Below are 46,360 nucleotides of genomic sequence, written 5' to 3'. Positions count from 1 at the left end.
GTGGTGAATGCTGTATCGGGGGCCTTGCCCCCAAACCCCCGCGTTTCGCCAACGGGCAGGGTTGCAGGAGAAGGAACACTGCGCTTCGCTTCGTGTTCTTTCCTGCCACCCATGCGGGACGCTATGGCAACCGCAACCGCGTCAAGAGGCTTCCGCCGCGCTAAAGCGCGGTCTCCCGAGAAGCCTCTTGACCCGGCTCCGGTCACCTGATGGAGCGAATAAGCAACGGTAGTGCGCATCATTTGGCACCTCCTGATTGCTCTTTTCGACGCTTCAATACGCTGATGACACGTGCAACGGAGACGGGATGCAGTTCCATTTTCTTGGCGATTGCTGCATTGGATTTCCCAGCTTTATAGAGCTTGAAAATCTTCTCATCGCGCTCACGACGATCATGTTTTCGGGCAAACTGGCGACAACGACGCAACTCATCCTGAGTGACGAACATTTCATGAGCGACAAGGGCAACGGCCTCTATGTCCGTCAAACCATCTTCGACATACGCTCTGGTCGCGTTTTCGAACTGACGACCAAGGGAAATGGTTCGTGCGATCTGTTCATCAAAGGCTTGCTCCCGAGCTTTCTTTGCTCGTTCCTGTGCCTTTTCCTTGGCCCGCTGAGCTTCCAGCGTGAGACTTTTGACGTCAATCACCGGGCCGAATAGTTCGGCCAGTTGCGTATGGCTCAAATGGATTGTCAGGGCATATTCATCAGAAACGCCAGACGTGCGTTCCAGAGATAGAAAACCGCCTTTGAGGGAAATACTGTTAGAGGGCATGAACGAACCCTCCAGACAAAACAACACCGTTCCCGTTTCGTGAACATGCACACGAAACAATTTCGGACGGTCCATAAGTTATTGATTTTATTGGAACCGGCTTTCCGCCAGTTTTTGCCTCAAGCCCGCTGATTTGCTGGGCTTTCTGTTTTATGGCATTGTAGAGGTCGTCAGTTCGATCCTGATCGGCTCCACCATTCAAAACCCGTTGCCTTTGGCGACGGGTTTTGTCGTTTCAGGGCTTATTTGACTGGCATCTGTTTCCCCCACCCCATGGAAGAAATGCCGATGATGCACTAGCATGCATAACCAGCACATCAGTGGGGCAGTTCACCCCATCACGATAATCAAACAGGGAGAACACGATGAGCATGGTTTGGACCGTCTATTTGTCAGGCGAAATCCACAGCGACTGGCGCGAACGTATCGAGACGGGTGTTAAGGCATTGGACCTTCCGGTGGAGCTGGTTGCCCCGATCACGGTGCATGAAGATTCAGATGATTGCGGGGTCGCCATTTTTGGCCCTGAGGACAACAAGTTCTGGCATGACCGTAAAGGCGCGCAGCTCAACGCCATGCGCACCAAGAGCTTACTGGCCGGTGCTGACATCGCGATCATCCGCTTTGGCGAGAAATACAAGCAATGGAATGCCGCCTTTGATGCCGGCCAGGCGGCGGCCCTGGGCATCCCGTATATTACGCTGCATCCGACCGAGCATGATCACGCCCTTAAAGAAGTTGACGCTGCCGCCAACGGTGTTGCGCGCGAGCCTGGGCAAGTGGTTGATGCACTGGCCTATATCATCCGGGGTGACATGCCAAAGTCATAGATCAGACCCCGAGTAATTCTTTCTATGACTTTGCTTCGGCGAACGCCCGAATGCGCCGCGTGGCTTCGCGAAGGTCCTCATCAGGTACGGTAAGGGCCACGCGGATCAGGTTTTTGGCGTTTTCACCAAAGGATGCGCCGGGCATGACGGCGACTTTCTGCTCATCCAGCAGGCCCCATGCGAATGCTTCACCGTCAAGCCCGGTCGCACCGACATCAATCATGGCAAACATGCCCCCCGATACCTTACCGGGCTTGAGGTGCGGGCAACCGGAAAGCTCGGTTTCGATCAGATCGACGCGGGCAGCATAACTTTTGCGCATCCGTGCGGCAGTATCGAAATTGCCACGTAACGCCACCTCGGTCATGTCGGCGATAAACGGCTGATTGCCAAACAGGATGGTTTCAGAAATCGGTAAAACCTTGGTGCAAAGTTCCGCCGGGCCAACCGCCCAGCCACTTCTGAACCCTGTGGCGGCAAAGGTTTTCGAGATTGAGGACACGACAATTGTGCGACCCCGCAATGCGTCGATTTCAAGCGGGGAGGCAAAGGTGCCGTCAAAAATCAGGTCCTCATAAACCTCATCACAGACAATCCAGAGATCATGCTCACAGGCAATTTTACCAAGGTCAGCGAGTGTCGTGCGATCCAGCAAGGCACCAGATGGATTGTGCGGGGTGTTGAGCAACAAAACGCGGCTGTCTTTGGTGACCGCCGCACGCAGGTCACCCGGCTGCATGATGAAGCCATTTTCAATGCCCAGCGGAACGGGTTGAAGCACCCCACCCGATGCCCGGATAATCCCGGCATAGGTCGCATAGTACGGATCGCCGACAAGAACACCCTGCCCCGCATCGACCAATGCGGTGATCACGGTATAAAGGGCGGTCTGGGTGCCGGGAAAGCACAGGACATTGTCCGGTGTGATATCGGGCCAGCAGGGTTTGTATTTATCGACAATGGCACCGATCAACCCATCTTCGCCACGGCCATTGGAATAATGGGTGCGACCGCGCCGCATGGAGGCTTCGCACGCGTCGATCAAGGCCGGATCAATCGGAATGTCGGGCTCGCCAATCGTAAGCTCGATGATTTTTTCGCCCGCTGCCCCGCGGTCACGCGCGGCATTGTGGACAGCCCATTTCGCACCCCCAAGTTCGGCGAGACGGTCGGTAATTGCGGCATATCTCATGAGACTTCACTTTGTGGTTGCTGGGACGGTTGAGCATTGGCAAGCACGCCGGACGGAATTCCCAAAAGGCGTTCACTGGCCTCGATCACCAAGTCGGGCAGAATATCCTGACCATACAGGCCGGAATTCAAGGCTCCTTCCATCCACAAACCATCAATCAAACCATTCAGTGCAATCGCATGGCGCTTGCAGGCGGCAATACTGTGGGGGCGTTGATGGTTGATCAGAACAGGCTCGATCAAGGTTTCAAGGACATTGAGGAACTCGCGATATCCGTCACGATGGATTTCCGCGAAGTCTGCATCATGACGGACGCGCCCGATAAATGTCGCCCAAAGCGATACTTTTTCTTCGGACATATTGGGTGCTGTCATGTTTGCGCGCAGGAACCGGGCCAACTGTGTTTCAGGGGACGCCACCGTGTGTTTTGCACTTTCGCTGGCCTGTGCGGTGAGTTGGCCGACGAGATAGGCATAAGCATTTCGGATCATATCGTCCTTATTGCCGAAATAATGGCGCACCAAGCCCACCGTCACCCCGGCTTCTTCGGTAATCCGACGCACGGTCGCACCATGCAGCCCATGGCGGGCAACACATGTCAGTGTCGCCTCCATCAAAGAACGGCGGCGGTCATCAAGGGAAAGACGCTGGAAAGTTTTTCTACTCATCACCTGTTTCCGAGTGGCGTGCGGGTCGCGTGTCGATCTGCTATTTGTTATACAATTGATTAATTAAAACGAATGATCAAGGCTGGCGCAATTCTAATAGCCCTGCGCCGGATTGACCGACAGACTAAGCGGCGCGCCCGCCAGTAATTCCCGGGCAGAGAGCAAGACCTGCTCAGAGACAATATGGGGCATCGTGTCGCTTGCGATATGCGGGGTGATGCGCAACCGCTGATCTTGCCAGAATGGATGGTCGGCTGGCAGGGGTTCGGTGCGAAATACGTCCAAAGTTGCGCCGCTCAGCTGTCCGCTCTCAAGGGCGGCGATAAAATCTGCCTCCGCAAGATGTTCGCCCCGACCGATCTGCACAAGCCAGGCTCCCTTGGCCAGCCTGTTAAATAAGTTGGCGTTCAGAACGTTTTCAGTATGGGTTGTCAGGGGCAAGGTATTGATCACCACATTCATGCCCACGACCGATTCGGCAACGGAATTATCCCCAGTGAAATAGGTAACGCCCGCAACCGGGTCCTCTGGCGGGCGGCGACAGGCGACGGATACCGCAAATCCCACCGCCACAAGTGCGCGCACAATGGCGCCCCCCATCGACCCATTTCCCAACACCACAACTTTAAGGTCGGCAGGGGCGCGGATTGGCAAAGGATCCCAGTTTTCCGCCACCTGATTGCGTGCCATTTGGGGAAACTCACGTTCAAAATGAACAACTTCATGCACCGCATAACCTGCCATCAAGTGGGCCTGATGCGGATCGCGGACCCTGCAAACTGCGACGTCTTTGTTAAGTCCAGGATGATTGAGCAACGCATCAACACCCGCGCCAACCGACATCGCCATTTCCAGATTGGGATATGGCGCAAAGGCATCTGGTCCGGGCAGCCAGCATGCTGCAAAACGAATGTCTTCGGGGTTGGTGACCTCGTCAGGGTTCAGCAGACAAACGTCGGCGGCCGCCCCCCCGAAATCGAGCGAATAATACGTTTTTAGATCCATCGTTTCGCTTAAAAGAACACCATAAATCCGCTCAGCGGTCGTCATAAAGAAAAGTCCCCAAAGAAAGTTTGCGCAAATGCTCCAACCTCAGTTAAACAAGTGTATATCAAAGAGTAAAGCCGTTTGATCAAATCAGGTGAGGACAAAATGCAAAGTGCTAATCAGAAAGAAGCCGGAGCAAAAGCCCCGATGAGCGACGCTGAAAAGCAGACCCGCATTGAACTTGCCGCCTGTTACCGGCTTGCCGCCCATTACAAGATGACCGATACCATCTACACCCATATCTCGGCACGCGTACCGGATGAGCCGGGGCATTTTCTGATCAATCCTTATGGTTTTATGTGGGAGGAAATTACCGCCTCATCGCTGGTTAAAATCGATGTCGATGGCAATAAAATCGACGCCTCGCCACACCGGGTAAACCCGGCAGGATTCACGATCCATAGCGCGGTTCATATGGGTCGCCACAGTGCGGCATGGGTGATGCATACACATACGCGTTCAGGATTCGCAGTGTCATGCCTTGAAGAGGGGCTGCTGCCGCTGAGCCAAATCGCGCTGCAGTATTACAGCCAGGTCGGCTATCACGACTATGAAGGCATCGCACTTGACCTTGACGAGCGCGGCCGGATCGTTGACGCACTTGGCGACAACGTCGCCCTGATCCTTAGAAACCATGGCCTTCTGACAGTTGGCGAGACCGCCGGACAGATGTTTTCCAACATGTTTTATCTCAACCGGGCGTGCGAAATTCAGGAATCAGCCCTGTCCATGGGCCGCCCCCTTAAAAAAATCGATGACGCAATCATAAAGCGGGTATCCGAACAGTTTGGCCAGATGGCCTATGACGATGGCGACCTGCTTCTTGAATGGGACGCACAGATGCGCCTTGCTGATCGACTTGATCGGGGCTTTCGGGACTAGGCCCTGAAACCCGCTGGTAATTTTTCTGCACCCAACTCCGCAGGAAAGATAGGTGCGCCGCAACATAGCGCGCCCGTTATTTTGTACGCCGCAGAGCATGACGTGACCATGGGTCATGAATGATTAAAATTTAATCGTATTACTGTGATGCATAAATTGTAATCAAATACGTCCTTGACACCCACCCAGCACCTCCATACCATTGATCTCAACAACGGTCAGGCCGATCACATATCGGCATGTTTTGGGGCCGGTTTGGAGCATCTGAAAAACGCAGATTCCAAATCTATCGCATTTGAATACAGCACCTTGTACCGACGCACGGCAGGTGTAATGCGCAAGAGCTTAAAACCAAAACGGGTTAATTGACAAAATTGGCCTTTATGACCGCCCGGTGGGCAAAGCAGTGACATGACAGGGTTTCCTGTCACACGAGATATCCACTGCCAACGTTGCCATTTGACCGGGGTTTGCACATTGGTCGAACGTGTTCCTGTTTGCGTGGCTCCGTCGGAGCGAAGGAACATTAACCGCACCGACATGACACCACCGTCTTTGGGCGGTTCGCCGACGTTCCTACTCGCCAGACAAGGAGAACATGGCATGCAAGACTCAAACACAATCGATTGCAACGGTTTGTCCCCAGCCCCGACTGTCCTGCGAATCATGCAGGCGCTCATTGGACGGAAAGACAGCAATGTGCCACTGAATGTTCTGGTTGGCTCGGACTGCGATTGTGCACGCCTGTCTGTTTCGCTTGGCGAACTGGCTGACGACGTCCAACTGGCAAGCAATCTTCGCCAGTTTGCGACCATCAATTAAAGACAATTTCAAGCCCCGCCTGTGCCGGGCATAGACCCCGGCCAAACTTTCATTTTAGACGCGCCAAAGGCGTCACGTCGTGGCTATTTGGCCGCGACGAAAACAAGGTTCTTGCGTATCGGCCGTTTCGGCACAGGACTGTCGGCCATCGCTGACAGCCGCAAGGGTCCGCTACGCCTTTATGCCTGTGCGATGTGGTGGTTTCGCCCATGACGATCACTTTCCCGCCTCAACCCACGACCGGTTGATGCGCACACAACAGGAAGCATTATGTTTGAAGACCCTGCCAACGACACCGCCGAACGTCATCGAAAGCAAGGCACAGAACCCGAGGCACCAGATTTCGCCTTCGATCCAGATGATCCGTGGACACAGACTTTTCAGGCAGGGCTTGAACGGGCCGACCTTAAGGGAAAAATCGTCTATGAGGTCGGTGTTGGCACGGGTGTGAACCTCGCATTTATTTTGCGCACCTGTGGCGCGGCGCGTGCGTACGGCAGCGATCTTGACCCGCGTCTTGTCATGCTGGCCGAGCGCAATCTTCGCAGCTTATCGCCGCAACACGCCGAACATTTTGAGCCCGTCCACGGCAGCGTCAGCCTTATCGATACGGACGACGCACGTAGCAAAATCACCAAGACCGATGTTGTGATTGCCTGCATCCCGCAAGTCGGTGAACCAAATGACCTGCGCCTGACAGCTTTCCGAAAGGCACAATCTGTCGAACTTCCGGACGGCGCGGAGACACAAGCCGAAGATCATATCGCGCATTATTACCCGTGGACCGCTTTTGACGAATATCCCTACAACTCTGTTGGGCTGGGGTTGAACGAAGCACTGTTGCGCCGCATTCGTCAGCATGCACCCAAGGCACAGGTCGTGATGAATTTCGGGTGCCGCATCGGATCAGACATCATTTTCGAATGCTTTGAGGCCAATGGATATCGTCCTGAAAAGCTGGCGTCGAAAATCGTGCACCAACATGTCGGCACAGATATTTCGTTCTTTGTAGCCCTCGAAAAGGCCCTATGCGGAACCGACCTTGAAAAACAGCTTGTCTGCAAATTCTATGCTGACCCGGATGGCACACACCCGCTTTCAGCCACGGACGCGCAGCGCTTGATCGAAAAAGACCCGCACGTCGATCTCTATCACGAAGTCAGCGTCATTCGCGGAATCCCCATCGAGAACTAGGGTCTAAACCCATACTCAAAACCCGCTGCCAAAGGCTGCGGGTTAAGATGTCTCGGCGCACTTTTCGAAGGGCCGGATCAATGAACCGTTTGCGCGACCAGCAGGTCTTGTTCGCGCAATTGCGCAACATCACTTGCCAAAAGATCCATCCCGTCGGTTGCCCTGACCACCATGATGCGACCTTCAACCGGGCTTCCCTTTTCCTGACGCAATGTACCGTATGTATCAGACAGAACAGCAAAGCCGCATTCACGCAGCCATTCATCCATGGCGCGTTCATGATGCCGAAACCGCTGACCGGGGCCAAGGTCATAGGGAAAAACATCCCCATGTTCGAGACTAAAGACCATAAGGCCACCCGGCTTCATACGGGCATGTGCCGCGCGTAACGCTGGCGCAAGATCACCAAGGTAGTTCAGCACATCGGCTGCCACCACCAAACCATAACCCACCCCAAGTTCATCGGGCATTGCGGTGATATCCCCGGCAATCAAGGTCCGATACAGGCCCTTGGCCTGTGCGCGGTTGATCATGCGGGGTGACAGGTCAATGCCATCAATCATGTCGACCGCCCCGCCAAAGACTTCTGCGACAAGCCCGGTACCACAGCCAAGATCAAGAACCTCAATCGGGCCTGCCATCGCATCGAGTTGCTCGCGAACGGCTTCAAACAACAGTTCCGGACCACGATAGGACAAGCGATCGCGCAGGCTGATTTCAAAGCGCGGCGCATAGTCATCAAACAATGCGCGCACGTAGTCAGGCGGCAAACGGTCCCGCATGGCAGCCGCCCCCAAAAGGGTCAGGCGCACTTCACCGCCCATACGGTCAATCGGATCAAGAATAAGATACTGACGGTACGCCTCAATCGCGTTTTCGGCCTCACCCGCGCGCTCATAGATGTCGCCAAGGGTAAAGTGGGCTTCGTCCCACCTTGCATCAGCCGAAATTGCCGCTTGTGCCACTTCGGCAGCAGCAGCGTAATCGCCCTGCGCAACCAAGGCCAGGGCAACATCAAGTCGCCGACTGGCCAACAGACGATCTGTGCTCATCTCTATTTTGAAATCCGAAAAGACCGCAGCACAATGCACGCGGCGCCTCAACCGTATGTCGCTATATCTGCCAATTTCCGAGCTTTGGCAAGATGGTAATAAATCATCGGCAAAGGCGGATAACACACACAGTATTTTAGCGCCCTTTGGTGCCTCGGAATTCTTACTTTTTAGTCTCAATACTTCCTCTTAAAATTGACAAATTAATTATTGCGCATATTTTAATATAAATAAATTTCACAACGGATATCGAGATGGAAAATTTCACACCCGTTTCTGCTTTGATTGGCGGTGGACTGATTGGTTTGGCGTCAGGCATGTATCTTTTGCTCAATGGCCGCATCGCCGGGATCAGCGGCATCGTTGGTGGCTTGCTTGGACGTGGCGGCAATGACGCCGGTTCGGCAACCTTTGAACGGCTTGCCTTTGTGATCGGATTGATTGCCGGTCCATTTCTTTTGCTGATCGCATCCCCGATCACGGCCACCAGCCTGGTCACAAGCCCGATGCCAATCATTGTGATTGGCGGTCTTTTGGTTGGCTTTGGCACCACACTTGGCAGTGGCTGCACCAGCGGCCATGGCATTTGCGGTCTGTCGCGGTTTTCAACGCGTTCGCTTGTTGCCACCTTATCTTTTATGGGGGCCGGTTTTGTAACCGTGCTTGTCACCCGCCATCTGATCGGGGGCCTGTGATGCGTATTTTTGTTTCCTTGTTATGCGGTGCGATATTTGGTGCGGGGCTTTATATTTCCGGCATGATTGACCCGCAAAAGGTTCTTGGATTCCTTGATATCTGGGCCATCGCCGATGGCGGCTGGGACCCGAGCCTTGCCTTTGTTATGGGTGGCGGATTGATCGTCGCCATACCGTTTTTCCAGTTTGCCAAGAACCGCGACAACGCATTGTGTGGTGGCAAAATGGGGCTTCCAACCAATCGCAGAATTGATCGAAAGCTTATCGTTGGGGGCCTGCTGTTTGGCACTGGCTGGGGGCTTGTCGGCTATTGCCCGGGACCTGCGATCAGCGCGCTGGCGTTTGGTCAAACCGATACCATCATTTTCGTCGCTGCGATGCTGGTCGGGATGGTCATCTGCCGTGTTAGCCGCCTGACCTAAACGGCACGTACAGACCCAAGTGACGACAGACCGTGCAACCGCCCGGGCCCAAAGCAGGGTGGTTTCGCATTTCTGGTTAAAAATTGTCTGAAATCTCGCAGGATCGGACTTGTCTTTGGCGCTAAAATCTCATACCTGCTGATAAGCGCCACACCAAAGTGCAAGAAGGTTCTGCATGAAAATCGGTATCCTTGAAACCGGGCTTGCCCCGGAAGAACTTCGCGAAGAATTCACAAGCTATCCAAGCATGTTCGAAGCGCTTCTTGGTGCGGTTGACCCCAGTCTCACTTTTGAAACCTGGACCGTCCTGCAAGACCAGTTTCCGGCATCAATCAACGATGCAGATGGCTGGATCATAACCGGGTCCAAGCACGGCGTTTATGAAAACGCACCGTGGATGATCGAACTGCAACAGTTCCTGCGCGACACAGTCTCGGCCAAGCTTCCGGTGTTTGGTATCTGTTTTGGCCACCAAATCCTCGCGACCGCCCTTGGCGGCAAAGTCGTCAAATCCGACAAGGGGTGGGGCGTTGGTGTTCATGAATATGCTGTGACAACAGGCGAAAATGACTGGCTGTCCGACAGTGCGCCCACCATGCGCATTAATGCGTTCCATCAAGATCAGGTCGTCGAACTGCCCGAAGGTGCGACCGTCTGGGCACAGTCGGATTTCTGCCCTTACGCCGGCTTGCAATATGGTGAAAATGCCGCATCGATCCAGCCGCATCCGGAATTTATGCGCCCTTATGAACAGGCGCTTCTCGAAATGCGGTCCGACCTGCTGCCAGATGATGTGCATAAGACGGCAATGGACTCGCTTGAAACACCGATCAGCAGTAACGATTTTGCCAAATCAATTGTCAAATTCATGACCCGCAAGCGCGTGCAAAACGCCGCCTGATTGCCGTCGAGATATTGATCCTGAGTCTAAAAGCCATCAGCATCCGTTGGTGGCTTTTTTCATGACCGTTTTCGTTCAACGCTTTATCAACCAAAAGTATTGTACGCTTTTGGCAAATTCATGGTTTGATGCACACTCATCAGCAAACATTGACCATCCAAGACCCTTTGCGCACGGCAACACACAACAGACACGAGCACCCGACAAGATGATCCAGAACCTGCGTCTGTATTCAGGACTGACAATGTTTGCCTATGTCCTGACCCATCTGCTTAATCATGCAGCGGGGATCATATCGCCGGAATTTATGGAAACGGCGTCTGCTTTTAGCACCGGAATCTGGAAGTTCCCACCGCTTGAGATTTTGCTTCTGGTGTCACTTGTCACCCATTTCATCTTGGCCACGGGCCGACTGACCGGCCGCCGGTCGCTGCGCCTGCGTAAATCGGAATGGGCGCAGATGATCTTGGGGCTTTGCATCCCGTTTCTTCTGTTTCGCCATATCATTGCAACCCGCATCATTGATCTGGGATTTGACGTTGAATCACCCTATGAGCGGGTATTGCTTGATCTGGCCGTATTTCTGCCCAGTCAGGGGATCCTGCAAGCCATCACCGTCATTGTCGTCTGGACCCATGGCTGTATCGGCATTCATTTCTGGCTCCGGGTTAAACCGTTCTATCCCAAATGGCGCAACCTTTTGGGCACGCTTGCCATTCTGATTCCGACCCTGTCACTTGCCGGATATGGTGCCGCCGCGGCCGAGATCATGCGCCGGGTCGAAGAAGGTGGCCGAAAGTATGTTTTCGGTGTGCTTGAAGCAGCCAATGTCAACGATGCGGCTATTGCCTTTTACGAGAAGATATTAATCCCCTGTATCATCCTGACCATCGCACTGGCCGTCGCCCCCTTTGTCGTGCGCCAAGTACGCCAAACCATTGACCGGGTCAAACGCGGGCCAATATTGAATTTGCCAAATGGCCGCACAATCCGCGTTCCCCCGGGAGCCACAGCCCTTGAGGCGCTGCGCGATGCTGGCATTGCGATGGCATCGGTCTGTGGTGGGCATGGTCGCTGTACGACATGCCGCCTGCATTGCGGATCAGGTCTTGATCAGCTTGCCCAGCCCGGCCAGATCGAAGCCGCAGCCCTTAAAAGCATTCAGGCACCCCACGGCATGCGTCTGGCCTGTCAAATCAGACCGCAGAACGATCTGGCAGTTGTACCCTTGATGGCACCAAACGCATCGGCCCGCGATGGCCGCCGCCCCGGCGGGCTGTCGGGCAGCGAACGTCAAGTGGTCTCGATGTTTATTGATTTGCGCGATTCGACCCGGCTGGGTGAGATGAAAATGCCCTATGACGTATTATTCATCCTCAATCAGTTTTTTGCCGAAATGACCGAGGCACTGCGCAGCACAGGCGGCTATTACGCGCAATTTACCGGTGACGGACTGATGGCGCTTTATGGCCATGAAAGCGACGATACCGAACGCATGATCCTGAATGCCTTTGAAGGGGCGGCCGAAATGTTGCGCCGGATCGAGGGGCTTAATGACCATCTTAAATCAGAACTTCCCCATGCCTTGCGGATCGGGATTGGCATTCATATGGGCAAGGCAATTGTGGGTGAAATGGGTCCACCTGGCCGCGAAAACATCAGTGCGATTGGCGACACCATCAATACCGCGGCACGGCTTGAAGCACAGACAAAGGGGCATGGCGTTCCATTGGTGATTTCAAAGACCCTGTTTGATCATGGACCGATCCCCTTGCCCGAGAATGCCGTGCTTCATGAAGTCGCACTGCGCGGTAAGGATCAGTCTGTTGCCTATTATGCCCTTGATGCCATGCCAGACTTAACCGGGGCAATGACGCGACAGGACCAGAAGCCCGCAATGGCGACCTGACAAACCGACATATCGGGTTTCGCAATGCAGCGTTTCCAAGCCATTTGATACAGGCAACACTTGACTATTTCGGTGAAAACCACATTTATTCGAATATAAAGTACCGTTCGGTGCCGATAGGATCGGGTCGAACAAACAGGCGCCCAAAAACGCATTCTGCGTGGGGTCTGACCACTACTCACACTCGCTCTGACGGAGGAGGTGCTGCAAATGTCACGAATTTCCATGTTCAACAGCCCGCTATTGCTGGGTTTTGATCAGATTGAACGCGTTCTCGATCAGGTTTCGAAAACCAAGGCAGAAGGCTATCCGCCCTACAACATCGAACAGATCAGCGAAAACAAGCTGCGCATTACCGTTGCAGTTGCCGGATTCGCCGAAGACGATCTGTCTGTAACCACAGAAGACAACCAGCTCATTATTCGTGGCAAGCACACCGAAGAGGACAATGAGCGTATCTATATCCACCGCGGTATCGCGTCACGACAGTTTCAGCGTTCCTTTGTGCTGGCAGAAGGTATAGAAGTCGTTGGTGCTCATTTGGATAATGGATTGCTTCATGTCGATTTGAACCGGCCTATTCCTGAACCGGTGGTGCGTGAAATCGCCATTGGGTCAAACAAGAAGAAAGCCGTATCATCGCGTACAATCGACATGAAAGTGGATGAAGAAGACAGCAAAGCCGCCAACAAAAGCAGCGATGCCTAATAAGGAGTGGTTCAAATGACAGACCGCACTGCACAGCTCAGCCCGAAAAGTACCCCACGCGGGGCGCAAGACACCGGCCTGTTGTCGAATGTTGATTTCGCCATGCTTGGTATCCATGATTTCGCCTATGTCCGCGAAGTCCCAAGCAACGAAGAAGACAGCGAAGAAATGGTTTTTGGTGTTTTCACTGCGGACGGCACGCACATCGCATCCTTTGACAGCCACGCTGTCGCGAATGCAGCAATCCGCCAGCATGATATGGAACCGCGCGCGGTCCACTGATTAAGGCGTAAACCAGGGCAGTCGCAATCGCCTTGAGTTTAAAGCAACACGAACAAATGTTAAAAGGCAGCCACCGGGCTGCCTTTTGTCGTATGCGCACCGTGCAATTGATCGACCCTATCGAATTTCAATCACCTCACCGGGTACGGCAATGCGGACCTGATCATTGTGCCCGACAATTCTGGAGATCTCCGCGCGGGCGTCGCGCTTGATGTGATACAGCCAGAAACGTGCGCCGGGCATATCAGATGCCAGTTGCGTCACCGTTTCAAGATCACAGTGTGCAGAATGTTGCGGATCATGTTTGGTCAAATAGGTTTCCTGAAACACAAGGTCGGCACGGGTAAACAGTGCGGCGGTTTCCGCCGTTACATTGCCATCCCCGGAATAGGCAAACCCCTTCTCGGCAAAGCGCAACAAAATCGCATGGTTCTGAACACTGTGATCGGACCGGGCAAAACGGCATTCAAACGGACCGATGCTGGTGGTATCGGCAAGTGCATGCCAAATCACCTCAAACGGCCATGCCGATCCCAGTCCGGTGAAGCCCAACTCCATCAGCTTTTCCAGATGGCTGCGCAGTTGCGGCGTGCACAGAATATGCAATGGTTTTGATCGGCCATCATCACGCCAGTTCAACATCACCGGCACTAAACCAAAAACATGATCAGGATGCATATGGGTGAAATAAATGGCGTCTATCGCATCAGGGTCAGGATATTTTCCCATCACCAATCCGGGAACCGTCGCCCCACAATCAATCAGCAAACGGTATTCGTCTGCTGTCACCACAACAGATGAGTTTGCGTAATTCGGATCAAACGCTTCGCCAACGCCCAGAACATCAATGCGCAGATGGTCGCTTGTCATTGCCCCTACCGTCCATTTCCCACGTCGTTGGTGAAAGCATATTAGATCATGATCACTATTTTTGCGACTTCCTCGCAAACAACGCAAGTGGTTCTGAAATCGGCCAGCCTTATATCGCTAATTTGTCACATAATTACACAAAGAGCGGCACCTCTCGGCACCGCTCTGTAATAATGACAATATCTTGCTGTGACGGTGCACCTTACCGCGCAAGAACTTCCGCAGCTTTGCGTGTACGTTCGACCGAAGCCCCGACGGCACTCGACATGCTGGTGATATCGGAAATACTGGTCGAGAGTGTTTCAACAGCAACAGCCATTGTCTGCATGTTCTGCGACACGCCATCTGTAACCGCCGTTTGTTCCTCAACCGCAGAAGCAATACTGGTGACACTGTCACGAGAAATTTCAATTGAACCGCTGATTTTTTCCAACACCTCAACGACCTCGTTTGAAATGCTCTGAACACCGGCGATTTCTGCAGAAATCTGATCCGTCGCCTTGGCGGCCTGATTTGCAAGGTTCTTGACCTCATTGGCCACGACGGCAAACCCTTTGCCTGCCTCTCCTGCACGCGCAGATTCAATCGTCGCGTTCAAAGCCAACAGATTAATCTGACCGGCAATTCCCTGAATAACTTCGACAATGTTACCCATCGAGGAAACAACTTCTGTCATGCGCTGGGTTGAACTGTTGGCATTCTGGGTTTGCTCAAACGCACGCTGGGTCTCATCACGCGATTGCATCATGCTCCGCGAGATTTCCGCAATTGATGCGGCAAGCTCTTCTGCACTGGCTGCAACCGTTTGCACAGTTGCGGAGGTCTCTTCTGCTGACGATGCGCCACTGCTTGCTGCAGCATCAAGTTGCCCGATATTTTGATCGATCTCACCAAAATTGGTATCAATCATCGTCTTGAGCTCACCCAGAAGGTTTACCTGTTCAGAAATATCGGTCGCAAATTTGACAACCTTGAACGGGTTACCGTCCTGATCAAATATCGGATTATAAGACGCCTCAATCCAGATTTCTTTTCCGCTTTTACTGATGCGCTTAAATTGCGCAGCCTGAAATTCGCCTTTGCGCAGATTTTCCCAAAACTCTTTGTATTCATGACTGTTTTTGTAGTTCCCGTCGACAAACATACTGTGATGTTTGCCAACAACTTCTTCAAGCTTATAGCCCATCACCGACAGAAAGTTCTCGTTGGCAGTCAGGATAATGCCCTGCAAGTCAAACTCAATCACTGCCTGAGCACGGTTGATCGCGTTCAGGGTTCCATCCTTAACCGCATTTTCCTTTCGACGTGCGGTAATATCAGACGCAAACTTCACCACCTTCGTCAATTTTCCACGATCATCGAAAACCGGATTATAGGTTGACTCCAACCAGACCTTTTCCTGATCCTTGCGCACCCGCTGAAAAGCACCTGATGCAAATTCACCTGCACGCAGTTTGCCCCAGAACTCCTTGTAGGACGGATCACTTACAATCGATTGCGGCACAAACATCGAATGATGCTTTCCCACAATCTCGGGAAGGGTATAGCCCATCGTTTTTAAAAAGTTCTCATTCGCATTAAGGATCTTGCCATCTAGATCAAACTCAATCATGGCCATTGAACGACCAAGTGCATCCAGAAGCTGCAATCCAGCACGTCCGCGCATAGCGCGGCTATTCAAACCAAAAGCCATTACAATTTACCCTTCGAACTTGTTCATCATTATGGATTCTGACTTGAAGCACCTACCCTAACGAGGTGATCATCTGACCCATAAAAACTATACCTTAGGCTAGGATAAAATATACCAATGGTTGATTCAACTGAATTCAGAGTTCAGCTTCCGTGTGAACCGCGATACAAAAGCAACTAAATCGCTTAAAGGGTTCTAAATTCTATTTTTTCGCGAATTTGGTCAAATCCACTCAATGTGATCAATGTCACATTTTCAGGCGCAATGCCTTACACGATCACCGTGCAAGGACTTCTGCAGCCTCACGGGTTTTATTGACCGATGATGCCACGGCATCGCTGGTCAACCGGATGGATTCGAGGTTGCGTGACAGGTCTTCGACCGTGCTGGCCATATCACGCATGTTCGCACTGACCCCATCGGTCACAGTCGTTTGTTCGGCCACTGCCGAGGAAATATTGGTCACATCGTTGCGCACGGTTTCGACCGAGCTACGAATGGTCCGAAGAGCACCGGCAACCTCGGCTGAAATCGACTGGATACCGGAAATTTCCTGTGAAATGTCCTCGGTCGCACGGGCGGCCTGATTGGCAAGGTTCTTGACCTCGTTGGCCACCACGGCAAACCCTTTACCTGCCTCGCCTGCACGCGCACTTTCAATCGTCGCGTTAAGCGCCAGAAGGTTAATCTGACCAGCAATATTGCGGATGACTTCGACGATGCTGCCCATTTGATCGACCACATTTGACATGCGCTCGGTCATTTCATTTGCGGTTTCGGTCTGATCAAATGCCCGTTCGGTTTCACTTTGCGACTGCGTCATGCTGCGCGAGATTTCCGAAATCGATGCGGCAAGTTGCTCCGCACTCGCCGCCACCGCCTGGGTGATGTCCATGGTATTGTTCGAGACATCAACGCTTTGAACAGTGCGCTGATTAAGGTCGTTGATGTTACTGTCAATCTCGGCAAAGTTTCCGTCGATCATTTGCTTAAGGTTCAAAAGCAATTTGGTCTGTTCGGTAACATCGGTGGCAAATTTGATCACCTTAATTGGATTTCCGACCGCATCCAGCACCGGGTTATACGTTGCCTCGATCCAGATTTCCTTACCGCCCTTGCCCACACGGTTAAACTGACCCGCCTGAAACTTGCCTTGATTAAGGCTTTGCCAGAATGACCGGTATTCCGATGTGTTCCGAAATTCCTTGGGCACAAACATGCTGTGATGCTTGCCTTTGATCTCATCAAGGCTGTAGCCCATCACCGACAGAAAGTTTTCGTTAGCATTCAGGATATTGCCGTCCAGATCGAACTCAATCACCGCCTGCGACGAACTAATCGCCTCAAACACACTTTGCAGAAGCGCACGTTCATTACGACGTTCGGTAATGTCGCTGGCAAACTTGACGACCTTGATCAACTTACCCTTGCCGTCAAACACCGGATTGTATGTCGATTCCAGCCACAGCAACTGACCATTTTTGCGCTTGCGCGGGAAGGCACCGCTTAAAAATTCACCGCTGCCGAGCTTCTTCCAGAACGACTTGTACTCAGCCGTATTGGTGATTTCTTCGGGCACAAACATCGAATGATGCTTACCAACAATTTCATCAAGTCCATATCCCATAACTTTCTGGAAATTATCGTTCGCAGTCAGAATTTGACCATTCATGTCAAATTCAATACGCGCCATCGACCGGCTCAGTGCTGCAGCAACCTGTTCTTCTGCCTGCGCACGTTTACCGCTGTTTAAAAAACCAAGTACCACTCTTAAAACCTTTCGAAATTGCGCGATCATGCGCACCTATATACTTACCTATCCTTTTGAGGGATGCGGTAAAATCATCACCACCAAGATTCATTGCCGGAACCAAAAAATTCGCGGAATCAATTCCACGAACTCAGACTCAGGCAACATAACCATGGCCTATCTGCGGGAGAAATTTTGCGCTCGGCGACACATCGTCTTGTCCAAACCTCAAAGCATTTTTTGTGCTACCAACGTTACCGGCGCAAAAATTTGCAATTTAATTCAATGACCTGTCAAAATTTACCGACACATGTAATGTAAGAAAATTTCCCAATTTAGGGCCTTACACCGCACCGTTATTTTCTCTTCATGACATCGTACGACGAAAGAAATAATTCGGATCAAATTTTATCAATCGCCCACTCCCAGAGCAATTGATCAGAAAATTAAACATATACCTTTGAATAGTTCAACTGGCAATTGCGCAGGACTGATCTACCAAGTGGTGAAATTTGGCCTTAATCATCGGATTGTTTTCGCATCGGTTGATGTTTTCAGAACACATCCAGATGCTTAATCAGAATCCTGCAATACATGGCAAAGACCCACCACTTGCAGAATATGATGTTTGACCATTGTGGAAATGACAGAAAACACAGATGTCGCGAACGGTTTTATCGTGCTGAACCGATCGCAATATGCGGGAGTCGCTCAACAAAACAGGACTGTGATGATCGCGCTCCAGACATCTTGATGATGCTTTGTCAGTCGCGGAGAAACACTAGAAACTGGAACCTTACGCCGGCCATTTCACGATATAGCGGGTCAGATCAGGATGAGCTTCTTCTTCGGGGATGCACATGCCCTGTACAGACATGCCTGCGTTGATCGGTGACTTCGGATCGCCCGTCACCAACGGATGCCAATCAGGAAGGCCTTTGCCCTCGGACAGCAACCGATACGCACAAGTTGACGGCATCCACCCCAGTGTGTCGACATTTTCCTTTGAAAGCTGCACGCAATCAGGAACATGTTGCGTCCGGTTGGGGTAATCCTTGCACTGGCAAGTCTCACAATCAAGCAGGCGACAGGCGACCGACGTATAGTAGACAGCATCATCATACTCGTCCTGAAGCTTATGCAGGCAGCATTTACCACACCCATCACACACCGATTCCCATTCTTGCTGGGTCATCTCGGCAAGTGTCTTAACTTCCCAAAACGGTTTGTCGGATCGTGCTGCCATATCTTTATCGGTCATTGTCTCTCTCGCATCGGCAAAGATGCCATCCAATATATTGGAAACCCTTCGCGTCCATCAAGGCCGCTGCTTATCACATCCGACAGGATCGACAATAAGGGAAAATGCCCAAATGCAAAACGAGGTCCTGCCCCTAAGCCCCTTGCACGCGTGCGGAAATCACATGAAAGAAGGAACCAAACACAGTGCCCCGGACCAAACCAGCCGGCCCAAGGACATTACCCATTGCGTTGCTCATCTGGCAGAACGGCGTGCCATCTTCCAAAAGCGTGCTGGCATAATGAAATTCATGCCCACGCAAAACTGTCCCGGCTGGGCCAAACGGTGTCGGTTGTGTCAGAACCGCCTCGCGGTAGCCCAGATGCAGCTTTCGGTCGGCAAAACTGGTTTCAACCGCCAGAAGTCCCAGCATCTCGTGACTGTAGCCATCAGCGTCAATCAGCCGATCACCCAGTACCATATAGCCACCGCATTCGCCGTAAACTGTAACACCGTCCTCGGCGGCCTTGCGCATTGCCGATTTGAAATGCGTTGCCTGGGCCAGTTCGCCTGCAAAAAGTTCAGGATATCCGCCGGGAAGATAAATCGCGTCGGCTGACGGGTCCGGGGCTTCATCATTTAGCGGGGAAAAGAACGATAACTCCGCCCCGGCCAGCTTCCAGCCATCCAGAAGATGAGCATAGGAAAAGGCAAACGCCATATCGCACGCAATCGCGATACGGTGCCCCAAGGGCGGAACGTCCGCGAATGTACCGTCAACACCCGGAATACAGGGTTTTGCAAGAACTGACGGTGTTACCAATCGTCGAAAGGCTGCCAGATCAACGTCGGCGGCGATGATATCCGCTGCCCGGTCGAGAAACCCGTCGAGTTCATCGTGTTCACCGGCCTGCACAAGACCAAGATGACGTTCCGGCAATGTCAGATCTGGGCTGCGGCGCACGGCACCAATAATCGGAATATCGGGCAGGTATTTGGCACAGGCATCGACAATCATCTGTTTGTGGCGGTCGCTGCCAACCCGGTTGAGGATTACACCGGCAATGCGGGTATCATCGCGAAACGTGGCAAACCCGGAAATCAGGGCTGCGGCAGATGCCGATTGCCCCTTCACATCCACCACCAAAACAACCGGCCAATTCATCATTGCGGCCAGATCGGCCGTTGATCCGGTACCATTGGCGGCCCCGTCAAACAGCCCCATCACCCCTTCGCACACCACAAACGCATTTTTGTCATGCTGTGCGGTAAGGTGACGGATAACAAGGGAGTTGAGCTGATCGCGGTCCATCGCCCAAGGGTCAAGGTTGATGCAACTTGTCCCGCAGGCCGCCGCCTGAAAGGCCGGATCAATGTAATCAGGTCCGGTTTTGGCCGCCGCAACCGCAATCCCCTGACGTTTGAGCGCACGCAGCACTGCCAGCGTAATCACGGTCTTGCCACTGTTTGACGACGGGGCGGCAATCACAACGCCGGATGTTTTGTCATGCATTTAACAGTACTCCGGCCTTCATCGCGCAAACCCCACACCACCCCGTCTGATCTGGCTTACCCGTTGCTTTTGACGGCTTCGGTGATGCCCTTGGCCATATCTTCGGGCGCGGTACCGTAGTTAAAGTGGCGAATAAATTCACCATCGCGGCCCATCAAATAGACAAAGGACGAATGATCCATCAGATAAGAATCGGTATCTTCCGGTTCGCCTTCCGGGATCGATTTGGCGTAATAGATGCGATAAGCCTTTGCCGCCTCGGACGTTTGGGCAACTGTGCCGGTCAGGCCCACCATACGATCATGGAAATGCGGGACATAGGCCCCAAGTGCGCCAATCGTATCGCGTTCCGGATCAATCGAAATAAAGATCGGGGTCACATCGGCGGCAGTCTCTTCTGGCATCATGTCCAGTGCCGTGCCCATGACCTGTAATTCGGTCGGGCAAACATCAGGGCAGAACGTATAGCCGAAATAAATCAGCATGTATTTTCCAGCGTAATCCTGCTGGGTGACCGTATCACCGTTCTGATTGACCAGTTCAAACGGCCCACCGATGGCAGCCGCACCTGATGACTGCGTTTCTGAACCCATCATCATCAGGCGATAGGTCAGACCAATGCCGAGTACCAGCGCAATCGCCAGAATAGCCAGAAGCGTCTTTTTGCTCATGCGCCTTACCTCTTTCCGTGCATTTTTCTGTGGCCCGTGCGCGGCCACGAGAAGCATTCAAAACTGTGCGGGCACTATAAATGCCCTTTGTAATCATGCAAGCATCACAGCTGTGCGACAGCTCACACTTGGCCAGACATCTTCAGGTTTTCAGGGATTTGTTGTTCGAAATCTGCCTAGCCAAAGGATTGTGATGCCAGAACAAACAGGATGAGTGCATTAACAATCATCAATCCGCGTCCAACAGGCACCATCAATGCGCGAAACCGCCCGGCGGCATATTGGCCAACAAACCCGGTAACAAACAGCATCGGCACCGTGCCAAAACCAAATACCGCCATCACCATGGCACCACTTGCCACGCCGCCCGACGCCGCGGCCAGCACAAGCGCACCATACACCAGTCCGCAGGGGATAAACCCCAGCATCAATCCCAAAAGATACCCCCGCAGCCCAAATGGTGCGGCAAAAAGGGGACGAATGTGCCTCCCGATCAAATGGTTCCACCAGTCCCCGCCAGTCTTGCCAGATGTTTGGGGCAACAACCCGCCCAGATGTGGCACCAGCCCCATGATCCCGAACACCAAGAAGAACACACCGGCCAGTACCAACAAGACCGGACCAATCCACCAAACCTGCACCAGAACCGACACACTATCGGCAAAAAAGCCCGCCAAACCGCCCAGAACGGCATAGGTGGTGATGCGCCCGAGCTGATAGGGCACCAAAGCCGCCCCGGTCAGGCGGCGAAACTCGCTCATTTTTTCGAGGGGGAGTTGCTCCATGCGACTGGTGACCTGGCTGATGACGAACGGCCCGCACATGCCGACACAATGGGTCACACTGCCAACCAGACCGGCAATCAAGGCCGTCAAAAGCACCCCGCCTTCATCTTGCAGGATTTGCGCACATTGTGCCCAGCCGCTTTCAAGGATGCGGATCAGTATTTGCTGTTCGTCCATGATCCATCCCGGTTCATTCGGTGGATATGATTGTGACAATCAGCGATACAGCCAACAAGGATATAGATCAATTCGCGACAGGGAATCGACGCAGGCTGACTACATTAGGCTCAGGACCTAGTCTTTTTGCGGATCCGCCGGGGTCGAGATTAACTCAAGAATCTGCTCGAACGGCACAGTCCGGACCTCTTTGACGTCATCTTGCGGGGACAACCAGTTCAGGCGATCACGCAGGCCAACCACTTTACCAAGGATACAAACCGCAGGCGGTTCAACCCCCACCCGTTCAACATCGTCAGCGGCCTTGGCAAGGGTGGTAATCAAAATACCCTGTGCAGGTGTGGTGGCCTGATTGATCACCGCAAGTGGTTCATCGCCAGAACGGCCATTGGCCATCAGCTCGGCTGAAATCCGGCGCAGGTGTTTCATCGCCATATACATCACCAACACCGGCGATCCTTGCGCCAGCGCGGCCCAATTGATGTTATCTGGCACATCGCCGCTTGACCCATGACCGGTGACAAAGGTCACCGATGAATTGCAATCGCGGTGTGTGGTCGGAATCCCGGCATAGGCCGCACCGGCAATCCCGGCGGTAATGCCCGGCACAACCCGGAACGGCACATTATGATCGACAAGGGTCATGCCTTCTTCGCCGCCACGCCCAAAAACAAACGGATCACCGCCCTTAAGGCGCAAGACACGCAAACCTTTTTTGGCATAGTCAACAAGTTGCAGTGAAATGTCGGTTTGCTTGGACGACGGACGACCGCCGCGCTTACCGGCGTAAACACGCTGCGCGTCAGGTCGCAAAAGGTTCAGAATCCGCTCATCGACCAATGCGTCATAGACAACCACATCGGCCTGTTGCATGGCATTGACAGCATGAAGCGTCAGTAAGCCCGGATCACCCGGACCCGCCCCAACCAGCCAAACCCAACCCGGTTCAAAGACCGGAAAATCAAGACCAAGTTTAGTCATTACGCATTACTTTTGTTCGAGCCAATCAGCCCCATCTGTGCAGGACCGCATCAAGAAGATATGTTAAACAATAATCAGACGATAGGTCCAACATATTTCCGTCAGAAATTCGTATTATTCTAAATACAACACAAAAAATTATGTTTAATAGAAAAATTCTGTTCGCAGCATCTGCTGCCCGTGCCATCAATAAAGGGTACGGTGACGTGATTAACAGGAAAAAATCCGACTGATGGCCAGAAAACCTGATGGACCGCTGCGCAAAGGATGGACAACGGGGGCCTGTGCCACCGCCGCCACCCGTGCTGCGTGGCAGGCCATGTTGTCTGGTCAGTTTCCAAATCCGGTCACCATCACATTGCCGCGTGGGGAAACCCCGTCCTTTGCCTTGGTGAAGGCCGAAACCGGCGATGGCTGGGCACGGGCCAGTGTGATCAAGGATGCCGGTGATGATCCCGATGTAACCCATGGGGCGGAAATCATCGCAACCCTGCGCCACGGCAAACCGGGCAACGGCATTACGTTTCACGCCGGTGACGGGGTTGGGCGCATTACCAAACCGGGCCTTCCGTTACCCGTGGGCGAACCGGCAATCAATCCAAAACCGCGCGAAATGATGATCGCCCAAATTACCGATCTGGCCGAACAGTTTAACGTAAGCCCCGATGTCGAAATCGAAATTTCCATTCCGGGCGGGCAGGAAATCGCCACCAAAACGTGGAACCCGCGCCTTGGTATTGTCGGGGGATTGTCGGTACTTGGCACAACCGGGATCGTCATTCCGTTTAGCTGCTCGGCATGGATCCATTCGATCCATCGCGGCATCGATGTCGCGCGTGCCACGGGCCGCACCCATGTTGCCGGAGCGACCGGCAAAACGTCGGAAGCCGCCATTCGCACCTTTTACGACCTGCCAGACGAGGCGATCCTTGATATGGGTGATTTCGTTGGTGGTATGCTGAAATACCTGCGCAAAAATCCGGTCGAGCATATCAGTATTGCTGGCGGCTTTGCCAAACTGGTCAAGCTGGCCCAGGGGCATCTCGATTTGCACAGCAGTCGATCACAGGTTGATTTCGACCGATTGGCACAGACCGTAAAGCACTGCGGCGGTGACGCGATGTTGCAGGACGCCACCCGAACGGCGAATACCGCCAAACAGGTGTTGGAACAATGTCAGGCAGCAAACGTTGATATTGCAGACACGATTGCGCGCCAAGCATGCGAGTCCGCACGCGCGACGCTTGATGGCGCAACTGTGGTCGAAATTGTCATCACCGATCGCGATGGTAAAATCATCGCCCGCCATAGTCCTGGTGATTTCGACACATTCCGACCGTCTGTGAAAAAATAAAATACGTTCGGTCTGTCTATTCCGACAGACCCCGCAAAGCCCGATTTCGGGCCAAAACCAAAAAGGTCATTTCTTATGCCGCGTCACCGATCCGCCAAACGCCCGATGCATATCCTTATTTTCGGCGGAACCGGGGATGCAAACCGAATTATACGCAGCCTGCAACACGAATTTGGTCAGGATATCCGGTTGCAGCTTTCGCTTGCCGGGCGGACCAGTGCACCGAGCATACCCGACGGTGTTCCCGTGCGGATTGGGGGGTTTGGTGGGCCCGAAGGCATCATCGCGCATTTCAAGACCGAAAAAATCGATCTGGCCATTGATGCGACCCACCCCTATGCAACCGCAATATCAGCCAACATTGCCAAGGCCTGCCACGCCGTTGTGATGCCCTGCATCCAGTTTCATCGACCTGCCTGGGCGAAAACTGAACAGGACAACTGGATCATTGTTAATTCGATTGAGGAGGCCGCACGTATTTTGCCTGACCATGGCACGCGTGCACTGATCGCAAGCGGGGCGAAAAACCTGCATGCCTTTGAAGGTCTGGAAAAAACATGGCTTCTTGTCCGCACCGTTGATGCACCGCGCGATACATTTGATCTGGCTTATGGTGAATGGCTGTTCGCACGCGGCCCGTTTAGCGTCGAAGGCGAGACCGAACTTCTCGAACGCAACGAGATTGATGTCATTGTCTGTAAGAACAGCGGTGGCAAAGCAACATTTGCGAAAATAGAAGCCGCACGTGACCTGAAAATTCCCGTTATCATGATCGCACGTCCCGGCGGGGAGCCCGTCCTGCAAGCGCCAGATACCAAAACGGTTGTTCAAAATGTGCGAAACTTTCTTGAGCAATTCTGACCTTTTGACTTTGGCCACAGCCTGTAAAAACCAAAACCCCGCCGAGTTTTCCGGCGGGGTTTTGGTTTATCAGGCCATCTTTGACAGTAATCCTTACCCGACATAGCCAAACATGCGCGGCAGCCACAGCACCATGTCGGGTATGAGAACAAGCACGATCAGCGCACACAGCAACGCAAAGACGAACGGCCAGATTTCGCGGATAATGTCGCGCAGCGGAATGCCCGTCACCCCGTTCAAAACGAACAGCAAGATGCCATACGGCGGCGTGATCAATCCGATCATAATGTTGATGGTGATCACCACCCCGAAATGCACCAGATCAATGCCCAGCATGCTTGCCGTTGGCAAAAATAGCGGCACAACAATCAACAGCAATGTCGTGGCATCAAACAAGCACCCCAACACCAGAATGATCAGATTGATCATCAACAGGAACATCAGTGGCGACATCTGCGTCGCAGACAGGCTGTCGGCAACAAGGGCGGGGATATTTTCGCTCGCCACCAGGTAATTTAGCACCAGTGCCGACGCAATGATCAGCCCGACAACGGATGTCGATTTTGCCCCGTCCAGCACCAATGCATAGAAATCTTTCCAGCTGACCGAACGGTAAAACAATCCCGCCAGAACAAGCGCATAGATGGCCGCAATCGCCGCCGCCTCGGTCGGGGTGGTGACACCACCATAAATCCCATACAGCAAAATGACCGGCAACATCAGTGCCGGAAAGGCCCGCATTGTCAGTCGCGGTATTTTGCGCAAAGGCACGACTTCATCGCGTTTGAAATCACGTTTGCGCGCGACAATCACATTCAGCACCATCAGAACCAGCGCCATGAACAGCCCCGGCACAATTCCGGCCAAAAAGAGATACCCGATTGAAGTTCCCGATATCAGCGCATAAAGGATCATCGGGATCGACGGCGGGATAATCGGACCAATGACACTTGAGGCAGCCGTCAATGCCGCAGCATAGCCGCCAGGATAACGGTTATCACGTGTCATCAACTCAATAATGACACGCCCAATGCCCGCCGCATCGGCAATCGCCGACCCGGACATGCCCGAAAAGATCACACTGGCCAAGACATTGACATGCGCAAGCCCACCACGAAACCGCCCGACAATCGCAATGCAGAATGTCAGTAAACGATCACTGATCGTCCCGGCATTCATGAAATTGGCCGCCAGAATAAACAGTGGCACGGCAAGAAGAACGTAACTGTTAAACAGGCCGTTCAACGCCTGTTCGGCGACAAGACCAACGTCCTGCCCCGACATAAACATATAGGCAATCGATCCGGCAAAGGCCGCGATTGCGATGGGCATGCCAATTGCGCCAAGCAAAAGAAAGGCACCAAGGCTGATGAGAAAGGCCATGCTCATGCCGTTGGCTCCTTGATATCAGGCACGTCACCGGCAATGGCGGCAAGTTCGCGATCACAACTGTCAGCCCGCATCAAACGCCACAGCGACATCACACCGCGAATGATGAGTGCCGCCATAAAGACCGGGAAAATCGCATAAACATAATCAAGGGAAATGCGCGTCACCGGGGCTTTTTCAATCCGCATGAACATCACGTAATCGACAATCACCGGGAACCCGGCAATGAAGGCAACCGTGATACATCCCAGACCAAGGATCGCCATCACCCGCCGACCACGGGTCGGCGCCATCAAAAACAGCATGTTAAACGACACATGGTCATGTTCACGCAACAAGAAGGCAGACGTCCAGAACACCAGCCAGATATAGAGGATAATGCACACCTCTACGGTCCAGCCCAGCGGGTTGTTCAGGACATACCGCGCAAAAATCTGCAAAAGAAAGGTCCCGAACATCGCGATGAACAATGTCACCGCGACAAGTTCGGCACCTTTTCTAAAATGTTTGCTCAGATCGGGCACGTGTCGATCACTTTACCGCGTTGATCTGATCAACAATGCCGTCCGGCCAGTCTTGGGCGAATTCGCTCTCAAGATAGGCGTCCTGCACTTTTTTACGGAATGCCGGAACGTCGGGTGCATACACCTTCAGGCCTTCACCCTTAAAGAAGTCGACCAGCGATTTTTCGTCGGCAATCCGCTTTTCATTGTTATAGGCGGTGGCAACAGCCGCGGCGTCCTGAACCTTTTCCTGCTGTTCTGCACTCAAATCGTCATAGGTGTCCTTGGCCATCGACAGGAAAATCGCATCGACCAAATGGTCAGTCAGAACAATCTGTTTGGTGACTTCATAGAACTTCACCGCCTTAACCGTCGGCAGCGGATTGTCCTGACCATCAATGGTCCCGGTCTGAAGGCCGGTATAAACTTCGCCAAAGGCAAGCGGGGTCGCATCTGCGCCCAGTGCATTGCCAAGGAACAGCCACGCATCAGAACCGGGCATGCGCAATTTCACGCCATCAAGGTCATCAGGCGTGGTGATTTTCTTGTCCGAAGCAAGATTAAGCTCACGGGTGCCGAGATAACCGACATCAAGAATTTCGATGTTCATGTCATCGGCAACCATTTTATAGAACTTCTGGCCGACTTCGCTGTTGAACACCTTTTTCTGATGGTCCGGATCGCGGATCAGGTAACCCGCGGTAAAGACCGACCATGCGGGGATCTGTTTGGCGATGTCCTGTGCGGAAATCATCGCCATATCAAGGTTGCCACGCTGCATGGCGGCGGGCTCGGTCCCCTGTTTGAACAGGCTGGCATTCAAATGGATTTCAACATCGAACTCGCCCGGTGCGGTTTTTTCCAGCTCATCCTTAAACACGGTCAGCATCTTGGCGTGCCAGTCCGACTCAACCGCCGGGGTCGAAATACGCACCTTCACCGGGTCGGCGGCAAAGGATGATGTCGCACTAAGAGCCAGCGTGCACAACGCGGCTGAGGCAATTTTCACAAGGCTGCGCCCTGTCAGTAACTTGGTCATTTGTTTCCTCCCTGACGGGTAAATATCTGATTTTCTACGTTATCGTTCTTATTCTTGATCGGTTGGCAGACGAGAATCAACAACATCTGCACTAACACGATACCTATTGTATAACTAACATGTTAGTGTTAGACAACTGATTACATCACAACAGCCAAAACGCCGTCTCCTTTGGCGCCAGACAGGAACGCTCCATGACCGCCCCCAGAACCGAAAAATTCGGCATCTCCGCCGCCATCACCACCCCGTTCACCCAAACCGGGGCGGTCGATACCGCACTGCTGTGCGCGCATGCGAAATCTGTTCTTGATCAGGGATGCGCATCGGTAACGCTTGGCGGCACCACCGGCGAAGGTCCGTCACTGTCATTGAGTGAAACAATTCCGGCGTACAAGGCACTGACCGCCGCATCAATTGATCCGGCCAAGATCGTTTTTGGCATTCTGCAATCGGCCTTGCCCGATGCCATTGAGGCCGCACGTCAGGTATCGTCGCTGGGCTGCAAATACATACTGGTTGCCCCACCCTATTATTTCAAAGGGGTCAGTAACGCAGGGCTGGTCGCCTGGTTTGATCAGTTTTTGACCGCAATCAGCGACACTGGATTGAACGTCATTCTGTATCATATCCCACAAATGACAGCCGCCCCGATCACCCCGGACATGGTGGGTGCCATTATCAAAGCCCATCCATCGATGATTGCCGGGGTTAAGGACTCATCTGGTGACTGGGACAATGCGATGACCCTGCTCGACCGGTTTTCTGATCGTCATATCCTGATTGGCGATGAGCGCATGCTTGGGGCCGCGATCAAACGCGGCGCATCGGGTGCCATCTGTGGTGTTGCCAATATTGCACCGGGCCTTCTTATCCCGCTTCTCGATGGCAAGGAACCTGATAAAAACCTGACCCCGCTTGTCAATGCGCTGCTGGAATATCCGGTGACTCCGGTGATCAAGGCCCTTGTTGCGCATGTCACAGATACGCCCGCATGGCGACGCGTACGCGCGCCGCTTGTCGAACTCGATCAGGGGCAGTATGAGTCGATAACAAACACCTATAATCGCCTGTTCGAATCCGGGAACGATTGATGAATGACGCCAAACGGCAGCCACTAAGACAAAGCAGACGCAGCGAAGCCTATGACAGCTTCACTGAACATCTGTTGGCCCGCAACATTCGACCGGGCCAGTTTATCTCCCAGCGTGAGTTGGTCGAGATTACCGGCATGCCGCTTGGCGCCATTCGCGAACTGATCCCCCGGCTTGAGACCGATGGTCTGATCACCACCGTGCCCCAACGCGGGATGCAGGTCGCCCATATCGATCTTGATCTTGTCCGCAACGCGTTTCAGCTGCGCATTTTTCTTGAGCTTGAAGCCGCACGGATGTTCACCGCACAGGCCAGTGACGAAACGCTGGCGACCTTGCGTAAAGAACACGAAGACGTCCTGAGAGCAGCGGAAAACGGCATTACCACCGAGCTTCTTGAACATGCCCAAAATGTCGATTGGTCCCTGCATGACCAGATAATCGATGCGCTTGATAACGAAATCATTTCAAAGATTTACAAGGTCAATTCCGTCAAGATCCGCCTGATCCGACAGGAAAGATTCCGTCTGACCGAAAACCTTTTGCAAGATGTGATGACCGACCATCTGGCGATCATTGCCGCCTTTGAAACCCGCGACCCGGAACAGGCCGCCACCAGTCTGCGCCAGCATCTTGAAAATGCGCGCGGACGTGCACTTGGTCTTGGCGACCGGTAAGCCAAAAGCCGGTTATCCCGTTCTCCCAAACAAAAACCGGCCGGAACAACGTTCCGACCGGCTTGCGCCATCCAATGGATGGAAAGTTCGATGCCCGCGGTTAAACGAAACGACGGAACTCGCCCGATTTACGCGGCGGGTAGAAACGTTTTAAATAGGTCGGCGCAATGGCCTCAACGCTGTTGGGCGTAATGCCAAGTTCGGCAAAACCATCTGATCCTTCGGACACGACATTGTCGGTTTTAAGCAACCGCACCTGATCAAGTGTCAATGGCGGTACTGGCAACAACTGCAGGAAGAACGCCTTGATTGATGCCAACCAGAACGGGACCGGCATCAGAATGGCGCGCTGACGGGTGATGTGCAGCATGTCGCGCAAAAGCCCCATGAATGAATAGACTTCCGGTCCACCCAGTTCATAGGTTTTGCCTGCTGACTTGCCTTCGACCAGTGCGGTCATGAAGGCATCGGCAACGTCACCGACATAAACCGGTTGGAATTTCGGCCCCCCATCGCCAAGCATGTCGATCTTGCCTTCGCCCAGATCAACTTTCGGCAGGCCCGGCGCCCCAATCACCGGCAACACCGGAGAGAACCGCGCAAGCCCCGCAAATTTGTTCAGGAAATTGTCGTCGTGGCCAAAGATCACCGACGGGCGGAAAATCACCGCATCGGCAAAGGCATCGCGCACTGCCTTTTCTCCGGCCAGTTTGGATGTCGCGTAATTGGCACTGGTGTTTTTATCCACCCCCAAAGCCGACATATGCAAAAGCGTTTTAACACCACATGCCTTGGATTCTTCGGCAATGCGTTTGGCGGCTTTGACGTGAACATTCAGGAAATTGTTTTTCCCACGTTCATACAAAACACCCAGAAGGTTGATCACAGCTTCGGAACCGTCGATTGCCTCTTTGATCGAGTCTTCATTGCGCACATCGCAATAGACCGGAACCACCTGACCCAGATAGCCCATCGGTTTGAGTTTTTTCACACGTTCAAAGCTGCGCGTCGGAACACGAACGATAAACTCACGCTCAAGCAGACGCTTGACGATATGACGTCCGACAAATCCGGTCCCGCCAAAAACGGTTACGATACGACGATCCATGCTTGCTCTCTCCTTGCCGGTGTCATTGTCCGCGGCGAATTTCCAAGAAAGACACACCGGCGTTAGGTGCCTTCAAGACCGGGTGCGGCGGCCGGTCTGATCAAAATGGTGTCCTGCGGACACTCATATTGCCCACACATGTGACAATATGAGTGTCCGCAGGCTCTTGGGTTATATACGACGCGAAACCCGCGTCAACAATGCGCTTTTGTTAATCAGCATCACCGTTGGCGGTGTTTTTTGCCATTAATTGATCATAAAGCGCCAAAAGACCGGCCTGATAGTCGGGGTAGCGCAGCTTCACCCCCAACTCCTGCTTGATCCGGGTATTTACGACGCGTTTGTTATCTTCATAAAAGCTTGCCGCCATCGGGCTCAGCGTTGCGCTGGCAAAATCTTGTTCAGCCGGGGGATCAACGCCCAACAATCCACAGGCATGCGCAATCACGTCCTGCGGCGGGGCCGCGTCATCATCGCACACATTATAGGCCGCTCCGCAATTGGGCTGCTTGATCGATGCCAGGACGGTCTGGGCAATGTCATGGACATGAATGCGCGAAAACACCTGACCGGGTTTGACAATCCGGCGCGCCCGCCCCGATTTCACGGTTTCAAGTGCGTTGCGTCCCGGGCCATAAATCCCGGCAAGACGGAAACTTTGCACGCACAAGCCATGACGACGGCCAAGATCAAACCATGCCTTTTCCGCCGCAACCCGCCTGCGCCCGCGCTTGCCACTTGGCAATAATTCATCGTCTTCGGTGACTTCGCCGCCATTGCGATCGCCATACACTCCGGTGGTCGACAGATAGCCAACCCATGTGCCGTGAGGCAGGATCGCCAGATCGCTACCATGATGATGAATGACCGGATCTCCCATCCCGCCGGGCGGCGCAGAGACAAGAACATGGGTCACCCCTTTTAGGGCCGCACGGATATCTTCAATCGGCTGATCATCGGCAAAGATAAACGGTTCAATCCCGTGTGATCGAAGCTGTGCTGCTTTATCGGGGCTCCGCGTCGTTCCGGCAATCTTCCATCCATCCTCATGCAGGGCATCTGCGACAAGGCGGGCGGAAAATCCCATCCCGAAACAAAACAGCTTATTGGTCATAAGGGCCTCTGCGCGTTGGCATTCATATGCGGGTCTGAACCCAATGGATGGTCCGCACAGTAACGGTCCCGCACGGTCCAGACAAAACCTTTCCGGCACCTTTTGCCGCAGGCCGGAAAATCGCAATGAATAAGACAATCATTATCTTGCCGTTTTCATGCTGTTTTTTGGGCCGTCATACATTCAGGCATGGTCGCTTAGGGGCATTTTCCCCTATGCTGCATGCTGCCGATTTCGCCAGACAGGGAGCTTCTTTCACCATGGTACGACGCCCGGCTCGCACATTTTTAAGACAGGCATCTCCGCTTTTGATTGCGGGTATGATCGCAATTGTCTTTGCGCCTGACGCCATTGCCCAGACCGAAAGCAATGGCGGCATGACCAATGAAGAAGCCCAGCAATATAAAGACTGCCTGAAACTGGCCCAGCTCAAACCTGAAGACGGTTTTGAAAGTGCGATTGCATGGCGCGACATGGGCGGCGGCGAACCCGCCCGTCATTGCGTGGCCGTATCGCTGATGTCGCTTGGCAAATTCGAAGAAGCCGCAACCAGGCTTGATGCGCTTGCCCAGGACAGCACTGCCGACAGAGGCGTTGTGGCCGGTATGCTTGCGCAAGCCGGACAGGCATGGATGTTGGCCAACAATCTTGAATTTGCCTGGCGCGATCAAACCCGCGCCCTTGAGATTGTTAAAAACGATCCGCAACTTTGGATCGACCGGGCAATGGTGCTTGGCATGGCCGGGGAATATTGGGAATCGATTGACGATCTCAACAAGGCGCTTGATCTTGAACCCGATCAGACAGATGCGCTGATTTACCGTGCGACGGCATGGCGAATGCTTAAAAGCTATGATCTGGCGATGACCGATATCGAAAATGTCCTTGCCCAGGAACCCGGCAATGTTCAGGCCCTTTTTGAACGTGGAAACCTGCATCGCATTCAGGGCGAAAACGATCTGGCGCGCCGCGATTGGTTAAATGTCATAGAAAATTCAAACGGAACCCCTGTCGCTGATGCGGCAAAAGCGAATATAGAGAAGATGGATGTTCGCACCGAATCAGAATAGGTTCGCTGCGACCTGTTTGCTTTATATGTGGTCGGCGTGACAGACCGTCGACCATAACCGGATAACACCGGATACCTTTGGGGGCCCAAATGCGTCGCACGCTTGCCTTAACTGCCATTGCCGCGTCCATGGCACTTGTTTCTGCCACGTCTTTGGCACAGGCACGTGACCAGATCAGGATTGTCGGATCCTCGACCATCTTTCCGCTGACCACCAAGGTCGCCGAATATTTTGCCAAAACCACCAATGCCCCGGCACCTGTCGTCGAAAGCACCGGTTCTGGTGGCGGGTTCAAACTGTTTTGTGGCGGCATCGGCGAACAATATCCCGACATCGTCGATTCATCGCGCCAGATTACCGGATCGGAAACCGCGATTTGTGCGGCCAATTCCATCAACAACATCAGCGAGATTAAAATCGGCTATGACGGCATTGTTCTTTTGGGGTCGCACGATGCACCGGCCATGGCGCTAAGCGCCCGTCAGCTTTTCTTAGCCCTTGCCCGGACCATTCCGGTTAAGGGGGCAAGTGTCCCGAACCCAAACGAAAAATGGTCGGACATCGACCCATCCTTACCGGATCTGAAAATCCGCGTTTACGGCCCGCCACCCACCTCTGGCACCCGTGACCTGATGGGCCAGCTGTTGCTTGATAAGGGCTGTGCAACCTTTTCCGATATCGCCAGCCTTGAGGCATCCGACCCCGACAGCTTCCGTCTTCTGTGCCGGACCCTGCGCGAAGACGGTGCCTATATTCAAGCCGGTGAGAATGACCGCCTTGTCATCAGCAAGCTGGAAAAAGACCCGACATCCTATGGCGTGATGGGCTTTAACAATCTTGATCGCAACCGCGACAGGCTGCGGGGCATCCCGATTGACGGTATCGAACCTGATTATGACACCATCCTTGATGGCAGCTATTCCGGGTCACGTCCGCTGTATCTCTACATCAAGGACGATCATCAGCAGCTTGTTCAATCGCTTGGTGATTTTGTCTCGACCTATGTGTCTGACGCGGTGATTGGCGACGAAGGTCTTCTAGCAGACAACGGTCTGGTACCCTTGACCGCCGATGAGCGCAAAGAAACCCATGCGCAGGCCGCAAAGTTCGCCGGCAACTAATCGCATAACACGCACATGAATTAATGCGGCCGGGCCAATCAGTCCGGCCGTTTTGCCATCCAGACCTGATTGGTGGCATAGCGCGGCGGATTGCCTTTGAAATCAGAAAATTCCGATATCGAAACGAAACCGCAAAGTTCCAGCATCAACCGCATTTCGCTGCGATGGATCCAGCGCAGATGATGCCACGCATCTTCACGCCGAATAACTTCCCCGTCGACACCGATTTCCTCAAACCGCCAATGTTCATCGAACCGCTGGGTTAGCGGATCATTGGTGCGTTCCATCGCGGTAATCCGCAAACGACTTCCGGCCTTTCCGATGCCATCGGGCATGGGAAAAATCGGAAGCTCAACCACCTCCGCGTCACCTTCGGGCAGGCAATAACGTAAATCAGGATCGATCAGATCAAACGCGATCACCCCACCGGGTTTGAGGTGCGCAAAAGCACGTTCAAGCGCACGGCGCTGATCATGGGCATCGGTGACTTCCTGCAAGCCGCGAAACGGGATGATGATCAACCCAAATGATCGACCAAGATCAAAGTCACACATATTCGCATGGTGCCATGTCAGCTCAGGATAGTTAGCACGCGCCTGTGCCAGCATCGCCTCGGACAGATCAAGTCCTTCGACGGAAATGCCCAGTTTGGCAATGGCCGCCGCAATCCGCCCGGTTCCACAGCCAAGCTCCAGAACCTTACCCCCACCCGGCCCGACAACCTGCGATGCAATGTTGGTATAAAACGGAATGGGGTCTTCGAAAATTTTACGATCAAGATCAGCGCGAAGATCGTAACTGGCGGTATTTAGGCCACCGACAGGGTAGAATTCATCGTGATTGGATGAACCCGTCATTCAAAATCCAGCTCGGCATAATGCGGGGATGCCGGGAAACTTGCCTGCCGATCGGCCAGAATATCGCGCATCGACGGTCGGGATTTAATCCGCATATACCAATCTTTGGCACGCGGATGTTTTGACCAGTTGATGTCGCCCATATAATCAATCACTGAAATCTGCGCGGCGGCGGCAAGATCGGCCATCGTCAAATGATCGCCCGCAAGCCAGTTGCGTCGTTCAAACAGCCAGCCGACATAATCAAGATGATACGCCGCATTGGTCCGCCCGGCACGCAGCACCTTGGTATCGGGCGTGCCGGTCGCAAAGAAGCGTTTTAGCAACTTCTCACCGAGCAAATGGTCGGTGACTTCGCGGTTAAATTTGCCATCAAACCACGCGACAAGGCGGCGGATTTCGGCACGTTCCTTGGCGTCTGAGCCAAACAATTTCAGATCGTCTGAATAAACTTCATCAAGGTATTCACAGATGACGACCGAGTCACACAGAACCAACCCGTCCTCATCCTGAAGAACCGGCACTTCGCCTGCGGGATTAAGCAACAGAAATTCGTCGCGCCGCTCCCAGACCGGCTCGGCCTTCAATTCGAAATCCAGCTTTTTCTCGGCCAAAACCAGGCGCACTTTGCGCGAAAACGGCGATAGCCAAAAGTGATGTAACTGACGCATAAACGTGAAGATACCCGACCAAGGATGAACTTTTTACAAAGACCGGACTGTTGGCGCGGCTTCTTTTTTAAAGCCGTCCGCGACATTCGTTTCAGTACCGGAATTTCAAATCTGTCAAACCACGCGGCACAGATTAAGTAAAGAGCTTCTCACCATTCGAACGGTGATTTTGATGCTTTTTATCCACATTGGCACCTTGGCCGTGCAAAGAAGCCTATCTGCCCCGGCTTTTGGCCAGTTCCAGCATCCCGTCAAGATCAAGGCAGGCCTCCAGATGATCGGCCAATTCATCAAGGCTGGCATCAATCGATGCTTCAAAATTCATCCCGCTTGAAACACCATTTCCGCCAATATGAGCAAGATAGGCTTGGCGAAACGCATCACTGCCAAACAGCCCGTGCAAATAACAGCCCATCACCCGACCATCGGCACTGATGGCCCCATCCAGAACCCCGTCCGATGGGCCCCCAAACCGCAGCCAGCTGCGCGACCGATCCGGGCCATTGGTCTGCCCCATATGAATTTCATAGCCCCAAAGGGCGATATTTGGCGCTATGCCCTGATCATCGCCGACCGTCACCGCCTCAGTCTTGCGAAGGGTTTTATCCCCGGCCATCACCGTTTCAATGTCAAGCAGGCCCAAACCGGCTTCACTGCCCGGCTGCCCCTCAACCCCGTCCGGGTCATGCACCATCCGGCCCAGCATCTGATAGCCGCCACAAATCCCGATCACATGCCCACCGCGACGATAATGGGCGGCAATATCCACATCCCAGCCCTGATCTTTCAAGAATCTCAAATCAGCCAATGTCGATTTGCTGCCCGGTAGAACCACCAGATCACAATCACCGGGGATCACTTGGCCCGGCTTGATCAGCAGCAATTCAACCCCATCCTCAGCCGCCAGCGGGTCAAGGTCATCAAAATTGGCAATACGGGGCAAATGCGGAACGGCAATGCGCATGCGTGCATCACCACTGCTATCACGGTGATATTTGCCTGCATTTTCCAACGCAACACCATCTTCAGCCGGAAGCTTATATGCCCCCGGCCAATATGTTGCGATACCGTAACTTTTGAGATTTCCGTGCTTGGCAATGATGTCGGTTGCCGGTTCAAACAGGGACACATCACCGCGAAACTTGTTAATCACATAGCCCTTAAGCCACCGGCGATCATCCGCGGACAAAAGCGCATATGTCCCGACAATCGATGCAATCACGCCGCCCCGGTCAATGTCGCCGACCAGAATAACCGGAATTTCCGCCGCCTCGGCAAAGCCCATGTTGGCGATGTCCGATGCGCGTAAATTTACCTCGGCCGGTGATCCAGCCCCCTCAACCAGCACCAGATCGGCATCGGCTGCCATGATCTCGAAACTTTCAAGAACCTTGGGCAACAAGTCACGTTTTAGGCGGTAATAATCACGCGCCTTGGCCGTGGTCAGAACCTTGCCCTGAACTACGACCTGCGCGCCGATATCTGATTGGGGTTTGAGCAACACCGGGTTCATATGCACCGTGGTTGCCACCCCGGCGGCGCGGGCCTGAAGCGCCTGTGCCCGGCCAATTTCGCCGCCATCATCGGTCACGGCGGCATTGTTGGACATGTTTTGCGGCTTGAACGGACGCACGTGCAATCCACGCCGGGCATAGGCCCGGCAAAGCCCCGCCACCAGCAAGGATTTCCCGACGTCCGAGCCGGTACCTTGTAACATCAGGGCAGGGACAGAGCGCACAGTCATTCCGGTTTCAAAACTTTCATGCAAACAGGCTTACATATAGCCATCATCACCCGGCAAACCGCGCCGTCCCCTTGATGGGATCGCAATCAGAACTCAACGCCAATCTGCGCCTTGATGCCCTGTTCGCGGAACGGGTGCTTGATCATGGTCATTTCGGTGACCAGATCGGCAGCCTCAATCAGGGTGTCTGGCGCATTGCGCCCGGTCAGAACCACATGCTGATCGGGAAGCTTTTCGGCCAAAGCCCCCAAAACATCCTCAAGCGGTAAGAAATCATAGCGCAGCACGATGTTGATCTCATCAAGGATCACCATCGAGAAGCTGGGATCACGCATCATTTCCAGCGCCTTGTTCCATGCATCCCGCGCAAGCGAAATGTCCTGTGCCCGGTTCTGTGTTTCCCAGGTAAAACCCGCACCCATGGCATGAAATTCACAAAGCTCAGGGAATTTTTTCAGCAGTTTGGCTTCGCCGGTTTCCCAGCCGCCCTTGATAAACTGAACCACGCCAACTTTCATGTCATGCCCGACACAGCGCATCGCCATGCCAAAGGCCGAGGATGACTTTCCCTTGCCCTTGCCGGTGTGGACAATGATAAGGCCCTTTTTATCGATCTTCTGGGCCATCATCTTGTCGCGCGCAGCCTTGATTTTCTTCATCTTTTCGTCATGGCGCGCATTAACGTCCACGTCTGGCTGGGTCTTATCGGTCATGGTTTTATGCCTTTGTCTTTTCGGGCCGTATCGCTTTGAACATTTGCTGGCGAACAATGCGGCGAAGCGGCCTCGGGATCAAGGGCAGTTTTCCGGGGCGCGGTCGAGATCAAGATGGGCGATGACGCCCTGAAACCCCAGTTTTCGCGCCGCTGGGCATAGGCTTTGCGGATCGGTGCCGTTTTCAATTTCTTCAAGATACTCAACTGCAAACACCGGCTTTCCCAAGCCGTGATAGGGTGTGAATTCCCCCATAAAGCCAAGCCGATACGCTGATTCCAGCAAGGCAAAATCCATCTTTTCAACTAGTTCTGGCACAAGCTCAGACGCATTTTTCTGCCCGATGGCAAGGCCGCGCGCATGGGCCTGATCAATCAGCCAAGTGATGTAGCGAAGTTGATCTGCCCGCGTCAGGTCAAACCCGGTTTCCTTGCTGCTGTCATCGGCCTCGTAAGCATCGATGTTATCAGGCTCAACCGCCAGAAACCCCTTCTCGCGGCAAAGATCAAACCGGTCGCGCATGACATCGGCAAACCGTTCGAACCGGCTGACATCAAGCCAGTTCTCCCCCGGCCAGCCCCAATAAGCATTGCCGATCACATCGGATGGAAAACGATCCCGATCATCGCGCCAGTCTTCGACCGCCCCAACATTGATATAACAAATCGGAAAAACCCCGGCATCGCGCCACTGGCGCACCTGATCAGCAGACGTTTCAAACAAGTCACTGCCAACAACCCTGATATCACCCGCCAGCTCAATATCGCCCTGTAATTGCCAATGAAACGGTCCCGTCGGGACTTTTGGCCAGTCTGGTGCCACAGATGTTTGCGCCATGGCGCGCACACTTAAGCCGCTGCTGGCACCAGCGCAAAACGTCATAATCGTACATAAAAACAGGAATTTAGCAGTATGCATAAGGGTGCCTTGGCTATGTTAGCACAATTTTGCCCTCCCTCTGGCGATTGCACAACCGCGTAAATACAATGCCACGCAAAAGAAAAGCGCGATCCATAAGACCGCGCTTTTCTACCCCATATCGGGGTACTTCCCCCACCCAGAAGAAATCCTTCGGGTGCTGTTAAGGCGAACCGATTGCCTTATTAAGACTGTGACAGACCAAGATCACGGGTCACCAGATCAGCCCATTTATCGGGTTCCCGCATATCAATGTTACGTAATTCCGGGCGGCGCATCCGGGCCTTGTTAAACATTTGCAACCGATCACCGGGCGACATCCGGCGCAGACGCATCAAGGCCTTGCGCACTGCATCGTTGGCCGGTCCGGTCGGACGCTGGAAACTTTGCTCAACCACTTCAAGTCGGCGTTCAAGCCAGTTGCGGCTTGCCACAACCTGCTCGATCAGGGCTTTGAATTCACGCACAACCGGGAAATGATCCATATTAAGGTGGGCTGTTGAAACCGCAGCCCGCCAGACCTGGCGCTCAACCCCTTGCAGGTAGCGCCAGTAAATTTTCACCTTGGCGTCGATTTCCACTTTGGTTTGGTCCGGGCCCGGCAAATGCCGGGAAAGTTCGCTCAGTCCCTGGTGAAGTTCCTCGAAGCTCACCGGAAGATGCTGGCCATTAAACCGTTCGCGCACATTCAAAACAGCCGGGATCGCACCCCGTGCAGGACGATAACGTCCTTGCCCGTGCAGATCGGCACGCAACCAATGTGGAATATCGCAATCGGCAATCAGGAAATCGATGATGTCCGTATGCCCGGCATGTCCGGGCAAGGGGGTCTGCGCATAGTCAGGCAGCCTGATATCAGGTCGAACGCTGGTCGTCTTTTCCATCGCGGCCTCCGAACTCTTTGATCGGTCTGCGTTCCCGCGCAGGCGATCCGAATGGGGTGCCCCGTCCCTCACAACTTATTAATAGTTGGTTAATAGAGATATGGTGCGTAAACGAAACGTTTCAACTGCCGATAATGTTCCCGTGGTAAAATTGTTGTGAGCCTGATGTGTGGTGGTGCCTCTTAAACGCGGTCACCCAGATCGACTGAAACACTGTTGCGCCGTGGCTGCCACAGACCGCGCTCAATCGCCTCGCGCAGGCGATCGCGGATATCGCGCAAGGCATCTGGATTGTGCTGATCAATAAAGTCCCGCACCGTCTCATCACCAAGATATGCATCATACACCAGATCAAAATGATGATCAGCCACACAGCGGGCCGTCGCCGCAAAAGCAAACAGATAATCAACCGTTGCGGCAATCTCGAACGCGCCCTTGTAGCCGTGACGCATCACCCCGTTGATCCATTTCGGATTGACCACGCGGGCCCGCACCACACGGGCGATTTCTTCTTCCAATGTGCGGATTTTCGGGCTTTCGGGGCGGGAATGGTCACTGTGATACACCACCGGCTGCTTGCCCGACAGGCTGCGCACGGCTGATGTCATTCCGCCTTCGAACTGATAATAATCATCCGAATCCAGAAGATCATGTTCGCGGTTATCCTGATTATGGACAATCGCATCAACCTTCGACAACCGGGTTTCAAACAGCCCGCGCGCCGCCTCGCCCTCAGCCCCATTGCCATAGGCATAACTGCCCCACGCCAGATAGGCATCGGCAAGATCGTCTTCGTCTTCCCAAAGTTTTTCGTCAATCATTGCCTGCAAACCAGCGCCATAGGCCCCCGGTTTGGACCCAAACACCCGAAATGCCGCCTGTCGTTCGGCCTGTGCATCATCAAGCCCCTGATCGCGCAGCTTTTGCCTTTCCTGCGCGACCCGCGTGGCAATCGGATTGCTTTCGGCGGGTTCATCGGTCCGGGCCGCCACCGCACGCACCGCACTGTCAAACAGGTCAATCAAACCGGGAAACGCATCACGGAAAAACCCTGAAATCCGCAACGTCACATCGACACGTGGACGTCCCAAAACCGATGCTGGCATGATTTCAAACCCGGTCACACGGCGCGACGCACTATCCCATGTCGGGCGCACCCCCATCAGGGCCAGGGCCTGTGCAATGTCGTCACCGCCCGTACGCATATTGCTCGTCCCCCAGACCGAAAGCCCAAGGGCGGCGGGCCATTCGCCGTTATCCTGCACATGACGTTCCAGCAAAAGTTCGGCCGATTTCCACCCCAACTGCCACGCAGCCGGTGTTGGCACGGTGCGGGTATCGACCGAATAGAAATTTCGCCCGGTCGGTAAAACATCTGGCCGCCCACGGGTCGGTGCCCCCGATGGGCCGGGTTCGACAAATTTGCCCGCAAGCCCGCGCAAAAGCCCCGACACCTCAGCATCGCCACAGCTGACAACAGCGGGTCGAATATTTGTTTCGATATCGGTTACAACGTCACACACCGCCGACCACAGCGGATCGGGCGCAACAGTCCCATTGACCAGATCACGCGCCAGAAGCTCAATCCGCTCCACCGTATCGCCGGTGGTTCGCCACGGCCCCACCTCATCATAATGGGCCAGAATGTCGGGTTTTATGCCCGGCCAGAATTCGGCGAAGGCACAATCAAGTGGGTCAAACCCGGCATCGCCCAAAATATCCTTGGCAATCGCACGGTGAAGCGATGCCTTCGGTCCGCTGTCCGATCCACGCGGCAACCGCGCCAATGCCACCAAAAGATCGTTCAAAAGATCGCCTTCCGGGGCCTTGCCAAAAATATGCAAGCCATCCCGAATTTGAAGTTCTTTAAGCTCACACAGATAGTTATCAAGTTTGGCCAGCGCACTTTGTTCGTCTTCGCCCGCCTCAATCCCGCAATCTCGGTCCAACCCGATCTGAATGGCCAGTTCAAGAATATCGCGTTTCAGGAGCACCAACCGGCGCGGGTCAACGGCTGCGGCCTCAAAATACTCATCAACAAGTGCCTCAAGATCCTTGAGTGGACCATAACTTTCGGCCCGGGTTAACGGCGGGGTAAGATGATCAAGGATCACGGCCTGTGCACGGCGTTTGGCCTGCGTGCCTTCGCCCGGATCATTGACGATGAACGGGTAGAAATGCGGGGTCGGACCAAAGACCGCCTCGGGGAAGCATTCCTCGGACAAAGCAAGTGACTTGCCCGGCAACCATTCCATATTGCCGTGCTTGCCAAAATGAATGATCGCATCAACACCAAATTCATGGCGCAACCAGATATAAAACGCGAAGTAGTTATGCGGCGGCACCAGATCGGGCGAGTGATAACTTTCCAGCGGATCAATGTTGTATCCACGCGCGGGCTGCAGCCCGACGACGACATTGCCCATCGGCAGGATCGACAGCGCAAAGCTATCCTGTTCGGCGATATAAAACGGGTCTTTTGTCGGATCGCCCCACGCATCCAGCACGTGTGCCTGAATGGAGGCCGGTAACCCGTCAAATGCCGTTTGATAAGCCGCCCGCGAGAGCGTCACCCGGATTTCACGGTCCGCCAGCGTTTTGAAATCATTGGTTGGCCCGGCCTTGACCGCGTTGATCAAGGCATCGCCATCCGTCGGAATATTTTCAAGCGCGTAGCCATCTGCCTGCATGGCACGCAGGGTTTCAATCATCCCTGCAGGCGTATCAAGCCCAACCCCGTTGCCTAGGCGAGCATCCTTGTTGGGATAGTTCGCCATCACCATCGCGACCTTGCGCGATGGGGCATCAAGTTGACGCAACCTGACCCAATTGGCGGCAAGTTGGGCGACAAATGCCACGCGGTCGCGCACCGGGATGTATTTCACCAAATCAATCTGGGTCAGCGGATCCTTGCCAGCCGACCCCTTGAACGACACCGCGCGCGATAAAATACGGCCATCCACTTCGGGCAGGGCGACATTCATCGCGATGTCGCGTGCGGCAAGGCCATTGACGCCGTCGCGCCAGCTTTCTTCGCTGCCACCAGAAAGGACGAGTTGAAACACCGGTGCATCGACCGCATCAAACGGCCCATTCTTTCGTTCCGAACCCGGAACAGAAATCGAAAATCCTGTGGTATTCAGGACCAAATCTGCCGCTGTTTGCTCCAGCCAGTCACTGACAAGCGCACCCGCCGCCGGGTCCTTGAGGCTGGAAACGAAAATCGGCAATGGATTCAGATGATTGTCCTGAAGTTCTTCAACCAGAGCATCAATGACATCAAGATTGGCCGCCTGCACCAATGACCGATAGAAAATAATCGGCGTAACTGGTTGATTTTCAACCCATTGTTTGCGGATTTCAGCCAAATCGACATGCGCATTTCCCGGCCAATATCCACCGGCCTTAACCAGTGGGGCGGCGGGTTTCCACTGCCAGTTAACAGATGAATTCAACTTTTCATATATAAGGCGAAGTAAATTCTCGGAATTTTGCGGCCCACCTTCGATCAAGTAGCGCCAGATATGCTGATAGTCGGCCCCCTTAACGGTTGAAAGCGACAGTAGCTCCGCATCGGGTTGATCATCGCCGGGCAACAGCAAAAGCGGCACGTCATTTGACCGGGCAAAAGCGACCAGTTGCTCGAAGCCATACGCCCAATATCCCCGTCCGCCCAGAATGCGCACGATGATAAACTTGGCCTCACACAGCACATCTTCGACATACAAATCGACCGACATATTGTGACCGAGCTGCAAAAGACTGGCCAGACGCAAGGACGGAACATCGTCGCCAAATTCTGCTGTCAGACGCCCCTGCGCCCCGGCAAAACACGCCAGTTCAGATTCTGCCGCCGACAGGATCACGACATCGCCGGGCTCCTGTCCAAGATCGACGGCTTCGCTGCCGTCTGTCACCATTCCGGGCTGTGCTGCCAGCAAATGCATTGGGGTTTCCGTCTCTTTCTTTCGTGTCAGGATCTACTCAGACCGGGCCGAAGTCCCGGACCCGAGCGCCGCACCTAGGATCGGGCCGAAGACCAAACCGAGGATCACGACCATCTGTATCCACAATCCGCACGCATCCCCCCGACGAGCAAAGCCAAGGCCGGGGGATGCGGGTTTCACGGCGTCATGCAGACGTGAAACACGGCCTTGCACCGTTAGGACAAAACAGTGTTTCACGTGAAACAAAACAAGAACAAATGATCTTACGCCGCCTTGATCGCGGTTTCAATTGCGGCCCGGTCCAAGCCATGCAGGCCAATCACGACCAGTTCAGACCGGCGGTTTTCCCCGTCCGTCCAAGGACGGTCAAAATACCGCTGGAACCGTTCGCCAACGCCTTGAACCACATGACGCATCGGTTTGCCAGGCACATCAAGGAACCCCTTGATACGCAGCACATCAAACTGACGTACAACTTCAATCAGACGCTTTTCCAGAACCGCCGGATCGGTGACCGCACCAAGCGACACAACGAAGCTATCGAAATCGTCATGATCGTGTTCATGGCCATCATCATGATGGGACGGACGGCTATCAAGATCATCCTCGGCCGCGGCACCCAGCCCCAGCAGAATGGCATTTTCAATGCGCGAATGATCGGTAGCGATAATTTTGACTGACGGGCGTTTCAGTTGGGCACGAATGTCGGCTTCAACCTTGGTCCGTTCGACGTCACTCAGAAGATCGGTTTTGTTAAGCACAACCATATCCGCACAGTGAAGCTGTTCTTCAAACAGTTCTTCAAGCGGGCTTTCATGATCAAGGCTGTCGTCGGCTTCGCGCTGGGCCTGAACCGCATGATGATCATGGGCAAACAGCCCGTCACGCAGCGCCGCACCATCCAAAACCGCGACCACACCATCCACCGTCACACGCGATCTGATTTCTGGCCAGCTAAACGCCTTTACCAACGGTTTTGGTAGGGCCAGACCAGATGTTTCAATCACGATGTGATCAGGTGGCGTTTCGCGGTCAATCAAGCCCTGAATGGTCGGCAGGAAATCATCGGCCACCGTGCAACAAATACAGCCATTAGCAAGCTCGACCACGTCATCTTCGGCACAGCCTTCAATGCCACAGCCATTGATGATGCCGCGATCAACACCAAGATCGCCAAATTCATTGATGATCAGTGCAATCCGTTTGCCATTGGCGTTTTCCAGCATGTTGCGGATCATGGTGGTTTTGCCTGCACCGAGAAAACCGGTAATCACAGTTGCCGGGATTTTACCCAATTGAGCCATTCTCAAATTCCTTAAATTTCAATTTTTTGTGGGGTTATTTGACCTGCATCGGAATGCCAGCAACCACCAGCGTTACCTTATCTGCAAGTGCCGCCATACGTTGATGCAGCCGTCCAGCATGATCGCGAAAGGCCCGCGCCATGGCATTTTCCGGCACAATCCCGAAACCGACCTCGTTTGACACAAAAAGAACCGGGATGTCGAGGGTCGGAACAAGATCGCACAGGCGATCAAATTCGGCCGCAATATTGCGGTTTTCAAGCATCAGGTTGGTCACCCATAAGGTCAGACAATCAACCAGAACCGGCTGTGCGTCGGGCTGAGTGCAGGCGCGAAGGGCGGCACAAAGATCCAGTGGTTCCTCGATCGTATGCCACAGATCGCCGCGTGTTTGTTTGTGAAGGTCGATGCGGTTGGTCATTTCCGCGTCCCAGGCCCGTCCAGTGGCGATATAGGTTCCGCCTCCGGCTTGTCCGGCCTGTGTAATGAGGTTTTCGGCAAACCGGCTTTTGCCCGATCGGGCACCGCCAAGGATCAAATGTATCCCGGCATGCGGTTCTGTATGGGTCATCGCGTTTTCCTCGCCATGGCCTCCCACCGAGGCCGGGTTGCGTCGCCACTACGCAAGATAAACAAGCATAGTGACACCTTCGGCTGGTTTCCTGGCTGCGGGCATGAAAGCCATCCGCCTTCCCGGTTTCCCGGTGGCTGGCGCAAATGCGCCCGGATCGCCCAACCCGATACAGTTGCGGGGGCAGCATCGGCATTTCACCGATTTCCCATCACCGAACGGTGCGCCGAACCTAACAGCTTTGCCTGCTCTGCCAAAGCGCTATCTCCGACCTAGGGTCTGAACCCAATTGAATGTTTAAAATGGCATCAGAACAAACAAGACATGCAAGGAAATCTCCGCCGCGCGGGGTATTGCCCCGG

The 46,360-nt window shown here is 53.7% G+C and carries 43 protein-coding genes and 1 riboswitch; of the genes, 16 read left to right on the top strand and 27 right to left on the bottom strand.

Features of this window, described 5'->3' with window-relative positions; all coding sequences use genetic code 11:
- Positions 1-238 precede the first annotated feature (238 nt).
- Positions 239-853 carry a hypothetical protein gene (locus tag AMM48_RS21215; protein ID WP_146030436.1) on the bottom strand — a complete coding sequence of 205 codons (615 nt, stop codon included), beginning with the start codon at positions 851-853 and terminating at the stop codon, positions 239-241.
- Positions 854-1,143: 290 nt separating this feature from the next.
- On the opposite strand from AMM48_RS21215, the gene AMM48_RS21210 reads away from it, so the two are divergent.
- The gene (locus AMM48_RS21210; protein WP_102785701.1) at positions 1,144-1,608 is read left to right on the top strand and encodes a YtoQ family protein; all 465 of its coding nucleotides are present in this window, start codon (positions 1,144-1,146) and stop codon (positions 1,606-1,608) included.
- A 22-nt stretch (positions 1,609-1,630) separates the two neighbouring features.
- On the opposite strand, the gene AMM48_RS21205 is transcribed toward AMM48_RS21210, so the two are convergent.
- From AMM48_RS21205 to AMM48_RS21195, 3 genes are all read right to left on the bottom strand, one after another.
- Positions 1,631-2,800 carry a pyridoxal phosphate-dependent aminotransferase gene (locus tag AMM48_RS21205; protein WP_102785700.1) on the bottom strand — a complete coding sequence of 390 codons (1,170 nt, stop codon included), beginning with the start codon at positions 2,798-2,800 and terminating at the stop codon, positions 1,631-1,633.
- Positions 2,797-3,468 carry a TetR family transcriptional regulator C-terminal domain-containing protein gene (locus tag AMM48_RS21200; protein ID WP_102785699.1) on the bottom strand — a complete coding sequence of 224 codons (672 nt, stop codon included), beginning with the start codon at positions 3,466-3,468 and terminating at the stop codon, positions 2,797-2,799. The genes AMM48_RS21205 and AMM48_RS21200 overlap by 4 nt, the downstream gene beginning before the upstream one ends.
- 93 nt (positions 3,469-3,561) lie before the next feature.
- On the bottom strand, positions 3,562-4,518 hold the full coding sequence (locus AMM48_RS21195; protein WP_102785698.1) for an NAD(P)-dependent oxidoreductase: 957 nt from the start codon (positions 4,516-4,518) through the stop codon (positions 3,562-3,564).
- A 102-nt stretch (positions 4,519-4,620) separates the two neighbouring features.
- Between AMM48_RS21195 and AMM48_RS21190 the strand changes: the two genes are divergently transcribed.
- From AMM48_RS21190 to AMM48_RS21175, 3 genes are all read left to right on the top strand, one after another.
- On the top strand, positions 4,621-5,397 hold the full coding sequence (locus tag AMM48_RS21190; protein WP_102785705.1) for a class II aldolase/adducin family protein: 777 nt from the start codon (positions 4,621-4,623) through the stop codon (positions 5,395-5,397).
- Positions 5,398-6,000: 603 nt separating this feature from the next.
- Entirely contained in the window at positions 6,001-6,219 is a 219-nt protein-coding gene (locus AMM48_RS21180) for a hypothetical protein (RefSeq protein WP_102785696.1), read from the top strand.
- Positions 6,220-6,489: 270 nt separating this feature from the next.
- Positions 6,490-7,413 carry a 50S ribosomal protein L11 methyltransferase gene (locus AMM48_RS21175; RefSeq protein ID WP_102785695.1) on the top strand — a complete coding sequence of 308 codons (924 nt, stop codon included), beginning with the start codon at positions 6,490-6,492 and terminating at the stop codon, positions 7,411-7,413.
- Positions 7,414-7,490: 77 nt separating this feature from the next.
- On the opposite strand, the gene AMM48_RS21170 is transcribed toward AMM48_RS21175, so the two are convergent.
- Positions 7,491-8,465 (bottom strand): methyltransferase domain-containing protein, encoded by a 975-nt coding sequence (locus tag AMM48_RS21170; protein WP_102785694.1) that lies wholly within the window; start codon positions 8,463-8,465, stop codon positions 7,491-7,493.
- Between the two features lie 254 nt (positions 8,466-8,719).
- Between AMM48_RS21170 and AMM48_RS21165 the strand changes: the two genes are divergently transcribed.
- The 6 genes from AMM48_RS21165 to AMM48_RS21140 all read left to right on the top strand — a co-directional run bounded on the left by AMM48_RS21165 (position 8,720) and on the right by AMM48_RS21140 (position 13,382).
- Positions 8,720-9,160, top strand: coding sequence for a YeeE/YedE family protein (locus tag AMM48_RS21165; RefSeq protein ID WP_102785693.1), 441 nt, complete (start codon positions 8,720-8,722; stop codon positions 9,158-9,160).
- On the top strand, positions 9,160-9,582 hold the full coding sequence (locus tag AMM48_RS21160; RefSeq protein ID WP_102785692.1) for a DUF6691 family protein: 423 nt from the start codon (positions 9,160-9,162) through the stop codon (positions 9,580-9,582). The genes AMM48_RS21165 and AMM48_RS21160 overlap by 1 nt, the downstream gene beginning before the upstream one ends.
- Positions 9,583-9,757: 175 nt before the next feature.
- Positions 9,758-10,483, top strand: coding sequence for a gamma-glutamyl-gamma-aminobutyrate hydrolase family protein (locus AMM48_RS21155; protein WP_102785691.1), 726 nt, complete (start codon positions 9,758-9,760; stop codon positions 10,481-10,483).
- A gap of 208 nt (positions 10,484-10,691) precedes the next feature.
- Positions 10,692-12,392: an adenylate/guanylate cyclase domain-containing protein gene (locus tag AMM48_RS21150; protein ID WP_102785704.1), complete on the top strand. Its 1,701-nt coding sequence runs from the start codon at positions 10,692-10,694 to the stop codon at positions 12,390-12,392.
- Positions 12,393-12,602: 210 nt separating this feature from the next.
- Positions 12,603-13,100: an Hsp20 family protein gene (locus AMM48_RS21145; protein ID WP_102785690.1), complete on the top strand. Its 498-nt coding sequence runs from the start codon at positions 12,603-12,605 to the stop codon at positions 13,098-13,100.
- Positions 13,101-13,115: 15 nt separating this feature from the next.
- Positions 13,116-13,382 carry a DUF1150 family protein gene (locus AMM48_RS21140; RefSeq protein WP_022734017.1) on the top strand — a complete coding sequence of 89 codons (267 nt, stop codon included), beginning with the start codon at positions 13,116-13,118 and terminating at the stop codon, positions 13,380-13,382.
- 117 nt (positions 13,383-13,499) lie between these two features.
- Here AMM48_RS21140 and AMM48_RS21135 read toward each other — a convergent pair whose 3' ends face one another.
- The 8 genes from AMM48_RS21135 to cobA form a co-directional block, all read right to left on the bottom strand.
- Positions 13,500-14,252: an MBL fold metallo-hydrolase gene (locus tag AMM48_RS21135; RefSeq protein WP_102785689.1), complete on the bottom strand. Its 753-nt coding sequence runs from the start codon at positions 14,250-14,252 to the stop codon at positions 13,500-13,502.
- A gap of 202 nt (positions 14,253-14,454) precedes the next feature.
- Entirely contained in the window at positions 14,455-15,945 is a 1,491-nt protein-coding gene (locus tag AMM48_RS21130) for a PAS domain-containing methyl-accepting chemotaxis protein (RefSeq protein ID WP_102785688.1), read from the bottom strand.
- Positions 15,946-16,222: 277 nt separating this feature from the next.
- The gene (locus AMM48_RS21125; protein WP_244271338.1) at positions 16,223-17,713 is read right to left on the bottom strand and encodes a PAS domain-containing methyl-accepting chemotaxis protein; all 1,491 of its coding nucleotides are present in this window, start codon (positions 17,711-17,713) and stop codon (positions 16,223-16,225) included.
- A 778-nt stretch (positions 17,714-18,491) separates the two neighbouring features.
- Positions 18,492-18,956, bottom strand: coding sequence for a YcgN family cysteine cluster protein (locus AMM48_RS21120; RefSeq protein ID WP_102785686.1), 465 nt, complete (start codon positions 18,954-18,956; stop codon positions 18,492-18,494).
- A 133-nt stretch (positions 18,957-19,089) separates the two neighbouring features.
- Positions 19,090-20,448, bottom strand: a complete 1,359-nt coding sequence (locus tag AMM48_RS21115; RefSeq protein WP_102785685.1) for a cobyrinate a,c-diamide synthase — start codon at positions 20,446-20,448, stop codon at positions 19,090-19,092.
- Between the two features lie 56 nt (positions 20,449-20,504).
- Positions 20,505-21,119, bottom strand: a complete 615-nt coding sequence (locus AMM48_RS21110; protein WP_102785684.1) for an SCO family protein — start codon at positions 21,117-21,119, stop codon at positions 20,505-20,507.
- Between the two features lie 176 nt (positions 21,120-21,295).
- Entirely contained in the window at positions 21,296-22,081 is a 786-nt protein-coding gene (locus tag AMM48_RS21105; protein ID WP_102785683.1) for a sulfite exporter TauE/SafE family protein, read from the bottom strand.
- A gap of 117 nt (positions 22,082-22,198) precedes the next feature.
- Positions 22,199-23,062: a uroporphyrinogen-III C-methyltransferase gene (gene cobA, locus AMM48_RS21100; protein ID WP_102785682.1), complete on the bottom strand. Its 864-nt coding sequence runs from the start codon at positions 23,060-23,062 to the stop codon at positions 22,199-22,201.
- Between the two features lie 232 nt (positions 23,063-23,294).
- Here cobA and AMM48_RS21095 point away from each other — a divergent pair, with 232 nt between their 5' ends.
- Positions 23,295-24,416 carry a cobalt-precorrin-5B (C(1))-methyltransferase gene (locus AMM48_RS21095; RefSeq protein ID WP_102785681.1) on the top strand — a complete coding sequence of 374 codons (1,122 nt, stop codon included), beginning with the start codon at positions 23,295-23,297 and terminating at the stop codon, positions 24,414-24,416.
- 75 nt (positions 24,417-24,491) lie between these two features.
- The gene (locus AMM48_RS21090) at positions 24,492-25,277 is read left to right on the top strand and encodes a cobalt-precorrin-6A reductase (protein ID WP_102785680.1); all 786 of its coding nucleotides are present in this window, start codon (positions 24,492-24,494) and stop codon (positions 25,275-25,277) included.
- 93 nt (positions 25,278-25,370) lie between these two features.
- Here AMM48_RS21090 and AMM48_RS21085 read toward each other — a convergent pair whose 3' ends face one another.
- From AMM48_RS21085 to AMM48_RS21075, 3 genes are read right to left on the bottom strand one after another with little or no spacing between them, the layout of a single operon-like run.
- The gene (locus AMM48_RS21085; RefSeq protein WP_022733807.1) at positions 25,371-26,666 is read right to left on the bottom strand and encodes a TRAP transporter large permease; all 1,296 of its coding nucleotides are present in this window, start codon (positions 26,664-26,666) and stop codon (positions 25,371-25,373) included.
- Positions 26,663-27,190, bottom strand: coding sequence for a TRAP transporter small permease (locus tag AMM48_RS21080; RefSeq protein WP_101301236.1), 528 nt, complete (start codon positions 27,188-27,190; stop codon positions 26,663-26,665). The genes AMM48_RS21085 and AMM48_RS21080 overlap by 4 nt, the downstream gene beginning before the upstream one ends.
- Positions 27,191-27,197: 7 nt before the next feature.
- Positions 27,198-28,208 (bottom strand): sialic acid TRAP transporter substrate-binding protein SiaP, encoded by a 1,011-nt coding sequence (locus AMM48_RS21075; protein ID WP_102785679.1) that lies wholly within the window; start codon positions 28,206-28,208, stop codon positions 27,198-27,200.
- Positions 28,209-28,402: 194 nt separating this feature from the next.
- Here AMM48_RS21075 and AMM48_RS21070 point away from each other — a divergent pair, with 194 nt between their 5' ends.
- Positions 28,403-29,299: a dihydrodipicolinate synthase family protein gene (locus AMM48_RS21070; RefSeq protein ID WP_102785678.1), complete on the top strand. Its 897-nt coding sequence runs from the start codon at positions 28,403-28,405 to the stop codon at positions 29,297-29,299.
- Complete coding sequence (locus AMM48_RS21065; protein ID WP_102785677.1) at positions 29,299-29,976, top strand: GntR family transcriptional regulator; 678 nt, start codon at positions 29,299-29,301, stop codon at positions 29,974-29,976. Before AMM48_RS21070 ends, AMM48_RS21065 begins: the two co-directional genes overlap by 1 nt.
- A gap of 100 nt (positions 29,977-30,076) precedes the next feature.
- Here AMM48_RS21065 and AMM48_RS21060 read toward each other — a convergent pair whose 3' ends face one another.
- Together AMM48_RS21060 and AMM48_RS21055 are read right to left on the bottom strand one after the other, a co-directional pair.
- Positions 30,077-31,084, bottom strand: coding sequence for a complex I NDUFA9 subunit family protein (locus AMM48_RS21060; protein ID WP_102785676.1), 1,008 nt, complete (start codon positions 31,082-31,084; stop codon positions 30,077-30,079).
- A gap of 211 nt (positions 31,085-31,295) precedes the next feature.
- Positions 31,296-32,198 (bottom strand): SDR family oxidoreductase, encoded by a 903-nt coding sequence (locus AMM48_RS21055; RefSeq protein WP_102785675.1) that lies wholly within the window; start codon positions 32,196-32,198, stop codon positions 31,296-31,298.
- Between the two features lie 260 nt (positions 32,199-32,458).
- Here AMM48_RS21055 and AMM48_RS21050 point away from each other — a divergent pair, with 260 nt between their 5' ends.
- A complete protein-coding gene (locus AMM48_RS21050) occupies positions 32,459-33,268 on the top strand; it encodes a tetratricopeptide repeat protein (protein WP_022733799.1) in 810 nt (269 codons plus the stop codon).
- A gap of 89 nt (positions 33,269-33,357) precedes the next feature.
- Complete coding sequence (locus AMM48_RS21045; protein ID WP_102785674.1) at positions 33,358-34,389, top strand: substrate-binding domain-containing protein; 1,032 nt, start codon at positions 33,358-33,360, stop codon at positions 34,387-34,389.
- Between the two features lie 38 nt (positions 34,390-34,427).
- Here the strand turns inward: AMM48_RS21045 and AMM48_RS21040 are convergent, their stop codons facing one another.
- From AMM48_RS21040 to cobU, 9 genes are all read right to left on the bottom strand, one after another.
- Complete coding sequence (locus tag AMM48_RS21040; protein ID WP_102785673.1) at positions 34,428-35,246, bottom strand: class I SAM-dependent methyltransferase; 819 nt, start codon at positions 35,244-35,246, stop codon at positions 34,428-34,430.
- Complete coding sequence (locus tag AMM48_RS21035; RefSeq protein WP_101301248.1) at positions 35,243-35,917, bottom strand: glutathione S-transferase family protein; 675 nt, start codon at positions 35,915-35,917, stop codon at positions 35,243-35,245. The genes AMM48_RS21040 and AMM48_RS21035 overlap by 4 nt, the downstream gene beginning before the upstream one ends.
- Before the next feature lie 214 nt (positions 35,918-36,131).
- Positions 36,132-37,661 (bottom strand): cobyric acid synthase, encoded by a 1,530-nt coding sequence (locus AMM48_RS21030; protein ID WP_102785703.1) that lies wholly within the window; start codon positions 37,659-37,661, stop codon positions 36,132-36,134.
- Between the two features lie 86 nt (positions 37,662-37,747).
- On the bottom strand, positions 37,748-38,374 hold the full coding sequence (cobO, locus tag AMM48_RS21025; protein ID WP_102785672.1) for a cob(I)yrinic acid a,c-diamide adenosyltransferase: 627 nt from the start codon (positions 38,372-38,374) through the stop codon (positions 37,748-37,750).
- Between the two features lie 78 nt (positions 38,375-38,452).
- Positions 38,453-39,292: an endo alpha-1,4 polygalactosaminidase gene (locus AMM48_RS21020; protein ID WP_102785671.1), complete on the bottom strand. Its 840-nt coding sequence runs from the start codon at positions 39,290-39,292 to the stop codon at positions 38,453-38,455.
- Between the two features lie 185 nt (positions 39,293-39,477).
- Positions 39,478-40,176 (bottom strand): hypothetical protein, encoded by a 699-nt coding sequence (locus tag AMM48_RS21015; protein WP_102785670.1) that lies wholly within the window; start codon positions 40,174-40,176, stop codon positions 39,478-39,480.
- Between the two features lie 182 nt (positions 40,177-40,358).
- Positions 40,359-44,123: a cobaltochelatase subunit CobN gene (cobN, locus tag AMM48_RS21010; protein ID WP_102785669.1), complete on the bottom strand. Its 3,765-nt coding sequence runs from the start codon at positions 44,121-44,123 to the stop codon at positions 40,359-40,361.
- A gap of 263 nt (positions 44,124-44,386) precedes the next feature.
- A complete protein-coding gene (gene cobW / locus AMM48_RS21005) occupies positions 44,387-45,427 on the bottom strand; it encodes a cobalamin biosynthesis protein CobW (protein WP_102785668.1) in 1,041 nt (346 codons plus the stop codon).
- Between the two features lie 34 nt (positions 45,428-45,461).
- Complete coding sequence (gene cobU / locus AMM48_RS21000) at positions 45,462-45,998, bottom strand: bifunctional adenosylcobinamide kinase/adenosylcobinamide-phosphate guanylyltransferase (protein ID WP_102785667.1); 537 nt, start codon at positions 45,996-45,998, stop codon at positions 45,462-45,464.
- Between the two features lie 63 nt (positions 45,999-46,061).
- A riboswitch (cobalamin riboswitch) is annotated at positions 46,062-46,244 on the bottom strand.
- Positions 46,245-46,360: the final 116 nt, after the last annotated feature.

This window comes from Thalassospira sp. GB04J01, from assembly GCF_000751115.1.
Lineage (GTDB): Bacteria > Pseudomonadota > Alphaproteobacteria > Rhodospirillales > Thalassospiraceae > Thalassospira > Thalassospira lucentensis.
The sequence above is the reverse complement of the archived record's forward strand: the minus strand, read 5'-3'. Positions and strand labels throughout refer to the sequence as shown.

Bases quoted from the DNA above. Each gene is read 5' to 3' on its own strand.
- AMM48_RS21165 (WP_102785693.1), top strand. From the start codon at position 8,720: ATGGAAAATTTCACACCCGTTTCTGCTTTGATTGGCGGTGGACTGATT.
- AMM48_RS21090 (WP_102785680.1), top strand. From the start codon at position 24,492: ATGCCGCGTCACCGATCCGCCAAACGCCCGATGCATATCCTTATTTTC.
- AMM48_RS21180 (WP_102785696.1), top strand. From the start codon at position 6,001: ATGCAAGACTCAAACACAATCGATTGCAACGGTTTGTCCCCAGCCCCG.
- AMM48_RS21175 (WP_102785695.1), top strand. From the start codon at position 6,490: ATGTTTGAAGACCCTGCCAACGACACCGCCGAACGTCATCGAAAGCAA.
- AMM48_RS21210 (WP_102785701.1), top strand. From the start codon at position 1,144: ATGAGCATGGTTTGGACCGTCTATTTGTCAGGCGAAATCCACAGCGAC.
- AMM48_RS21110 (WP_102785684.1), bottom strand. From the start codon at position 21,119: ATGAGCAAAAAGACGCTTCTGGCTATTCTGGCGATTGCGCTGGTACTC.
- cobU (WP_102785667.1), bottom strand. From the start codon at position 45,998: ATGACCCATACAGAACCGCATGCCGGGATACATTTGATCCTTGGCGGT.
- AMM48_RS21170 (WP_102785694.1), bottom strand. From the start codon at position 8,465: ATGAGCACAGATCGTCTGTTGGCCAGTCGGCGACTTGATGTTGCCCTG.
- AMM48_RS21075 (WP_102785679.1), bottom strand. From the start codon at position 28,208: ATGACCAAGTTACTGACAGGGCGCAGCCTTGTGAAAATTGCCTCAGCC.
- AMM48_RS21055 (WP_102785675.1), bottom strand. From the start codon at position 32,198: ATGACCAATAAGCTGTTTTGTTTCGGGATGGGATTTTCCGCCCGCCTT.
- AMM48_RS21065 (WP_102785677.1), top strand. From the start codon at position 29,299: ATGAATGACGCCAAACGGCAGCCACTAAGACAAAGCAGACGCAGCGAA.
- AMM48_RS21130 (WP_102785688.1), bottom strand. From the start codon at position 15,945: ATGGCTTTTGGTTTGAATAGCCGCGCTATGCGCGGACGTGCTGGATTG.
- AMM48_RS21195 (WP_102785698.1), bottom strand. From the start codon at position 4,518: ATGACGACCGCTGAGCGGATTTATGGTGTTCTTTTAAGCGAAACGATG.
- AMM48_RS21140 (WP_022734017.1), top strand. From the start codon at position 13,116: ATGACAGACCGCACTGCACAGCTCAGCCCGAAAAGTACCCCACGCGGG.
- AMM48_RS21040 (WP_102785673.1), bottom strand. From the start codon at position 35,246: ATGACGGGTTCATCCAATCACGATGAATTCTACCCTGTCGGTGGCCTA.
- AMM48_RS21190 (WP_102785705.1), top strand. From the start codon at position 4,621: ATGCAAAGTGCTAATCAGAAAGAAGCCGGAGCAAAAGCCCCGATGAGC.
- AMM48_RS21045 (WP_102785674.1), top strand. From the start codon at position 33,358: ATGCGTCGCACGCTTGCCTTAACTGCCATTGCCGCGTCCATGGCACTT.
- cobW (WP_102785668.1), bottom strand. From the start codon at position 45,427: ATGGCTCAATTGGGTAAAATCCCGGCAACTGTGATTACCGGTTTTCTC.
- AMM48_RS21145 (WP_102785690.1), top strand. From the start codon at position 12,603: ATGTCACGAATTTCCATGTTCAACAGCCCGCTATTGCTGGGTTTTGAT.
- AMM48_RS21030 (WP_102785703.1), bottom strand. From the start codon at position 37,661: ATGACTGTGCGCTCTGTCCCTGCCCTGATGTTACAAGGTACCGGCTCG.
- AMM48_RS21120 (WP_102785686.1), bottom strand. From the start codon at position 18,956: ATGACCGATAAAGATATGGCAGCACGATCCGACAAACCGTTTTGGGAA.
- AMM48_RS21200 (WP_102785699.1), bottom strand. From the start codon at position 3,468: ATGAGTAGAAAAACTTTCCAGCGTCTTTCCCTTGATGACCGCCGCCGT.
- AMM48_RS21015 (WP_102785670.1), bottom strand. From the start codon at position 40,176: ATGGAAAAGACGACCAGCGTTCGACCTGATATCAGGCTGCCTGACTAT.
- AMM48_RS21035 (WP_101301248.1), bottom strand. From the start codon at position 35,917: ATGCGTCAGTTACATCACTTTTGGCTATCGCCGTTTTCGCGCAAAGTG.
- AMM48_RS21135 (WP_102785689.1), bottom strand. From the start codon at position 14,252: ATGACAAGCGACCATCTGCGCATTGATGTTCTGGGCGTTGGCGAAGCG.
- AMM48_RS21050 (WP_022733799.1), top strand. From the start codon at position 32,459: ATGGTACGACGCCCGGCTCGCACATTTTTAAGACAGGCATCTCCGCTT.
- AMM48_RS21060 (WP_102785676.1), bottom strand. From the start codon at position 31,084: ATGGATCGTCGTATCGTAACCGTTTTTGGCGGGACCGGATTTGTCGGA.
- AMM48_RS21070 (WP_102785678.1), top strand. From the start codon at position 28,403: ATGACCGCCCCCAGAACCGAAAAATTCGGCATCTCCGCCGCCATCACC.
- AMM48_RS21020 (WP_102785671.1), bottom strand. From the start codon at position 39,292: ATGCATACTGCTAAATTCCTGTTTTTATGTACGATTATGACGTTTTGC.
- AMM48_RS21105 (WP_102785683.1), bottom strand. From the start codon at position 22,081: ATGGACGAACAGCAAATACTGATCCGCATCCTTGAAAGCGGCTGGGCA.
- cobO (WP_102785672.1), bottom strand. From the start codon at position 38,374: ATGACCGATAAGACCCAGCCAGACGTGGACGTTAATGCGCGCCATGAC.
- AMM48_RS21155 (WP_102785691.1), top strand. From the start codon at position 9,758: ATGAAAATCGGTATCCTTGAAACCGGGCTTGCCCCGGAAGAACTTCGC.
- AMM48_RS21115 (WP_102785685.1), bottom strand. From the start codon at position 20,448: ATGCATGACAAAACATCCGGCGTTGTGATTGCCGCCCCGTCGTCAAAC.
- AMM48_RS21215 (WP_146030436.1), bottom strand. From the start codon at position 853: ATGGACCGTCCGAAATTGTTTCGTGTGCATGTTCACGAAACGGGAACG.
- AMM48_RS21160 (WP_102785692.1), top strand. From the start codon at position 9,160: ATGCGTATTTTTGTTTCCTTGTTATGCGGTGCGATATTTGGTGCGGGG.
- AMM48_RS21085 (WP_022733807.1), bottom strand. From the start codon at position 26,666: ATGAGCATGGCCTTTCTCATCAGCCTTGGTGCCTTTCTTTTGCTTGGC.
- cobA (WP_102785682.1), bottom strand. From the start codon at position 23,062: ATGACTAAACTTGGTCTTGATTTTCCGGTCTTTGAACCGGGTTGGGTT.
- AMM48_RS21095 (WP_102785681.1), top strand. From the start codon at position 23,295: ATGGCCAGAAAACCTGATGGACCGCTGCGCAAAGGATGGACAACGGGG.
- AMM48_RS21205 (WP_102785700.1), bottom strand. From the start codon at position 2,800: ATGAGATATGCCGCAATTACCGACCGTCTCGCCGAACTTGGGGGTGCG.
- AMM48_RS21150 (WP_102785704.1), top strand. From the start codon at position 10,692: ATGATCCAGAACCTGCGTCTGTATTCAGGACTGACAATGTTTGCCTAT.
- cobN (WP_102785669.1), bottom strand. From the start codon at position 44,123: ATGCATTTGCTGGCAGCACAGCCCGGAATGGTGACAGACGGCAGCGAA.